Raw genomic sequence first — 56,445 nt, 5'->3', positions numbered from 1 at the left:
GTCAATTACTGCAAGTCGACGGTTGTCGAGATGGACATGCTGAACCTTCAACCGGACAAGCACAGCCTGCAGATGGCACTGCACATCCGCGAAGGCGCCGATGCTCTGGCCAAGGGTTTTGCCCGCTTGGCAACCGACCCGGCTGCCGCTGGCATCGACGCCAACGCCGCCAGGAAAGCCGAACGGACTTCCGAAAAAGCCTATCGGCGAGCGATTGTCGAGCTCTTCCAGGGTGACGATTACCTCAACATGTTCAAGCGTCGTGAGACCTATCGCCACATGTCGAATGCCGCTGACCGCGTCGCCGATGCCGCGCGCGCGCTGAACAACATCGTCGTCAAGTTGTGCTGATAAGGCACTGCAGCGGTTGGGGTTGTGTTTGGCAAGCGATAGGGCTAGAGTGAGGACGCCAATGTCGGCAGCAACAAGGAGAAGCGTATGGGGAAACTGACCGCCGGCGTGTTGGCCCTGGGGCTGGCGCTATCGAGTGCATATGCTGTCGCCTGCTCGTCTGAGAAAGCCAAGGACGGGCAAACCGAGATGAGCACTCCGGCAAAACCCAAGAGCTGACCTGTCGGTGTTTGCAATACGCGCGGCGCGTGCCTCTGGTATCGCGCCGCGTTTGCTTTCTTGGCTGTGTTGCCGGCATAGCGGCCTTCGGGTCCGAGCAGATTGATCCCTGGCATACACTGCGCTGCTCGAAACACATTACCGTCCGGTCGCCAGGCCGGGCGCGGGATATTCAGCATGGCCCAACTCGTTCTTCTCCCCGGCAAGGATCGCTCGCTTGCTCGCCGTCACCCCTGGATTTTCGCTGCTGCAGTCGAAAGGCTCAGTGGCCGCGTACGGCCCGGTGATACGGTCGAGGTCTTGGCTGCCAACGGACGGCCCCTGGCGAAGGCGGCATGGAGCCCGCAGTCGAAAATCCGAGCCAGGGTGTGGACCTTTGATCCGGAGGAGATCGTTGACAATGCCTTCTTCAAGCGCTGCATTTACGCCGCCGTCGAACGTCGCCGGTTGACCCCCGAGCTGCATCGGCAGGAAGGTTTGCGGCTGATTCACGGTGAGTCCGACGGCTTGCCTGGCCTGATTGCGGATCGTTATGGCGACACCGTCGTCCTGCAACTGACGGCTGCCGGCCCGGAGAAATGGCGCCAGGCGATCGTTGGCGCACTGCAGCAGGCGAGCGGCTGTACGCGCATCTACGAGCGATCGGACTCAAACGTTCGTCGGCTCGAGGGGCTTGAACCAGTGACTGGCTGGGTGCTCGGCGAGGCGCCGAAAGAAGCGCTGACCATCCTCGAAAACGGCGTCCGCATGCAGGTCGACGTCGTGACTGGCCACAAGACCGGATTCTATCTGGACCAGCGCGATAATCGCCTGCTGACGCGTGAACTTGCCAAGGATCGCGCGACGCTAAACTGCTTCTGCTATACGGGCGGTTTTTCGCTACAGGCTCTCGCCGGCGGTGCCAGCCGGGTGTTGTCGATCGACTCCTCTGGACCTGCATTGGCGACGGCCATGGCCAACTTGGCGCTCAACCCGCAACTCGATGAGAGTCGTGCGGAATGGAGAGAGGCTGACGTGTTCAACGAGCTGCGCGTACTTCGGAAGGAGGGGCAGCGCTTTGACCTGGTGATTCTTGATCCGCCAAAATTCGCCCCTTCAGCCGCGCATGCCGAGCGCGCGGCGCGCGCCTACCGGGACATCAACGCGTTCGGCTTTCGCCTGCTCAATCCCGGTGGCCTGCTGATGACCTACTCGTGTTCTGGTGGCATTCGCAGCGAGCACTTCCAGCAGATCGTTGCCGATGCGGCGGTCGACGCAGGATGCGAGGGACGCATCCTGCGCCGCCTTGCCGCGCCGCCAGACCATCCGGTGGCGCTCCACTTCAGTGAGGGTGAGTATCTCAAGGGCCTGCTTTGCCAGGTCGACTGAAAACGCTCAACCACCCCCCCAGATCTGTTTCAGTCGCGCATCGCGGCCACACGACAGGCGATAGTAGGCATAGCGGACCGAGTTCTTCTTGTAGTAGTCCTGGTGATACTCCTCGGCCGGGTAGAAGGTTGAGGCGGCAATGATCTCGGTCTCGATACGTGCCACCTTGCCGCTCGCCCGCAGCGCGTCGCGACTGGCTTCGGCAGCCTGGCGTTCGCCTTCGTTCTGCCAGTAGATGCCGCTACGGTACTGCGTGCCGATGTCGCAGAACTGCCGGTTCTTGACCGTCGGGTCGATGCTCCGCCAGAAGTGGTCGAGCAGTTGCGGATAGCTGACCTTTCGCGGATCGTAGCTGACGCGGATGGCTTCGGTGTGACCGGTGCCGCCTGCGCTGACCTGCTCGTAGGTCGGGTTGACCGTTCTGCCTGCGGTATAGCCGGATTCGGCGGCAATAACTCCCGGTAGCTTCTCGAAGTCCGCCTCGCTGCACCAGAAGCAGCCGCCAGCGAAAATCGCTGTCTTGGTCTCGGGTGTCTTGCCGGTACCCGGGTCGGCTGCACCGGTGCGACCGGCGATCACGAGCAGCAATAGCGTGGCAAGAAACAGGCGTGTCCTCATGTCCGCAATTCCGGCAGCTTCTCAGCTCGCGGCACGAACTCCAGCGCCACGCCGTTGTTGCAGTAGCGCTTGCCCGTTGGTTTGGGACCGTCATTGAAAACGTGGCCCTGATGCCCGCCGCAGCGGCTGCAGTGGTACTCGGTACGGGGATAGATCAGCTTGAAGTCGGTTCGAGTCGCGACCGCTCCCGGTAGGTGCTGCCAGAAGCTCGGCCAGCCGGTGCCGCTTTCGTATTTTGTCGAGCTGTCGAAAAGCGGCAGGTAGCAGGCGGCACAAACGAAGGTGCCGTCGCGTTTCTCGTGATTCAGGGGGCTGCTGCCGGCGCGTTCGGTGTCCTCCTCAAAGAGGACGCGATAGGCTGGCAGTGGCAACAGGGTTGCCCATTCGGCTTTGGACTTCTGCAGTTTGCTGCCAGCGCTGTCGCCAGCCCAACTGGGGCCGGGAGCGGCTACGGGCAGGGCGAAGGCGGATATCCCACCCAGCCATTTCAGTGATTGACGACGATCCATGACTCTCTCCATAAGAAGCGTATTTGTCCCGGCCAGACGCTCAGCCTCGTCTGGCGTTCGCAATGAGACTTGACTCGGGGCAAGCTGATCCACCGTTTCCCGGTCATCCGCGCGCCATGCCAGCCTTACCCCCTTTCGGCCGAAAAGCACCGGGACAGTTCCCCAAGTCGGTACGCTTTCCGGCGGAGAACGGAGGCTCGACGAATGGTCGTCTGCAGGGGAGGAAACCTTACGCCTTTCTTCCGATCGCAAGGATTCGACCTTTCGGTAACGCCGGATAGCTGCAACTGCGTTGCATGTGCTTGTGGGCTGTGCTTAAATTCGCAGTCATGATGACTGTCCTGAACCCGTCTGTCGACTCGCCTGCAGAAGCTGAAGCCGCTGCGCTGCTGATTCGCCGGACTGGCGCGCGCGCTACGCCGGCGCGGGTCCGTGTCCTGCGGCTGCTGCATGCTGCGCCGGCGGCGTTGACTCATCACGACATCGAGCAGGCGCTCGGCGATTTGGCTCTCGATCGCGTCACCTTGTATCGGGTGCTCGACTGGCTGGTCGAGAGCGGGCTGGCGCACCGCAATACCGATGCACAAAGGGTGTTCCGCTTTTCGGCCGCTGCCATCGGCGAGCATGCGGCGCATACGCACTTCCGCTGCGAGGATTGTGGGCGTGTTTTCTGTCTCGAGGCTGCCCCGCCAACGCCACCGAGTCTGCCGGAAGGCTTTTCGCTGTCACGCATCGAGCTCGATCTGCGGGGACGTTGCGCCAGGTGTACCGGAGGGCACCCATGAGCAGAGCGACAACGATTGAGGCGGTCCGCTTCGGCGAGCAAGCTCGTGGGCGAACTCTCGTGCAGGCCCGCAAGCAATGCCTGCGCTAGACCAGCAGCGGGCAATCCCGGTGACCGTCCTGACCGGGTTTCTCGGGGCCGGGAAGACGACGCTGCTCAACCGTCTTTTGCGGCAGCCGGCGCTGGCCAACGCCGCAGTGCTGATCAACGAGTTTGGCGATGTCGCGGTCGACCACCATCTGGTCGACAAGGTTGACGAAAGCATCGTCGTTCTCCCGTCCGGATGCCTTTGCTGCAGCGTGCGGGGTGAGTTGGCGCGTAGTCTGCGCGAGCTGTTCATGCGCCGCCTGCGGCGCGAGATTCCTGCTTTCTCGCGCGTGCTGCTTGAGACCAGCGGCCTCGCTGATCCGGCACCGGTACTCTACACGCTGCTCGAGGATTTCTTCATTGCCGAGCGCTTTCGCATCGACGGGGTGGTTACGGCGGTTGACGTCACCCACGCCAATCGTCAGCTCGGGCGCCAGTTCGAGGCGGTTCGGCAGGTGGCGATGGCCGACCGGCTGTTGCTTACCAAATGTGACCTGTCGACGCCCGACGAGATTGCCGGCGTCGCCCGTCGTCTGGCCCACATCAACCCCGGTGCGCTGCAGATCGAGGTGCGAATGGGGGCCATCGGCGCCGAGCAGTTGATGGGCTGCGGGCTTTATGATCCGGCCAGCAAGACCGCCGACGTGCGTCGCTGGCTGGCCGACGAAAGAGTGGCGGCGGCACGTCGCAGCGACCCGGTGACGCACGTACATGACGTCAACCGCCACGATGCCCTGGTGCATGCTTTCGTATTGCGCTTCGAGCAGCCGTTTGCCTGGCCGGAGTTTGCTGAAGCGATCGACGTCCTGCTCGCTACCTGCGGTGAGCGCATCCTGCGCGTCAAGGGCCTGATCAGTGTCGAAGGCGAGCCCGGACCGCGGGTCGTGCAATGCGTCCAGCACATGCGTTACCCGGAATCGACGCTGCCCAGCTGGCCGGATGATCACCATCAGAGCCGTCTGGTGTTCATCGTCCGGGCGCTGGCACGGGACATTGTCGAACAGGCCTTCGTCATGTTCTGTGACGCTGCTGCGCTGGCTGAAGCCGAGTGAAATGGTCGCGGTCGACGTGTCTCGAGGTCGCGGTTTTCCTTGCTCCGGTCCCGGTTGAGGCTTGCGCTCGCGGCACAAGTGTGTCGTAGCCGACAAAGCCCGGCGGTGGCACTGCTGAAGACGCTAGAATTCGGCATTTCTCCCGCTCTCACACCGCCGCCCAATGTTTCCGACCGAATTCGCTCTGAACCTGCTTCGCCACCCGGCAACCCCCGCCCCGGTCGTGCGCTCGATCGAAGTGCACGCTGCGCGCACCGTTGGCGGTGGCCTTGCGTTTGCCTATTGCCTGCGCGGGGACATGGCGCGTCTGCTGATTCCAGCGCCGCAGAAAGCGGGCTGTGCGGATGGACTCTGGGAACACAGCTGTTTCGAGGCCTTTGTGGGTATCCTCGGCGAAGCAGCCTATCACGAGTTCAACTTCTCTCCGTCGGGTCAATGGGCCGCCTACGCTTTTTCCGGTTACCGCCAGCGCGACGAAGCACTGCGCCTCCTCGTGCCGCCACAGATCACCGCCAGGCTGTCAGTGGGCCGGCTTGAACTGGTAGCAGAGATTTCGGCTGGCGTTTTGCGGCCGATGGCAGGCTCTGCGACGCTGCAGGTTGGACTTGCTGCGGTCGTCGAAGCCGTCGATACCATCGACGGTAGCCACAGTTACTGGGCGCTGCGCCACCCGGCCGCTTTGCCCGATTTCCACCATCGCGCCAGCTTTGCCATCGAACTGGCTCCGCCGCGCGAACTTGCCTGAAGGAACCAACGATGCCAGCGCTGGAATTCGGACTCGATCGTCTGCTCACCGACCCGCAGCTGCGCGAGCCTCTGCATGGCCGACGAGTGGCCCTGCTGGCTCACCCAGCCTCGGTCAGCCGCGACCTGACGCACACCCTTGACGCCCTTGCCGCGTTGCCAGATCTCCGGATGGCCGCTGCCTTTGGCCCGCAGCATGGCTTGCGCGGCGACAAACAGGACAACATGGTCGAGTCACCCGAGTTTCTCGATCCGGTGCACCACATCCCGGTATTCAGCCTATATGGCACGGTGCGGCGCCCGACGGCCGAGATGATGGCTACGTTCGATGTGTTGCTGATCGATCTGCAGGACCTTGGTTGCCGCATCTACACTTTTATCACCACCCTGCGCTACGTGCTCGAAGCCGCGGCCATGTACGGTAAGGCGGTCTGGATACTCGATCGTCCCAACCCGGCAGGACGCCCGGTGGAAGGATTGTTGCTGCGTCCCGGCTGGGAGAGTTTCGTCGGTGCCGGGCCCTTACCGATGCGCCACGGTTTGACGATGGGCGAGCTAGCGTGCTGGTTCATCAGCACCCTTGATCTCGATATCGACTGCACGGTGATCAAGATGCACGGTTGGGCACCCAGTGCGGCGCCCGGTTACGGCTGGCCGCTCGGCGAGCGAAGCTGGATCAATCCCAGTCCGAACGCGCCGAACCTGTCGATGGCGCGCAGCTACGCCGGCACGGTCCTGCTCGAAGGGAGCACGCTTTCCGAAGGCCGCGGTACGACCCGGCCGCTGGAGCTCTTTGGCGCGCCGGATCTCGACGCGCGCCGCTTGCTTACTGCAATGTACGCCCTTGCTCCGAACTGGATGCTCGGCTGTCGACTGCGCGAATGCTGGTTCGAGCCAACGTTTCACAAGCACGCCGGCAAGCTGTGCCACGGCGTGCAGATTCATGTCGAGGATGGCGCCTACGATCATGCAGCATTCCGCCCCTGGCGCCTGCAAAGCCTGGCCTTCAAGGCGTTGCGGCAGCTACGGCCAGATTACCCTCTGTGGCGCGATTTTGCCTACGAGTATGAATTCGACCGTCTGGCCATCGACCTGATCAATGGCTCGCTACTGCTGCGTGAGTGGGTGGATGACCCGGTGGCAATGCCAGGCGACCTCGATGCTCTGAGTCGGGTGGACGAACGAGAGTGGGAACGGGCGCGAAGCGAGTTCCTGCTGTACTGATGTCAGCCAACTCCACGCAAACCGCAATGGCGCCTGCTGTGGACTGCTGCTCGCTCACCTGTGGGTCATGAGGAGACTGCCTCGCGCACGGCGGCTGCAAGTTTTTCTGCTGCCAGAGTGACGGTCGACGAGTCCTGGCCCTCTACCATCACGCGGAGCAACGGTTCAGTCCCGGAAGCACGCAGGAGTACGCGCCCACAGCCGTTGAGTTCACTTTCGACCTCGCTCTTCGTGGCACCGATCAACGGGTGCTCTTTCCAGGGGAAGCCCTTGCTCAGCGCGACGTTGATCAGCTTCTGCGGATAGAGCTTCAGACTGCCCAACAGTTGCTGCAGATCACCGCCTTCTTCCCGCAGTGCAGAAAGCACCTGCAGGGCGGAGACGATGCCATCACCGGTGGTGTGCCTGTCGAGGCAGAGAATGTGGCCGGAGTTTTCCCCGCCAAAGAGCCAGCGCTTCTGCCGGAGCAAGTCCATGACGTAGCGGTCGCCGACGGCCGCACGCACGAAAGGCACCTTGAGTTCAGCCAGCGCGTGCTCGAGAGCGAGATTGCTCATCAAGGTGCCAACTACACCTGCCACGGCGCCTTGGCGGAGACGGCTGCGGACCACCGCGAACAGCAGTTGATCCCCGTCGTAAACATTGCCGAGCGCGTCGACCATGATCAAGCGGTCACCGTCGCCGTCAAGCGCGATGCCGAGGTCGGCTCCCTGCGCCACGACAGCTTCGCGCAAGGCAGCGGGTGCCGTAGCGCCGACATCCTGATTGATGTTAAGGCCGTTTGGTTCGGTGCCGATACTGGTGACCTCGGCGCCCAACTCGTGAAAGACATGTGGAGCAATATGGTAAGCGGCTCCGTTGGCGCAGTCGACGACGATCTTCAGGCCCCGCAAATCCATCTCGAACGGAAACGTGCCCTTGCAGAACTCGATGTAACGACCGTCGGCGTCATCGATTCGTCGCGCGCGGCCAAGGCCTGCCGAGGGAACACAGGTCAGCGGCTCGTCAAGTGCTTCTTCAATCTCGGACTCCAGGTCGTCCGGCAGCTTGGTTCCTCCTGCCGAGAAGAACTTTATTCCGTTATCGTAGTATGGATTGTGCGACGCGGAAATGACGATACCGGCCTGCAAGCGCAAGGCGCGGGTCAGATAAGCGATGGCCGGGGTTGGCATTGGACCGACCAGACAGACATCGACGCCGGCGGCCGAAAAGCCCGCTTCCAGTGCAGCTTCCATCATATAGCCCGAGATGCGGGTATCCTTGCCGATCAGAACCGCCGGTCGTTCTCCTGCCTTGATACGGCAGCGGGCAGTGTCGCGGGCGGCAAGAACTCGGCCTGTCGCATATCCGAGGCGCATGACGAAATCGGGCGTGATCGGGATTTCCCCCACCCGCCCACGCACGCCATCTGTACCAAAATACTTTCTTGTCACGATTTTCTCTCCCCAGGCCTGCAGACGCATGGTTGTCTGTCAATGATGCCTATTCTACGCAAACAATGGGGAGGCCGCTGCCAAGTAGAACACGAACCAGTCATTGAGACTCGACGGCATGCCAGATAGCGAGGGCGTCGCGCGTCGGGGCGACGTCGTGAACGCGCAGAATGCTTGCGCCGCGTTGTGCAGCCAGCAAGGCGGCGGCGATGCTGGCGGCCAATCGGTCTCCGACTGGGCGGGCAGTGACGGCGCCAAGCATGGACTTCCGTGAGATCCCAGCCAGCAGGGGGCGTCCTGCAAGTGATAGCTCATCCATACGGCGCAGAAGTTCGAGATTATGGTTCAGTGTTTTGCCAAAGCCAAAACCCGGATCGAGTAGGAGACGATCACTCGCGATGCCGGCATCCCTGGCGATTGTCAGACGGTTGCGCAGGAAGCCCTGTACTTCCGCGACGACATCGATGTAGTGGGGCTGTTCCTGCATGGTCAGGGGCTCGCCCTGCATGTGCATCAGGCAGATCGCACAGTCGCTGTCAGCGACTGCCGCCAGTGCGCCCGGCATGCGCAGCGCGTAGATGTCATTGATCATCGAAGCGCCGTGCCGAAGGGCAGCCCGCATCACCTCGGGCTTGTAGGTGTCGACAGAAATCGGAACACCGCAGCTGGCAAGTTCTTCAAGCACCGGAATGAGGCGCCGCAACTCCTCTTCGACCGAGGTAGGAAACGCACCTGGACGAGAAGACTCGCCACCAATATCAAGCAGATCGGCTCCCGCTTCGATCTGCCGGTGAGCGTGCGCGATTGCCTTGGCGGTGTCGCTTACCCCGTCACCCGAGAATGAGTCCGGTGTCAGGTTCACGATACCCATCACCAATGGGCGAGCAAACTCGAGTGTGAAAGTGGCGCAGCGCAACATCAGGAAGTCGAGCCCGCGCACCGCTGTGGCAGGAAAGGCCTTGGAGGCCGGTCCGCCACAGCGATCAGCTTACCGCTACCGCACGCTCAGGCTGGCGCGGCTGCACTGGGGGCGGCATCAGGGGTGTTGTGGTCCGGCTTGTTCGGTGACGGCACCTGCGGTTGTTTCGGCGGGCGCGGAGGCTTGCCTTCCATGATGTCATTGATCTGGTCGGCATCTATCGTTTCAAGCTCAAGCAGTGCTGCGGCCATTGCCTCAACCTTGTCGCGGTTATCCTCGAGCATGCGGCGCGCCAGAGCATATTGCTCGTCGATGATTCGACGTATTTCCGCGTCGACCTTCTCCATCGTCGCTTCGGACATGTTCTTGTGCGTGGTGACCGAGCGCCCGAGGAAAACCTCTCCTTCATTTTCGCCATAAACCATCGGGCCAAGCGCATCGGACATGCCGTAGCGGGTCACCATGTCACGAGCCATCTGCGTTGCTCGCTCGAAGTCATTGGATGCACCGGTCGTCATCTGGTTCATGAACAGTTCTTCAGCAATACGACCACCAAAGAGGACCGCAATGCGACTCATCAGATAGATGCGGTCATAGGCGTAGCGATCCTCTTCGGGAAGCTGCATCGTCAAGCCGAGCGCACGACCGCGCGGGATGATGGTCACCTTATGCACTGGATCAGATTTCGGCATCAGCTTGGCGACCACCGCGTGCCCAGACTCGTGGTAGGCAGTATTGCGCCTCTCGTCCTCGTTCATGACCATGCTGCGGCGCTCGGCACCCATCATGATCTTGTCCTTGGCTTTCTCGAAATCCTCCATGTCGACCAGGCGCTTGTTGCCGCGTGCGGCGAACAACGCCGCTTCATTTACCAGATTGGCGAGGTCGGCGCCCGAGAATCCGGGCGTTCCACGCGCGATGATGTCGGCCTTGACGTCGGGTGACAACGGCACCTTGCGCATATGGACGACCAGAATCTGCTCGCGACCACGAATGTCTGGCAGCGGCACGACGACCTGGCGGTCGAAACGACCCGGACGCATCAGAGCCGGGTCCAGCACGTCGGGACGGTTGGTTGCCGCGATCACGATGACGCCAACGCTGCCTTCGAAGCCATCCATCTCGACCAGCATCTGGTTGAGCGTCTGTTCGCGTTCGTCGTTGCCGCCACCCAGGCCGGCACCGCGTTGGCGACCGACAGCATCCAGTTCATCGATGAAGATGATGCAGGGGGCATGCTTCTTGGCGTTTTCGAACATGTCGCGAACGCGGGCCGCACCGACTCCGACGAACATCTCGACGAAGTCGGAGCCGGAGATCGAAAAGAAAGGTACCTTGGCCTCACCGGCAATTGCCTTGGCGAGCAGTGTCTTGCCGGTGCCCGGGTTACCCACCAGGAGTACCCCCTTCGGGATGCGGCCACCCAGTTTCTGGAACTTCGATGGATCGCGCAGGAAGTCAACGAGTTCCGACACTTCCTCCTTTGCCTCGTCGCAACCGGCAACGTCAGCAAAAGTGATGGTATTTGTTGATTCGTCGAGTAGCCGCGCCTTGCTCTTCCCGAACGAGAAAGCGCCTCCGCGACCGCCGCCCTGCATCTGGCGCATGAAGAAAACCCATACGCCGATCAGGAGCAACATCGGAAACCAGCTGACGAAGATGCTCATCAGGAAAGACTGCTCTTCCTCGGGCTTGGCCTCGATCTTGACTCCGTGTTTCAGCAGATCGGAAACCATCCACAGATCAGGTGGCGCGTAGCTGGTGAGCTTTCGCCCATCGGTGGTGGTTGCCTTGAGCACACGGCCCTCGATGACGACCTTGGCAATCGTTCCCTTGCCCACTTCTTCGATGAACTGTGAGTACTCCATCGACGACTGGGTTACCTGGCGATTGTTGAACTGGTTGAACACCGTCATCAGGACGAGACCAATGACCAGCCAGACTGCCAGATTCTTGAACATGTTATTCAATGCTTCACCTCTTCCAAGTTGCCCCGCCCGGGATGCTTCCAGAAACCTTGCCATTCCATAGAATTGCATTCTAAACCGATTAATGCACGCTGAGCCAAACAGTAGGTCGACGATCCGAGATCAGGGCCTCGGGGACCGACCCAGCAGATACATTTCCGGGCTACGATCACGCGAGGCTTCCGGCTTTCGCGAATGCACCTCCTTGAATGTCTGACGCATCTCCAGCAGAAAATCGGCAAAGCCGTAACCCTGGAAAACTTTGACCAGAAAAGCCCCGTCTGGTTTCAGCCAATTGCGGGCGAAGTCCAGAGCCAGTTCGGCCAAATGTGTGCCGCGGGCCTGGTCGCTCACCGAGATGCCCGAGATATTGGGGGACATATCGGAAAGAACAAGACCTGCCTTTTCGCCAGCGAGCAGATGTTCGAGGCGTTGAAGGACTTCCTGCTCGCGAAAGTCGCCGTGCAGGAAGGTAACACCAGGCAGCGGAGCCAGCTCCAGCAGGTCGACGGCGATTATGCGACCCTTGCCCTGCATTCTGGTGGCCGCAACCTGTGACCAGCCTCCGGGGCTCGCTCCGAGGTCGACCACTACCTCACCAGTGCGTATCAGATGGTCCTTGTCGTCCATTTCCATCAGTTTGTATGAGGCGCGCGAGCGATAGCCATCAGCCCTGGCCCGTTGCACATAGGTGTCGGTTACATGCTCGCGTAACCAGGCATTGCTCGATCGACTTCGATTCATTGGCCGAAACCCGCTAAAATGCACCCTTCAAAAAAGGTATCCTGCATGCTCAATATCAGCTCCAACGAGCGCCGCGTTCTGCGTGCCCGCGCCCATTCCCTGAATCCCGTGGTCTCAATCAGCCAGAACGGCCTCTCCGAATCCGTCGTGAAGGAGATCAACGCAAGCCTCACCAGTCACGAACTGATCAAGATCCGCGTTTACAGCGACGAGCGGGAACTACGCGAACAGTTTCTGGCCACGATTTGCCAGCAACTGAATGCGGCACCGATACAGCATATCGGAAAACTGCTGGTTCTCTGGCGTCCGCAACCGGATACGCCTGCAACACCGGCCAAACCCCGACCGATGCGCCCTGGGCCGCGCCAGAGCAAACGCAGCTTTCAGGGTAGTTCCGGCGGCTGACGGAGTTGCCGGCGAGGTGTCCCCGGATGGACCTGCATCCCGGCCTAGCGCGGGCCGCGCCCGGCACTTGCCACCAGCAGCAAGCCGAGCAGGCTCTGAACGAGGTAGAGAATGCTCGAAACACCATGCCACGTGGCAAACCGGTTGCGCAATACGCTCTCCATGACTTCTCTCGGCAAGGCGTCTGCCTTGATCTGGGCCAACAGCGGCTGTATACCAAACAGGCTGACCAGGGTAAGCAACAACATCACCAAGAGGAGCCAGACTGTCCTGCGCCGCCAGGCGGCGGTACCCATGCGCAGCAATTCGAACAGCAGCAGGTAGCTGGCGCAGGCCAGGCCAATCCAGCCGATCAACTCGAACAGCTTGCCAGCGAGCACGCCCGCCAATGGACGGTCGCCACCCAGTATGGCGAACAGGGTCGGTGCAACCAGATAGCCTATTGCCCACAAGCCACCAACCCATAGCGTCAGCGCGATGTTGTACAGGGCATCTGCCAGGCGCCGCATGGTCAGGCCCTAGTCGTAGCGGACGTCGATGACTTCGTATTCGCGAACTCCGCCGGGGGCTTGAACCTCGGCGATATCGCCCGCAAACTTTCCAATCAGCGCACGCGCTATTGGCGAGTTGATCGAGATCTTGCCTGCCTTGATATCGGCCTCATCCTCGCCAACGATCTGATAGCTTACGCGGCCACCCGATTCCTGATCCTCGAGATCGAGCGTTGCACCGAAGACGCAACGCCCGTCAGCGTCGAGCAGCTGCGGGTCGATGATCTGGGCGTTTGCCAGTTTACTTTCCACTTCCTTGATGCGGCCTTCGACAAATGCTTGCCTTTCCTTGGCGGCATCATACTCGGCGTTCTCCGAGAGATCGCCGTGCGAGCGCGCCTCGGCAATCGCTGAGATGGCGCGTGGCCGCTCGACGGTTTTCAGATGATGCAGTTCGGCACGCAGTTTTTCGGCGCCGTTAACGGTTACAGGTACCTTGGTCATATCATTCGCTGCCGACGAAAAACCGCCGATACTCCCAACACACGGGCGGATCAAACGATTCTATGGGTTAACTAGTCAGTTGTGCGTGTAAATCCTGTATCGGGTAGACGATCAACTCCCCGCGATTCCTGATGCCAGCCGTTGCCGCTTCCGCACCCCAGATCGTCGTATAGATGGTTACCCGTGCCGCCAGGCCAGAAGTTCGGATCGAGCGCGAGTCGCTGATAGCCTTACGTTTTTCGTCCACCGTGTTGATGATCAGCACAATCTCGTTATTCTTGATCATGTCGACTACATGCGGCCGACCCTCAGTCACCTTGTTTACCGCGGTTACGGCAATCCCTACTGAAGAGATCGCGGCGGCGGTGCCGCGCGTGGCAAGAATCGTGAAGCCTGCCGATTCCAGTTCCCGGGCGATCTTGACTGCCTTGGGCTTGTCTGATTCCTTGACGCTGATGAACACCTGGCCGGAACTGGGCAGGCGTACGCTTGCAGCCAGCTGGCTCTTGACGAAGGCCTCGGAAAAGCTTAAGCCAACCCCCATCACCTCGCCGGTCGATTTCATTTCCGGACCGAGAATGGTATCGACGCCACGGAACTTGATGAACGGGAAAACGGCTTCCTTGACCGAGAAGTAGTCCGGAATCACTTCCTTGGTGACTCCCTGGCTGGCGAGCGACTGTCCGACCATACAGCGCGCCGCGATTTTCGCCAGCTGCAGGCCGGTTGCCTTCGAAACAAAGGGTACCGTACGCGATGCCCGCGGATTCACTTCCAGGACGAAGACCACGCCCTTCTGGATGGCGAACTGGACGTTCATCAGACCGCAGACATTCAGGGCCTTGGCCATCAACCGCGTCTGCCGGCGCAGTTCGTCCTGCAGCTCTGCCGATAGTGAATACGGTGGCAGAGAGCATGCGGAGTCGCCTGAATGCACCCCGGCTTGCTCGATATGCTCCATTACACCCCCGATGAACACGTCCTGGCCATCGCAAAGCGCGTCCACGTCAACCTCACTGGCGTCGTTCAGGAAACGATCGAGCAACACTGGCGAGTCGTTTGAAACCTTGACGGCTTCACGCATGTAGCGCTCGAGGTCGCGCTCCTCATGGACGATCTCCATCGCCCGACCTCCGAGCACGTAGGACGGGCGAACCACCAGGGGATAGCCGATTTCGGCCGCCATGCGCAATGCCTCGGTTTCGGTGCGCGCAGTGCGGTTAGACGGTTGTTTGAGGCCAAGATTCTGGAGGAGCTTCTGGAATCGCTCACGGTCCTCCGCTGCGTCAATCATGTCCGGGCTGGTGCCGATAATCGGCACGCCATTGGCCTCGAGGTCGCGAGCGAGTTTGAGCGGTGTCTGGCCGCCATATTGGACAATAACGCCAAGCGGCTGTTCGACGGCGACGATTTCCAGTACGTCCTCAAGCGTCAGCGGCTCGAAGTAGAGCCGATCCGAGGTGTCATAGTCGGTCGACACGGTTTCCGGATTACAATTGACCATGATTGTCTCGTAACCGTCTTCACGCATCGCCAGTGCAGCATGCACGCAACAGTAGTCGAATTCGATCCCCTGGCCAATCCGATTGGGGCCGCCGCCAAGGACCATGATCTTCTTCCGGTCGCTGGGATTTGCCTCGCACTCTTCCTCGTAGGTCGAGTACATGTAAGCCGTATCGGTAGCGAATTCGGCCGCGCAGGTGTCGACTCGTTTGTACACCGGGCGCACCTGCATTTCGTGGCGCCGCTGACGGACGGCGGTTTGCGTCGTTCGCAGCAGCGTCGCCAGACGCTTGTCGGAGAAGCCGGCGCGCTTCAGATGCCACAACTCGTCACGTGACAGGGAGTCGAGTAGCCTGCCGCGGACGCTTTCAGCCTTGACGTGAAGATCTTCGATCTGCGCCAGGAACCAGCGGTCGATGGCAGTCAGTCGATGGATCTCGGCCAGAGTCAGGCCGATGCGGAAGGCGTCGGCAAGATACCAGATGCGCTCCGGGCGGGCTTCGCTGAGCGCCATCTCGATTTCCTCGCGGTCTGCACTCTTTTCGTCGAAGCCGTCGACGCCGACTTCGAGGCCCCGCAAGGCCTTCTGCAAGGACTCTTGAAAGGTGCGTCCGATGGCCATGACTTCCCCCACCGATTTCATCTGGGTCGTCAGCCGCGAATCGGCTTCGGGAAATTTTTCGAACGCGAAGCGCGGCACCTTGGTGACCACGTAGTCGATCGACGGCTCGAATGAAGCAGGGGTTCTGCCACCAGTGATTTCATTGGCGAGTTCATCGAGCGTATACCCCACAGCCAGTTTTGCCGCCACCTTGGCAATCGGGAAGCCGGTTGCCTTCGAGGCTAGTGCCGAGGAACGCGAGACGCGCGGGTTCATTTCGATCACGATCATCCGCCCGTCTTGTGGGCAGATGGCGAACTGGACGTTCGAACCGCCGGTATCGACGCCGATCTCGCGCAATACCGCCACCGAAGCATCACGCATGATCTGGTATTCCTTGTCGGTCAGCGTCTGGGCTGGCGCGACGGTAATCGAGTCACCAGTGTGAACGCCCATCGGGTCCAGGTTTTCGATCGAACAAACGATGATGCAGTTGTCTTTCCGGTCGCGAACAACCTCCATTTCGAACTCTTTCCAGCCGATCAGCGATTCCTCGATCAGGAGTTCTCTGGTCGGACTGGCCTCCAGACCACGTTTGCAGATTTCGACGAACTCTTCCTGGTTGTAGGCAATGCCGCCACCTGATCCCCCCATGGTAAATGACGGCCGGATGATGGCCGGATAGCCGATCATTGCCTGCACCTGCAGTGCCTCCTCCATCGAGTGCGCCGCTGCGGAACGAGCCGATCCCAGACCGATCCTGGTCATCGCCGCTTTGAACTTCTCCCGGTCCTCGGCCATGTCGATCGCCTGTTTGGTCGCGCCGATCATCTCGACCCCATACTGCTCAAGCACGCCATGTCTCGCCAGATCAAGCGCACAGTTGAGCGCTGTCTGTCCCCCCATGGTCGGCAGGATAGCGTCAGGGCGCTCCTTGCTGATGATCTTTTCGACGACTTTCCAGGTGATCGGCTCGATATAGGTCACGTCGGCCATGTCTGGATCGGTCATGATGGTGGCCGGATTGGAGTTCACCAGGATCACCCGGTAGCCCTCCTCGCGTAGCGCCTTGCAGGCTTGCGCGCCAGAGTAATCGAACTCGCAGGCCTGACCGATGACGATCGGGCCGGCGCCGATGATCAGGATGCTCTTGATGTCAGTGCGCTTGGGCATTTGGCGCCTTTTGGTCTTGCATCATCTTGACAAAGCGGTCGAACAGGTAGGCGATGTCGTGGGGTCCCGGGCTTGCTTCAGGGTGGCCTTGAAAGGAAAAAGCCGGCACGTCGCTGCGGGCGATGCCTTGCAGGGACCCGTCGAATAGCGATGCGTGTGTCGGTCGCAGATTCGCAGGCAGGCTGTCGGCGTCGACCGCAAAGCCGTGGTTCTGGCTGGTGATCAGGACTTGCCTGGTCTGGAGATCCTTGACCGGGTGGTTGGCCCCATGGTGGCCAAACTTCATCTTCAGGGTCCTGGCGCCTGAAGCCAGTGCCAGGAGCTGGTGACCGAGGCAGATGCCGAAGGTCGGCACACCTCTGGCCAGTACTTCGCGAATGGCTGTGATGGCGTAGTCGCAGGGCTCTGGATCCCCGGGGCCATTGGAGAGAAATATGCCATCCGGCCGGTGCTGGAGTGCCGCGGCGGCGGATGTCTGCGCTGGAACTACCGTCACCTTGCAGCCGCGGGCGGCCAGCATACGCAGGATGTTGTGCTTGACACCAAAATCGTAGGCAACGACATGCAAATGCGGTGCGGGTGCAGCTCGATAGCCGCGCAGGCTCCATTCACCCCCGGTCCACTCGTAGGGCGCATCGACGCTCACTACCTTCGCCAGGTCCATACCGGCGAGCCCCGGGAATGCGCGCGCTTCGGCGATCGCCTGCTGCTCATCAATCCTGGTGGCCATGATGCAGCCGGCCTGGGCGCCTCTTTCGCGCAGAATGCGCGTGAGCCTTCGCGTATCAATGCCGCTGATGGCGACGATGCCATATTTGTTCAGGTACGCGGGCAGCGTTTCCTGTAGCCGCCAGCTCTCGGCGCGAACCGGCAGGTCACGAATGACAAGGCCCGCAGCATGGTTGGCGCGCGATTCGAAGTCCTCGGCATTGCATCCGACGTTACCGATGTGCGGATAGGTGAGGGTGACAAGCTGACGACAGTAGGAGGGATCGGTCAGTATTTCCTGGTAGCCGGTCATTGCCGTATTGAATACTACTTCACCGCTGGTACTGCCTGCGGCGCCGATAGCCATGCCACGGAAAATAGTCCCATCAGCCAGTGCGAGTATCGCGGGCGGAAGAGTGGGTAACAAGGACACGAAAGACTCCTGTTGAAGCTGCTGTTGATTGTGCTGCTTGTGCGAGCTGTAGATACGCAAAAGCGGGACGAGCACACAGCCCTCCCGCTCGGTTCCTTGCAAACCGATCAATTATACCGGAATGCGCCACGTCTGGGGCTATTCGACGCAGCACAGCGACCTAGTGACAAGCGGTGCGCAACGGCAGAACATGGGCGACGCGCTGGTTGAGCTGACGAGACCTTACCGCAGGCCGAGTACGTCTTGCATGTCAAACAGGCCCGATTTCCTGTTGGCGAGAAAGTGGGCTGCGCGTAGGCTGCCCAGCGCGTATGGCATACGACTGCTCGCCCTATGGCCGATCTCGACGCGCTCCCCGAGGCCGCAGAACATCACCTGGTGATCGCCGACGATGTCACCCCCGCGGATAGTGGCAAAGCCGATGGTCGACCGGTGTCGCTCCCCTGTGACTCCCTGACGCCCATAGACAGCGCATTCGTCAAGGTCCCGGCCGAGCGCTTTCGCCACGACCTCGCCCATGCGGAGCGCCGTTCCGGATGGCGCATCAATCTTGTGCCGGTGGTGCGCCTCGACGATCTCGACGTCGTAACCTTCTCCGAGAATCCGCGAAGCGACGTCAAGCAACTTGAAGACAACGTTGACGCCGACGCTCATGTTCGGCGCGAAGACTACCGGGATGTGTTGCGCCGTAGCAGCAATCACTTCCTTTTCGGCAACGTCAAAGCCGGTGGTGCCGATGACCATTGCCACACCGTGTCGCCGACAGATTTCCAGGTGACTGAGGGTGGCTTCGGGGCGCGTGAAATCAATCAGGCAGGTAGCCTGGGCAATGGCTCCAGCGCAGTCGCTGCTGACCAGGACGCCGCAAGGCGTACCGACCATCTCGCCGGCATCCTTCCCCTGCGCCGCCGCGCCAGGCTGATCGATCGCCGCTACCAACGTTGCGTCGGCGTCTTGTAGGGTCGCTTCGATCAACATACGTCCCATGCGGCCACCAGCGCCGGCGATCGCGATCCTCAAATCGTTCATTTCAGAAGCCCACACTTTCCATCATCTTGCCGAAAAGACCCCGCTCGTCAGGAAGTGGCATGATCGTGCTGCCATCCGCCGGTAATGAGCCCAAGTCTATTTCGCGGTTGCGAGTCTCCGAAACGGCCGTCGTGTCAGTCGGTTGCGCCGGGGCAACATCGCCACTGACTCTGATCAGCTTACCATCAGCATCAAAAAAGACTGAAAACCGGCGCGTTTCGACCTCTCCGGAACGTCCCTTCTGCAGCGAATAGAAGTAATCCCAACGGTTGACGTGAAACATGTCCATCAACACCGGCGTCCCAAGGATGAAGCGAACCTGATCTCTTGAAAGCCCAGGGCGCAATTGTGAGACCATTTCCTGCGTCAGGACGTTTCCCTGCTGAACATCGATACGGTACTCCTTGACGATCCGTGGTACCGTCGAGCAGGCAGAGAACGCGCAGAGGGCAATGGTTGCAATGGCAAATCGCGGAAAGATCATGTTGTGGTCAGATGGTGTCAAGTAGTCAATTGCACGCAAGCTGAATGCGGAGGCTGCGATGGTGAGCGATCGACCGACGGCCCAACAGAAGGCGGTCACCGGTGCATCAAGGTGGCGTCGAAGGTATATCATAACCGAAAACCTTCTCTCGCTTCGTAGCCAACCATGGTAAGCCGATGAGCAACTCTGACGACCTCAAGAGCATGGGGCTGAAAGCCACCATTCCTCGCCTCAAGATCCTTGCCTTGTTCGAGAAATCCGATGTTCGCCATCTCACGGCGGAGGACGTCTACCGATTATTACTCGCCGAAAATCTGGACGTCGGCCTGGCTACCGTGTATCGCGTCCTTACCCAGTTCGAGCAGGCGGGCTTGCTTGAGCGCCATTATTTTGAATCGGGCAAGGCCGTGTTTGAGTTGAGTCCCGGTCAGCACCATGATCACCTGGTTTGTACGGACTGCGGGCGCGTCGAAGAGTTCTACGATGCCGAGATCGAGCGCCGGCAAACCAAAATTGCGAAAGAACGCGGGTTTGTCATTCGGGAGCACGCCCTGTACCTCTATGCTGAATGTGCGAACCCCGAATGCCCTCATCGAGGACGTTCCGCAAGAGTTCTCGGCGAGCGCAACAAGACGCCGTCCTGAACCATGGGCGACAGCGCGGTACGAATGACGTGGCGCGGTGGCGGTCGGGGCCATAACCGATTGGCTGGCGTGCGCCTTGGTGTGGGTTAGCGGGAACATCTCTCGACTCGACCTATCAGGTTGCTAGAATTCCCGGATCAGCATTCCTCCGGGCGGCGGCGTTCCCCGCTCGACTCGCACGGGGAGGATGCCAATGGTTCTCCCGTCCTGAGTTGAGACGATGAATCGCCAGTCGCCAGGCTGTGGGTTCAGTACCCACGAGTAGCCGCGAAAGCCACGTTCTCTGCCACCAGTACTATGAAACCGGTTCCGGTAAACGTGCCGCCAGCTGCCGTCTTCGCGAACCTCCCAGCGGTGTTCAAGGGCCGCCGTGACGCCTAGTGGAGCGAACACTGCCGAAACACCGTACAGATTCTCTCCCGGCATAAGGTGGACAACGGGTGCCTGATCCCGCCAGCACTGCCAGGATGGCGCGCTCTCCACCTTTAGAGCATATCGGCCTCCGTCTTGCAGGAAATCGTGTCCTATCGCCATGTCCTGCCTGACCAGAGGTACCGGTGCGATCATGTCGAGGCTCCAGGCCAGCAACAGTACACCGGCCAATCCCCAAGCGGGGAAGATCATTCCAGGCTTTCCCGGCGCAAGCCGCCACAGACCATGGGTCAATACGACGCCTGAACCAGTGGAAACATAAAACCAGAGGGGATCGAGGCTGCCGATGGCATGCGGCAAGGCAAAATTGAAGAGCAGGATTGCGTTGAGCGCGAACAAAGCCCAAATCAGGGTGAAACGTTGGCCAAGGTGTTTTCCGGCAAATTCGTTGGCGACCAGGAGAATGCCCAGAAACACGGCCATCAGCCAGGTGCCGAGGTGACCTGAGCTCTTGAAGTAGAGAATGAAGAGAGCCGAAAAGATGCCGCCAAAGAAGAACTGGAGCAGCAGATAGGGGGCCTGCCATCTGAACCTGACGAGGTGCCCTCGCCAGCCCTTTTCGGCTGGCGGGGCAGTGAGTTCCCGAGCTTGGCGATGGGCCAACCAGACGGCAAGCACGGCGGCTCCGAGCAGAAAAGCGCCAAGGCGCCAGAAGTCCATGGCTCTTACTCGCTGGCCGATGGTCAGGACATCCCAGACCACACCGGCGAGGAACGCGGCCAGGGGGAGAAGCCGCTGCAGAAAGGTCAATCTGTCGATCAATGCCGCTTGGCGTGTGACGTGTGCATCGATCGACAAGCGAACGGCAAGGGGCTGTCAGAACAGGCAATACGAAAAGCCAAGCTGGCAAAGCCGGCTTGGCTTCTTGTGTGATTGGTCGGGGCGCCGGGATTCGAACTCGGGACCCCTTGCACCCCATGCAAGTGCGCTACCAGGCTGCGCCACGCCCCGACAACGGCGCAATTATAACTGAAAACGGGGCCTCATGGCCGCAGCGTTTCTGCGATGCTCAACAGCTCCACGCGCAGCATCGCCGGAGTCAAGGCCGACGAATTTGCGGCCACCTCTGGCACGGCATCGTCGAGACGGTTGCGAGCGCCGCTGATCGTGAAACCCTGACTGTAAAGAAGCTCCCGGATACGGCGCACCAGCAGAACTTCATGGTGCTGGTAATAACGGCGATTCCCCCGACGTTTGACTGGCCTTAGCTGGGAGAATTCCTGCTCCCAATAGCGCAGGACGTGCGGTTTAACGCCACATAGCTCGCTGACCTCACCAATCGTGAAGTAGCGCTTGGCGGGAATGGCCGGCAAAGGCTCCTGGCCCGGTTCTTTATGACTGACTTCCATCATAAGCGTGCTCCACCTCGGCCTTCAATTTCTGGCTGGCATGAAAAGTAACTACTCGTCGCGCGGTGATCGGTATTTCTTCCCCTGTCTTGGGATTGCGGCCTGGCCGCTGTGGCTTGTCACGCAACTGAAAGTTGCCGAATCCAGAGAGCTTCACGCCGTCACCACGTTCCAGCGCGTTGCGGATTTCTTCGAAAAAGGCCTCGACCATGTCCTTGGCCTCACGCTTGTTGAGACCGACCTTCTCAAACAGCAAGTCCGCAAGTTCTGCTTTGGTCAGCGTCATTTTCCCCCCTCAGACGCGCAGTTTCGCTGCGAATGCCTGCTGTAAGTAAGCCACCAATTGTTGCATGGCGGCGTCGACTTCGGCTTCAAGCAGTGTTTTTTGAGTATCTTGCATCACTATCCGGAAGGCAAGGCTTTTCTTGCCGGCCTCAACCCCGTGCCCGACATAGACGTCAAACAGTCGGATGTCGCGAACGATAGCGGGACAATGAGCGGCAAGTGCATCCAGTAATGGCTTCAGTTCCAGGGCATGATCGACAACGATGGCCAGATCTCGAATGACCGTTGGCTGGCGCGAAACTTCGGTGTAGTGCGGCAGCCTGGCCATGGATACGGGATCAAGGTCGAGTTCGAAAAGAACGGGGGCCAATGGCAATTCATATTTCTGCTGCCACTGTGGATGCAATTCGCCAACAAAGCCAATGGCCTTGCCAGCAACCAGAACCCGCGCACTGCGGCCAGGATGCAGTGCTGGATGTACGGCCTTTACAAAAGTCGCGGCAAGCGGCAGGAGCAGCCGCTCCAGATCACCCTTGACGTCAAAAAAGTCAACGTGACGTGCGGAGCAGCCCCACTGCTCGGGCAGAGCAGTACCGTAGGCGAGAGCGGTGACTTTCCACGGTTGGTGAAATCCGGCCACCGGGCCGCTTTGCGCATCACGGAAGAAGCAACGTCCGGTCTCGAACAGGCGAATACGGTTCTGCTTGCGTCTGAGGTTGCTTGCGACGTTGGCAACCAGGCCTCCGATCAGGGTCGAGCGCATGACGCTCAACTGGCTCGCAATCGGATTGGCGAGCCGGATCGGCCGCTCGTTGCCCGCGAAGTCAGCTTCCCAGGCTTCCTCGACGAAGGCGAAGTTAATCACTTCCTGATAATCGCATTCAGCCAGCAGGTGCCGAATGCGGGACACTGGCCGTGTCTCCTCGGTCTGCGGCAACATCGAAAGTATGGCCCGCGGTGCTGGTGAAGGAACGTTTTCGTAACCATGCAGCCGGACGATTTCCTCGATCAGATCTTCCTCGATTTCGATGTCGAAGCGGTAGCTAGGTGGGGTAACAATGAAGTCCTCCCCTTCACGGAAAAATGGCAGGCCGAGGCGGATGAACAGTTCACCGATGCGTTCGGCGGTCAGCTGCAAACCGAGGATCCTGGAGACGCGGGCGGGACGCACACGAACCGGCCGACGCTCGGGCAGGTTTGACAAGGCCTCGCTCACCGGACCAGCTCGACCGCCACAAATATCAAGGACCAAGCGTGTGGCGCGTTCAAGCGCACGCCGCGTACCGCCGAAGTCGACCCCGCGTTCAAAGCGATGCGACGCGTCCGACACGAAGCCGTACCGACGGGTGCGCCCAGCAATCGCCTTTGGCGCAAAGAAGGCCGACTCAAGGAATACCTCGGTCGTTGCAAGCGTGATACCACTGGCCTCGTCACCCATGATGCCGGCCATCGCGACCGGGCGCTGATCGTCGGCAATCAACAGGACGTCGGTCTGCACTTCCACGGTCTGCTCATTGAGCAGGGTGATCTTTTCCGCTGGCCGGGCCATTCTGGCGTGGACAGCACCTTCGAGCCGGCTATTGTCAAAAGCATGCAGTGGCTGTCCCACTTCAAGCATCACGTAGTTGGTGATATCAACCAGGGCCGAAATCGGGCGGATGCCGCTGCGCGCGAGGCGGCGCTGCATCCAGGCCGGAGTCGTCGCTCTGGCATCAACCCCGGCGATCACCCGGCCACAGTAGCGTGGGCAGGCCTCTGGGGCGTCCAGAACAACTGCTCGCTGGGTGGAAATGGTGACCGCAGCGTCCTCGACATCCAGAAGCCGTGCCGGCGTACCGGTCAACGCAGCGACTTCGCGGGCAACCCCTTCAAGCGAGAGGCAGTCCGCCCGGTTTGGCGTCAGCTTGAGCGTCAACAGACGATCATCGAGGTCGAGATGGCGGCGGATATCCTCACCGACTGGTGCATCAGCCGTCAGCAGGAGCAGACCATCCGAATCTTCCGCAATGCCGAGCTCCCGTGCCGAACAAAGCATCCCAAAAGACTCGACGCCACGGACCTTGCTCACTTTAATCTTGAAGCCGCCGGGCAACTCGGCACCGGGTAGCGCGCACGGGACCTTGATACCGGCTGCGGCATTGGGAGCGCCGCAGACGATCGTCAACGCCTTGCCGGAGCCGACATCCACCCGGCAGACCCTGACGCGATCGGCGTCCGGATGTTTGTCGACGGCGAGCACGTGACCCACGACCACTTTGCTGAAGGCTGGAGCGACCGCTTGCTCCTCCTCCACTTCAAGGCCGGCCATGGTCAAGAGATGCGAGAAGTCACGACCCGAGCAGACGGGATCGACGAAGCTGCGAAGCCAGGATTCAGAGAATTTCATGACCGATCAATGTCAGAGGACAGCACTTTCATGCGAACTGCCGCAGGAAGCGCAGATCACCATCGAAGAACAGGCGCAAGTCATTGACTCCATAACGCAGCATTGTGAGCCGGTCCGGGCCCATGCCAAAGGCGAAGCCGCTGTACTTCTCGGGGTCAATGTGTACATGGCGCAGGACGTTCGGATGAACCATGCCGCAGCCGGCAATCTCGAGCCAGCGACCCTTCAGGGCGCCGCTCGTGAAAGCCATGTCGATCTCGGCCGAGGGTTCCGTAAATGGAAAGAATGACGGACGGAAACGTACCTGCAGGTCATCGCTCTCGAAAAAGCGGCGGAGGAAATCTCCGATCACGCCCTTGAGGTCGGCAAAGCTCACGTTCTCGCCGATCCACAGCCCCTCTACCTGATGAAACATCGGAGAATGCGTCGCGTCGGAGTCAACGCGATAGACTCGTCCCGGCGCAATGACCCGGATCTCCGGCATGGTTGCCAGGTCAGAATGGCGGGCGACATGCGCCTGCATGTAGCGCACCTGAATCGGGCTGGTATGAGTCCGCAGTAACACGCCATCGGCGACCCCGCCCGACTCGTTCTGCAGATAGAAGGTGTCGTGCATCGACCGTGCGGGGTGATCCTCGGGCGTGTTCAGTGCCGTGAAATTCTGGAAGTCGGCTTCGATCTCTGGGCCATCGGCGACTTCGAAACCAATCGAATGGAACAGTGCCTCAATGCGCTCGAGCGTGCGCGTCACGGGATGCAGACCGCCACGCGACTGACCGCGGCCGGGCAGCGTCACATCGAGCGCCTCCTCGGCCAGCCTGGCTGCCAGCGCCATCTCCCGAATCGCCTCGCGCCGAAGGTTGAGAGCCGACTCGACAGCATCCTTGGCGCGATTGATGGCCGCGCCCGCGGCTCTTCGCTCGTCAGGCGGCAGCTTTGCCATACCCTTGAGCAATTCAGTGATCCGGCCGCTCTTGCCAAGATAAATGGCTTTGATTTGCTCAAGTGCGTCCGGATCGTCGGTCGCCGCAAAGGCAGCCGACGCTGCCTGGACTATTTGATCGAGGTTGTGCATGGTTCACCGAAAAGAAGGAGGCTCGCGCCTCCTTCTTTGAGACTCCTCTAGCCTACGCGTCGAGCTGGGCCTTGGCCTGCAGGGCGAGAGCAGCAAAAGCCGGTTTGTCGAAAACGGCCAGATCTGCCAGTACCTTGCGGTCGACCTCGATCTGCGCTTTGCTGAGCCCGTTCATGAAAGTGCTGTACTTCATCCCGAGTTCCCTGGCCGCCGCGTTGATACGGGCTATCCAGAGACTGCGGAACTGGCGTTTGCGTTGGCGACGGTCGCGGTAAGCGTACTGCCCGGCCTTCATGACCGCCTGCTTGGCGACACGGTATACGTTGTTGCGGCGGCCGCGGTAACCTTTGGCCAGGGCGAGAATTTTCTTGTGGCGCGCGTGCGCGGTTACACCACGTTTGACTCGGGGCATCGTCTATCTCCTCAAGCGTAAGGCATCATGGCACGAACCATGGCCTTGTCAGCGTCGTGCACCGCCGTCATGCCGCGTAACTGGCGCTTGGTCTTGGTGTCCTTCTTGGTCAGAATGTGGCGCTTGTAGGCGTGCGAGCGCTTGATCCGTCCGCTCGGACTGATCTTGAAGCGCTTTTTTGCTCCAGTCTTGGTCTTCATCTTGGGCATTGAATGCTCCTGCTTATAAACATGTTGCCAGGTGTCTCCCGACGGGAGCCCTTCGAACCCGGCACCACTTGTATTTGCTGCGAGGACTTAAATCGCAGACTACTCTTGCTACTTTTTCTTGCTTGGGGTGAGCACCATGACCATCTGGCGGCCTTCCATTTTCGGCATCTGCTCAACCAAGGCCAGTTCCTGCAGGTCAGCCTTGATGCGCTCGATCTGGCGCATGCCGATATCCTGATGTGCCATTTCTCGACCACGGAAGCGCAGGGTAACCTTGACTTTGTCCTCCTCTTCGAGGAAACGCGTCATGTTGCGCAGCTTGATCTGATAGTCATTTTCGTCGGTACCCGGCCGAAACTTGACTTCTTTTACCTGCACCTGTTTTTGCTTGAGCTTTTGCTCATGCTGGCGTTTCTGTTCCTGGTACTTGAACTTGCCGAAATCGACGATGCGGCAGACCGGCGGCTGGGCCATGGGGGCAATCTCGACTAGGTCGACTCCCGCTTCCTCGGCTAGCGCCAATGCTGCCCTGACACTCATGACTCCCAGTTGCTCGCCATCCAACCCGACGAGCCGAACTTCCGGTGCGTTGATTTCTTCGTTAACGCGTTGCGCCTTTTGCAGTGCGATGGGTCCGCTCCTTGTTTCGACAAAAATTAAGCCGTGCCACTTCGCGCCGCAATTTCTTCAAGAAGTCGCCTGGTCAGAGCCTCAACGGACATCTGTCCCAGGTCCCGACCACCGCGTGTGCGCACGGCCACCAGATTGGCTGCCACTTCCTTATCCCCGACGACAATCTGATATGGCAGCTTGCTCAAGCTATGTTCTCGTATTTTATAGGTAATTTTTTCGTTGCGCAAATCTGCCTCGACCCGTAGGCCAGCCGCGCGCAGTGTTGCCACTACCTGTTCCGCGTATTCACCCTGCTTCTCGGAAATATTCAGCACCACAGCCTGGATCGGCGAGAGCCACAAGGGCATTGCTCCGGCATAATGTTCAATGAGAATGCCGATGAAACGTTCCAGCGAACCGAGGATCGCCCGGTGCAACATCACCGGGACGTGGCGTTCGTTGTCTTCGCCGACGTAGTGCGCGTCGAGACGCTGCGGCAGCGCAAAATCAAGCTGCAAGGTGCCACACTGCCAGACCCGCCCAAGGCAGTCCTTGAGCGAGAATTCGATCTTGGGCCCGTAAAAGGCGCCTTCGCCTGGTTGCAGATCATAGACCAGACCCTTGGCCGCGAGGGCGTCCGCCAGAGCCGCTTCAGCCTTGTCCCAGACCTCAGCCGAACCGATGCGCTTGTCCGGGCGCGTGGACAGCTTGACCAGGATCTCGGCAAACCCGAAATCGGCATAGATCTGTTGCAGGAGATCGATAAAGGCTGCAGTTTCCGGCAGGATCTGCGCTTCCGTACAAAAGATGTGTGCGTCATCCTGGACGAAGGCGCGCACACGCATGATGCCGTGTAAGGCTCCGGAAGGCTCGTTGCGGTGACATGAACCAAATTCCGCCAGGCGCAAAGGCAAGTCGCGATAGCTGCGCAGGCCCTGATTGAAGATCTGGATGTGGCCCGGGCAGTTCATCGGCTTGATTGCGTAATCGCGGTTTTCGGAAGCCGTGGTGAACATATGTTCCGCATAATTCTGCCAATGGCCGGAGCGCTCCCACAGTGAGCGGTCCATGATCATCGGCGTCTTCACTTCACAGTAGCCGTTGTCGCCAAGTACGTGACGCAGGTATTGCTCGACTTCCTGCCAGATTGTCCATCCCTTCGGGTGCCAGAAAACCATTCCGGGTGCTTCATCCTGAAGATGGAAGAGATCCAGTTGTCGACCAAGCTTGCGGTGGTCGCGCTTCTCGGCCTCCTCAAGCATGTGCAGGTAGGACTCCTGGTCTTCCCTCCTGGTCCAAGCCGTCCCGTAAATGCGCTGTAGTTGCTCGTTGCGATGGTCGCCCCGCCAGTAGGCTCCAGCCAGCTTCATCAGCTTGAACACCTTCAGTTTGCCCGTCGACGGCACATGCGGGCCACGACAGAGGTCGACGAACGCACCTTCGCGATAGAGCGAAACTTCCTGACCCTGCGGAATGGCGTCGATCAGTTCAGCCTTGTAATGCTCGCCGATCGACTTGAAGAAAGCCACGGCATCGTCCCGCTGCCACACCTCCCGCTGCACGGGCAGATCGCGCTGTGCCAGTTCAGCCATGCGCTTTTCTATCGCCGACAGGTCTTCGAGGGTGAACGGGCGTTCATAAGCGAAATCGTAGTAGAAGCCGTTCTCGACTACTGGCCCGATCGTTACCTGGGCCGCCGGGAAGAGTTCCTTGACCGCGTAAGCCATCAGGTGCGCGGTCGAATGCCGGATGATTTCCAGGCCCTCGGGATCCTTCTCGGTGATGATGCCGAGAGTAGTGTCGGTTGCGATACTGAAGGAGGTGTCGACCAGACGACCATCGACCTTGCCCGCGAGAGCAGCGCGCGCCAGACCGGCGCCGATGCTCTGCGCCACCTCGGCAACCGTCACTGGTTGCGCGAACTCCCTTTGCGAACCGTCAGGCAGTGTGACAACCGGCATATTGCAACCTCAGCAAGAAAATGGAAAAGCCAGAGGTCGGCTCTGGCTTGTGAGTAGCTGGCAGGTAAGCCCTGCTTTGCGAGCCGGCCTGACCCAAAATCCGGCAGGTGTCGGGACTGGGCGTACATTCGTCATCGTCTGAGCCCTGTCCAACAAAGTCGGCATTGACGGTGCCCGCAAGACTGGCAGAACTATCTGCGTATCGGTCAATTCTAGCACAGCGAACGGTCCGAACGGTCGCTGCCAACAAACGCTGTCAGAGGTGAAGTCCCCCGCAACCTGCTCGGCCGGGCGACCGGGTAGACCACCGCCGGGCATGAAATCTTTGTGCATCGACGACGATCGGAGCATCGCCCGGCTTCCCTTGGACTTGCCGATCATCCCTTCTGCCCAGACCTTGCTTTTCATCCGGGAAGCGGGGCAAAGAGGGCGGCGATGTCATCGCTGCCGAACTTGGCGTCGACTCCCTGGTCGGCGGAAAGAATGCGTGCGGCAAGTTCAGCCTTACGTTCCTGGAGGGCGAGAATCTTCTCCTCTATGCTGCCGGCAACGATCAGCTTGTAGACAAAAACCGGTTTGTCCTGGCCGAGGCGATGGGCGCGGTCGGTAGCCTGGTTTTCAGCTGCCGGGTTCCACCACGGATCATAGTGGATCACGGTGTCTGCTGCGGTCAGATTCAGTCCGACGCCCCCAGCCCTGAGGCTGATCAGGAAGATGGATACCTCCCCCGCCTGAAAGCGGCGAACCTGCTCCTCACGGTCTTTGGTCTCGCCCGTGAGGATCACATAGTCGAGACCAGCAAGCTTCAGCTCTTTTTCGATCAGGGCCAGCATGCTGGTGAACTGGGAGAACAGCAGGATCCGGCGACCCTCCTCGACCTGCTCCGGCAGCATGGTCATCAGCAGATCGAGCTTGGCTCGTTCCTTGATCTTCTGGGCCGACTTGGCTTTGACCAGGCGTGGGTCGCAGCAGACCTGCCGCAGTTTCAGAAGGGCGTCGAGGATGACGATCTGACTCCGGTTGAAACCTCTACTGGCAATCTCCTCCCGCACCTTCTCGTCCATTGCGACACGCACGGTTTCGTACAGATCGCGCTGGCCGCCGACCAGTTCGACTTTGCGCACGATGATGGTTTTCGGGGGCAGTTCTCGCGCCACCTCTTCCTTCTTGCGGCGCAGGATGAAGGGGCGGACACGGCGGGCGAGCAGATCGCGCCGGTTGGTGTCACCCTGTTTTTCGATCGGCGTCCGCCAGTACTTGGTAAAGGTCTGGTTGTTGCCCAGGAATCCCGGGAGCAGGAAATCGAATTGACTCCAGAGCTCGCCGAGGTGGTTTTCCAGCGGTGTCCCGGTGAGGCACAGACGATGTCGGGCCGCAATCTTGCGCACCACTTCGGCGCCCTGGCTGCGTGCGTTCTTCACCGTTTGTGCTTCATCGAGAATCAGCAGGTGGTAGCTATGCCGCGTCAGTTCGGCGGCATCGCGCCAGAGCAGGGGGTAGGTGGTCAACACCACGTCGTGCCGCGTGATCTCGGCAAACCGGGTCTTGCGCTCCGGGCCGTGCAGCGAAAGAATCGACAGACCGGGCGCGAAACGCGCCGCCTCGTTCTTCCAGTTGAAAATCAGGGAGGTTGGCAGGACGATCAGAGCTGGACGATCAAGCCGCCCAGCTTCCTTTTCAAGCAGCAGATGCGCCAGTGTCTGGGCGGTCTTGCCCAGGCCCATGTCGTCGGCCAGAATGCCGGCGAGATTCTGCTCGCGCAGGAATTGCAGCCAGGCCAGGCCTTCGGTCTGGTAGTGGCGTAATTCAAGCCCCAGCCCGGCGGGCGGATCGATGTGGCTGATTCCCTGTGCTGCGGTCAGTTGGTCGGCAAGCGCCAGCACGTCACTCTGGCCCCTGAACTGCCAGCGACTGTGATCGTTGAGTTCCGCCAGGCGCGGCGCGTCGAAGCGTGAAAGACGCAGGCTGTTGCCGCCTGGAAAGCCGTCGAAGAGATCAATCAGTGTCGCCGCCAGCGGTTTCAAACGCCAGGCTGGGGCGCGAATTCTCAGGCTGGAGGGCGTGACCAGCTCGATCATCTCGTCGTCTGCGACTTGCGCCAGCAAGCCGGCATCAAGCCAGCGGCCATCACGCCGGAACAGGGCGGCGAGTAAGGGTGCCAGCGGCAGACGTTGCCCTTCGACGATGATTCCCATGTCGAGGTCGAACCAACCGCTCTCCGACTCGACAAGGTCAGCATCCCAGGCCTCGACCTCCAGCACCCGGTGGCGAAAATCGTCAGCAAACTCGACCTGCCAGCCCGCGCTGTGCAGGTATTCCAGCTCATCGCGCATAAAAGCCGGCCACATGCTTTCCAACGCCAGACCATAGGCGTTGTCCGGCGGCCGGCCAAAGGTGTGCAGCACGTAGCCCGGAATCTTTTCCAGACCAGAGCTGGTCAGCTCGTCCATCAACCGTTGTTCGACAGCATGCTGACGTTCGATGCGGACCATCTCGCCACCAGCCAGAACCGAGAAGCCGCGCGTGTCGTCAGGGATGACCTCGACATCAGCATAGCGAAAAACCGGCAAGGCGACGTCGAAAGGCCCGCCGCCATAGCTGGCCAGGTAGTCCCGCCAACTTCGATTCCCGTGCGTCTGCAGCGTCTGCAGGCGGAGTAGCGGAACCGGCTCAGCCACGATACTGCGCATGCTGGCGCTGGCATGTTCCGCGTCGATGGGCAACTCCTGTGCCGGTTCGGCCAGCGCTTCGCCAACCAGTGCTGCAGCGGTCGCTGAAAGCGGCGGCAGCGAGAACAGGCGCGCGACCACCGCCGGATTGCCTCGCACCTGCAACGGACCGATCAGACGCTTTTCAAGATCGACGAACCACGGTACCTGCAGCGGGATCACCAGGCTGGCTGCAGGCTCCGGTACCAGAGTCGCTTGCTGGCGCCCTTCGCTGTGCGCCTGCCATCGGACCCTGGCCGGGCGCGCCGGCGACAGCATGAGCACCGAGAAGTCGTCCTTGCGACACAGTCGGCCACTTTGTGCCATGAGCTGCAGCGCCTCGCCACCGTGCTGCGGTCCCAGACCAAAGACACGCAGGCCGGTGTCAAAAGAACGCTCAGCCCACAGCAGGCGCAGAATCGCGCGATCCTCATCGCTTACGAAGCGCGGTGGTTTGCTCAGCGCGCGATCGATGGACCACAACTCGTCGGCACTTTCCGGATCGCGGCCCTTGTTTACAGTGACGCCAAAGCCCCGTGCATCGGACGTCCAGTGCAGCAGGTAAAAGAGCTGCTGCCGGTTGGCCGCAGGATTGCGGTCTTTCTTGCTGACCGCCATCGCCACGCGCCGCAATTCTTCCGTCCAGGAAAGCATGCCGGGCTCCGCCTTGTCCACAGGTTCCGGATCCTCGATTGGGTTATGCAGCATCAATGCCCCGGCGGCAGCCAGCAGCAGGTTGCAGCCACATCAAGGGTCGACGGGGCGAACTGATCGGAAACGTTCTCAAGGTATGGATTCGCTTCAGAGCAGTCATCGCCAGCCCGCCTTCCGGCAGCGCGGGTTGGGGCACCTGGAGCGCGCACGGTCGAATAGCACAATACACGGCGGCGAATTCCGGCAAGGATGCTGCACGACGCCAATCCTTTCGGCCATCGTTCGGGTCACTCGCGAAAATTGCCGTACTTGATCGGGAAGTCGCTAATTGCCTTGGTCACGGTCGCGATGCAGGTTTGTAGCTCATCACGCTTGGCCCCGCTGACACGAACCGCGTCACCCTGGATCGAGGCCTGAACCTTCAGCTTAGAATCCTTGATCAGCTTGACGATTTTTTTTGCCAGTTCGGTCTCGATGCCGATCCGGATTTTCAGTTCCTGCTTGACCTTGTTGCCCGAGACGCGCTGCACCGGTTGATCCTCCAGCCGCTTGGTACTTTCCTTCTCCTTCTTCTCCATCGCAGGAAAGAGGAGATCCTTGATCTGTCCGAGCTGGAAATCGGAGTCGCCGTAGAGAGTGATGAGGTTGTCCTTCTCGTTCAATTCCACCTTGGCGCTGGTACCCTTGAAGTCGTAACGATTGTCGATGGCCCGTCTGGTCACGTCTATCGCGTTGTGCAATGCAGCCATGTCGGCTTCTGAAGAAAAATCGAATGAAGGCATGTGGCGTTCCGGTCGAGGGTTCAGTTGGAAAGAGTGCTCTGATCACGCTGGCGTGGCCAGCGCGAGGAACAATCAACCCGATCTAGCCGAAGTGGCAGACGTAGTGATACGCCTCATCGCAGGCAATCTCGAACGATGAATTGGCGGGCACCGCAAAGGATTGGCCGGTACCGTAGGCCGTCCAATCGCTCTCGCCCTTGAGGCGAACGCGGCAACTGCCGCCCACCCCCTCCATCACTTCCGGCGCGCCGGTGGTAAAAGTCAGCGTTGACGGCAGGACGACGCCAAGCGTTTTCCGGCTGCCGTCGGTGAACACTATGGTGTGGCTGACACACTTGCCATCGAAGTATACATTGGCCTGCTTGACGACGCTGACCTGATCAAATTGCGACATGGTTTTACATTCCCCAGATTTTCTCGATGATTGTCTTGGCGATGAAGCCGAGCATGCCGAAGGACAAAACGAAAAACAGTATGATCGTGCCGGTCTTGCCCGCCTTCGACTTCCAGGCAATTTCACCGATGATGAACAGCATGAACAGCATGAAGGCACCGATCCCGAAGGTCATGCCAAATTCCGAAATCTGCTCTTCCGTCAGCCCGAACATTGACGGCCCATTTCTCTCTCAGCTCTTGCGGCTGGCAAGATTCGCCGCAATCCGCATGCGTAGCGCGTTGAGTTTGATGAAGCCGGCGGCATCCTTGTGGTCATAGGCTCCGGCATCGTCTTCAAAGGTGGCAATGGTCGAGTCGAACAGTGAATCGGTCTTTGAATCACGGCCGACGACAATCACATTTCCTTTGTAGAGCTTGACTCGCACCCAGCCGTTGACCGACTGCTGGGTGTGGTCGATCAGTGTCTGCAGCGCACGACGCTCAGGGCTCCACCAGTAGCCGTTGTAGATCAGGCTGGCGTAACGCGGCATCAGGTCGTCCTTGAGATGGGCGACCTCGCGATCGAGAGTGATCGATTCGATCGCCCGGTGGGCGGGCAGCAGAATGGTGCCGCCGGGCGTTTCGTAGCAGCCGCGCGACTTCATGCCCACGTAGCGGTTCTCGACCAAGTCGATGCGACCGATGCCGTGCTTTCCGCCCAACTGGTTGAGCAGCGCCAGCAACTCATCTGCCGGCATGCGCTGGCCATTGATCGCCACCAGGTCGCCACGCTCGAATTGCATGTCGACATACTCGGCGGCATCGGGTGCCGCCTCTGGCGAAACCGTCCAGCGCCACATCGATTCCTCGGCCTCGGCGGCGGGGTCTTCGAGGTGACGACCTTCGTAGCTGATGTGCAGCAGGTTGGCGTCCATCGAATAGGGTGAGCCACCTTGCCGGTGCTTCATTTCGACCGGGATGTCGTGTCGCTCGGCATAAGCCAGCAGCTTCTCGCGCGACAGCAGGTCCCACTCGCGCCAGGGGGCAATGATCCGGATATCCGGCCGCAGCGCGTAGGCGCCGAGTTCGAAGCGGACTTGGTCGTTGCCTTTGCCAGTCGCACCGTGCGCAACAGCATCAGCACCGGTCAGGTTGGCAATCTCGATCATTCGTTTGGCGATCAGCGGTCTGGCAATCGAGGTGCCGAGCAGATACTCGCCCTCGTAAAGCGTGTTGGCCCGGAACATTGGGAACACGAAGTCGCGCACGAATTCCTCGCGCAGATCCTCAATGTAGATGTTATCGGGGGTAATGCCGAGCTTGAGCGCTTTCGGACGTGCTGCCTCAAGTTCGTCGCCTTGGCCAAGGTCAGCGGTGAAGGTTACCACCTCGCACCCATAGGTATCCTGCAGCCACTTCAGGATCACTGAGGTGTCGAGACCGCCTGAATAGGCAAGAACAGCTTTCTTGATGTCACTCATGGCATTTCCTTGCTCGAATTTGACTTGGAGCCAGACCGGGAAGGCGGCCCCGACACCTCGACGCAGCCCAGCAGCAGGTACTCGAGCAGCGCCTTCTGCGTGTGCATGCGGTTTTCGGCCTCGTCCCAGATCACACTTTGCGGGCCATCGATGACCGCTGCCGAGACTTCCTCGCCGCGATGGACTGGCAGGCAGTGCATGAAGAGTGCCTCTGGACGGGCGATTCGCATCATCTCGCTGTCGACCTGCCAGTCCGCAAAATCGCGCCTCCGCTCTTCATTTTCGGCCTCGAAACCCATCGAGGTCCACACGTCGGTCGTCACCAGATCGGCTTCGCGGGCAGCATCCATTGGGTCCGAAAACTGTTCGAAGTGGCCCGTCCCATGCAGTCCGGCGCGTCCGGCTTCCACTTCATAACCCGGCGGCGTCGACACCTGAATCTTGAAATCGAGCACCTCGGCGGCCTGCAGCCAGGTGTTGCAGACGTTGTTCGAATCGCCGATCCAGGCGACCGTCTTTCCCTGAATCGGGCCGCGATGCTCGATGAAGGTGAAAATATCAGCCACGATTTGGCAGGGGTGGTACTCGTTGGTCAGGCCATTGATGACCGGCACGCGCGAATGGGCCGCAAAGCGCTCGATGATCGCCTGCTCGAAGGTTCTGATCATCACCACGTCGCTCATGCGCGAGATCACCTGCGCCGCATCCTCGACCGACTCGCCGCGCTGCAACTGTGAGTCGCGACTGTTGAGGTAGATCGCCGAGCCGCCAAGTTGCTGCATGCCGGCCTCGAAAGAGAGGCGGGTACGCGTGCTGGCCTTCTCGAAAATCATCACCAGCGTGCGATCGCACAGTGGCCAGTATTTGCGGTAGGCCTTGAACTGCGTCTTGATCCAGCGCGAGCGTGCGAAGAGGTGGTCGAACTCCGCACGCGAGAAGTCCTTGAACTGCAGAAAGTGTTTTACGCTGTCCATGGGGGATCTCTAAGCAGCGGCGAGGAAATCAAGAATCAGTTTCGTCAGGCGCGACACCAGCTCGTTGGCTTCGTCGGTGCTGAAGGTCAGCGGTGGCAGCAGCCGCACGACCTTGTCGGCGGTGACATTGATCAGCAGACCGACGTCAAGGCCGCGCGTCACCAGTTCGGCGCACGGCCGATCAAGCTCAATGCCGATCATCAGGCCCTGACCGCGGATGTCGACAATGCCCCGGCAGCCTGCCAGTCCCTGCGCCAGACCCTCACGGATCAGCCGCCCCACGACTACAGCACGGTCGATCAGGCCATCCTGCTCGATGACGGTAATGGTCGTCAGGGCCGCCGTCGTTGCCAGTTGATTGCCACCGAAGGTCGAACCGTGATTGCCGGGCCCGAACAGCCCCTTCGCCTGCCCCGCTGTCAGACAGGCGCCGATCGGCACGCCGCCGCCAAGCCCCTTGGCCAGTGTCACCACGTCCGGGCGAATGCCGGCGTGCTGGAAGGCAAACCAACTGCCCGTCCGGCCCATGCCGCACTGTACCTCGTCGCAGATCAACAGCCAGCCCCGATCGTCGCACAGCGCCCTCAGACCCCTTTGAAAATCGACCTCGGCGGTGTTGATGCCGCCCTCGCCCTGGACGATCTCCAGCATGACCGCGACGATGTTCTTGTTGTACCTGGCAATCGCCCTGATCGCATTGAGATCGTTGTAGGGAACGCGCAAAAAGCCCGATACCAGCGGCTCGAAACCGGCCTGTGCCTTGCGATTGCCGGTCGCCGAAAGTGTCGCCATGGTACGGCCGTGGAAAGCCTTTTCCATGACGATCGTCGCCGGGATGTCAACTCCCTGTTGGTGGCCAAAAAGGCGTGCCAGCTTGATCGCTGCTTCGTTGGCTTCACAGCCGGAGTTGCAGAAGAAGACCTCGTCCATTCCTGACAGCGCCGCCAGCTTGTCAGCCAGTTGTTCCTGCTGCGGAATCCGGTAGAGGTTCGATGAATGCAGCAGGCGACCGGCCTGCGCCGCGATGGCCGCAACCAGCTGCGGGTGGTTGTGTCCGAGAGTGGAGACGGCAATCCCCGACAGGGCGTCGAGATAGACCTTCCCGTCGGTATCGGTCACCCAACTGCCATCGCCATGGCTGAAGGCGACCGGCAAGCGGGCATAGGTATTCATCAGGTGAGACATGGACCACCTATTGCGGAGGCTTTGAAACTGAAACGGCGGCTTGCGCCGCCGGATAACGATACACGCACTCGGACCCGATCAGTACGCCCCGACAGCCTTCAGAAGCTCTGGCGTGGCGGATGACAAGGCAAAGATTCTACGGGAAAAAAAAACTGCTGTATAGAAAAGGAGGCGGCTTTGCCAATGGTCAGGCCTGTCCGTTGCCGACTGCGCGCCCCTTGAGCAGAAACACCCGCATCGGCCCCTTGCCCTTGATCTGGATCTCGCCACGATCCTCGCAAACGAATTCGGGCGGCAACAGCGCTCGCGTGGCCTCGCTGATCTGAATCTGGCCGGACAGCCCCTGTGATTCCATACGCGCCGCTGTATTGACGGTGTCACCCCACAGGTCGTAGATATAGCGCTTCTTGCCAATTACGCCCGCGACGACGGCGCCCGAGCTGATGCCGATACGAATGTCCAGTCCCGGAAAGTCCCTTATCGCCGTTTGCATCCGGAGTGCCAGTTCGGCCGCTGCCGCCGCGTGGTCTGCGCGAGGCTCCGGAATGCCGGCTGCAACCATGTAGGCATCACCAATGGTTTTGATCTTTTCCAGACCACTTTGCCCGGTGAGATCGTCGAAACGCGAGAAAATCGCGTCCAGCAGGTTGACCACATTGGGTACCGACTCCGACAGGGACGTATAGCCAACGATATCGGCAAAAAGCACGCTACAGGCGCCGAAGGCATCGGCGAAGGTGTGTCCTTCACGTCTCAGGCGCTGGCAGACGGTCGGTGGCAACATGTTCTCCAGGAGTTGTTCCAGCCGGACGTTGGCAGCGGCGAGCTGTTTCTCGGCTTCCGCGAAATCAGTTACGAAGCGCCGGGCCACGAGCATCAGGGAAGCAAAGTTGGCGAAGAAAAGGAGCCAGCGCCCGTTGCGCTGCCCGGCCAGGTCGTAGGGAAGACCATAGGGCGGCAGTGTGACCAAGCCAAGTTCGACGGTCACGAAGACTGCCAGGCAGATCCCCACATACGCCCGCCGCCCGCGGGCACTGTGCTCGAAAAACAGCAGGTATGCGCCGACGGTGAGCGGCAGCAGGTGGTAGTGGCTCATACTGCTGAATGGGCCCGAGACGCCCTCCAGTACGACCAGGCCGACCACAACCGGGATCACCAGGCAGAAATACGAGTGACCGGCAAGCCCGAGCCGGCCGCGGGAGAGGCAGAAGCACACCCAGGCCATGCCGCCGATCGAGACTCCCTGCAATACCAGCGTCGGCCAGTCGCCGCGCAGGAGGGCAACGGTGCTCCACGCGAGGGCATAGGCAAGCAGAAAGCCGACCCCGCTGCGTAACAGGCGCTCGGCCCGGTGGCGGCGGTAGCGGCGAAATTCGATATCGCTGTAGACGACATCGTCCGCATTCGTGCTCTCGGTCACTCGCCCCTCTCCATTTTCCGGCTATACGGCAAGCAGTACGCCATCGACCTCTTTCAGGGCGCCGACCCGGATCAGGTCTCTCGCCAGCCACTGCGCGAGTTCCTCGTTGCTGTGGTTGAGGTAGCGCGCATTGACGCTCTGGCAGAAGCTGAGTTTGGCAAGGAACGCTGGCAGGTCGGCGCGAGGCAATTGTCTCCTTTCGAGGAGGGCAAAAACGAGAATGACCTTCAGCGCATGGCGGGCTAGCAACTCGACATCCTGCTCGAAGTTGGCAAGGCGCTGATAGGCGCGCGCGAAGGCATCTTCGACCTCGACGAAGGGCGCGCCGTGGCCCGGAATCACCACGTCAATCGGCAGGCGAGCCAGCAGATCGAGCGTTTCGCGCGCTGCCCTGAGGCCGCCGGCATCTTCGGGGTGGCCAAGGAGTTCCGAAAAAACGACGCCGAAACCATTGCGCCAGAGGGCGTCGCCGGAAATCAGCAGGCGTCGCTCGGGGTTGTGGAAGGCGAGTGCGTCCATGTCGTGGCCGGGCACTGCGAACGTACGCCAGTTTAGGCCGCCGAGCTCGAGTTCGTCGCCGGCGGCGATCGTTGCATCATGACGAAAGCGGGTCGCCGACTGGCCGAGCGGCGAGAGCAGCAAGGCTTCTTCGTCCCATTCGGCAATGGTTGCGTCGATGCCCTGAGGAACAATGACCTGACAGCCAAAGGCCTCGCTGATCGCCGCGTTGCCGCCGATATGGTCGGAATGTGAGTGGGTGTTGAGCAGCCGGGTCAGACGACGGCCGGACAGCGCATGTTGGAGCAGGGCGACCGTCTGGGCGGCGTGGGTGACGTAGCCGCTGTCGATTAGCACTGCCTGTTCGCCTTCGAGGAAGACGATATTGTTCGACGATAGCCAGCCCCGTTCAAGAACCAGCAGGCTGTCGGGAAGCATCAGACTTTTCCCGGCGGGTCGGTGTCAGGCAACTCCCCGAAGATCCGCATCGGGCGCAGCTCTTCAACGACGATTCCCTGCGTGACCGGCGACACCGGTAGTGGCGGGCGACCACAGCCGAGGCAATAACCGGAATCCGGGTCGGGCATGCAGATGCCGACGCAAAGGTACTCTTCCTCAGGCGCGCTCATGGTCAGCGCTCGCAGTCGCCAGAGAATTCGCCGCCAGATGCGCAGCCGAGCGGATCGTGCTCGGCCCGGCGACGCTCGACGGCCAGCAGAACCTTCAGACGCTGGTCATTTGAAGCGCGGCTCCAGACGGCAATCTCTTCGATCGTCCGGAAGCAACCCAGACACAGGCCGGTGCCGGCATCCATCCGGCAGACATTGATGCACGGCGAGGCCACCTCTTGCGTCACGACAGATACTCCAGATCAACCATTATCAGCGGGCACCTTGCCCGGACAGCAGCGCCCGTGCCACTTTCGAAGCCGGCTCGCGGCCCAGATGACGTGAGATGAACTGGCCAGCGGCAAGCAGCTTGTCCATCTCGATCCCGCATTCGATCGCCAGGCCCTGCAGCAGAAAGAGCACGTCTTCGGTGGCCACGTTGCCGGAGGCTCCGGCGGCATAAGGACAGCCGCCAAGTCCGGCGACCGAGCTGTCAAATACTGCCATGCCGAGTTCGAGTGAGGCGTAGATATTGGCGATCGCCATCCCGTAAGTGTCATGGTAATGCCCGGCGAGCTGCCCGATCGGTACGACCGCCGCGCAAGCCTCGATCATCCGCTGGATCGAGGCCGGGGTACCGGCGCCGATGGTATCGCCGAGAGAGATCTCGTAGCAACCCATTTCGAGCAGTCGCTGCGCAACCCATGCCGTTCTGGCGGGATCAACGGCGCCTTCGTAGGGACAGGCAACGACGCACGAAACGTAGCCGCGTACCTTGATCTCCAGGGCGCTGGCCGCATCGACCACGGCAGCGAAGCGCTTCAGACTCTCCGCGATGCTGCAGTTGATGTTCTTCTGCGAAAAGGCTTCCGAGGCCGCAGCAAAAATGGCGACTTCCTGCGCGCCGGCTTCGATGGCCGCATCGAAACCCTTGAGGTTGGGGGTCAGCACCGGGTAGGACACTGCTGGCCGACGCGGCGGACCCGCCAGTACGGCTCGCAGCACCTCGGCGTTGTCGGCCATCTGCGGCACCCACTTGGGGGCGACGAAGGAAGTCACCTCAATTGTCGACAGCCCGGCGTCGGCAAGACGTTCGACCAGTTCGATCTTGATCGCCGCCGGAACGATCTGCGGTTCGTTCTGGAGGCCATCGCGCGGCCCGACCTCGACCAGCTTGACCCGCTTCGGCAGCATCATTGCGTCACTTCGAAGTCGACCAGCTCGGCACCATCGGCGACCTGATCGCCGGCCGCGTAGCGGAAGGCCTTGACGCGGCCGTTCTTCGGCGCGGTAATCGTATGTTCCATCTTCATCGCCTCGAGAATCAGCAGCGGCGCTCCCTTGTCCACCTGCTGGCCGGCCGCGGCCAGCAAGACAATGACCTTGCCCGGCATCGGTGCGGTCAGGCCGCCGCCATGCGCACCGCCGGCTTCGACGAGATGCAGCGGATCGTCGCGCAGGATGACGTAGTTCGTGCCATTGAGAAAGACGTGGCGTTTCTGCTCCTGCTTCTCGGTGACCGCAATGACGCTCGCCACCAGGCGGCGATCATCGAGTTCAACCGCCAGTTGGCCGGCGAACTGGCCACTGTCGAGAAACCGGCCGCGCGCCAGGACCGACTCGCTGCCCAGCGTCAAACGCCAGCCATCGGCCTCATAGGCGACGATGACTTCATGCCGGGCATCACCACTCCGGTAGGTGAGCGTGCGCCTCGGCTGGATATTCAGCCGCCATCCGTCGTGCAGGCTCCAGGGCGACCAGGGGTCGCCCGAGTGACTGGCACGAGCCAGGGCTGCCTCATGTTCGCGCAGCAATCCGGCAACTGCGGCGACGAAAAAAACGCTGCTTGGTGGCTCACTGCGGGCCGGGAAGAGAAAGTCCCGGCTGCGCTCGATCAGGCCGGTGTCGAGATCGGCATTGGCGAAAGCCGGGCAGGCTACCAGGCGCGAGAGGAAGTCGATATTGGTGTTTACGCCGACGATGCGGTAGTCGGCCAGCGCCTGCCGCATGCGCGCCAGCGCGGCAGGGCGGTCGACGTCCCAGACGATCAGCTTGGCAATCATCGGGTCGTAGTACGGCGTGATTTCGTCGCCCTGTTCGATTCCCGTATCGACGCGAACGTTGAGACTCTCTGCCGGCCGCGCGAGGTGCAACAGGCGACCGGTCGACGGCAGGAACTCCTGGTCAGGGTTCTCGGCATAGATCCGTGCCTCGAGTGCATGGCCGCGAATGTCGAGCTGATCCTGTCGCAGTGGCAGCAATTCGCCGCAGGCGACGCGCAACTGCCATTCGACCAGATCCTGTCCCGTGATCATCTCGGTCACCGGATGTTCGACCTGCAGGCGGGTGTTCATCTCCATGAAGTAGAAGTTGCCGTCCTGAGCGAAGCTGTCGCTGGCGATGAACTCGACCGTTCCCGCGCCGACATAGCCGACCGCTTTCGCAGCCTCTACGGCAGCCTGGCCCATCGCTGCCCGCCGAGCCGGCGTCATGCCCGGCGCCGGTGCCTCTTCAAGCACTTTCTGATGGCGGCGCTGCACCGAGCAGTCGCGTTCGAAGAGATGCACGCAATTGCCCTGCGTGTCGGCGAAGATCTGGATCTCGATATGGCGCGAACGGCTGAGGTATTTCTCGATCAGCACCTGATCGGAGCCGAATGACGAGATCGCCTCGCGTTGGCACGAGGCCAGCCCGGCGGCGAAATCGTCGCTTTTCTCGACCAGGCGCATGCCCTTGCCGCCACCGCCGGCGGCCGCCTTGATCAGCACCGGATAGCCGATGGCGTCGGCCTGCCGCTGCAGGAAAGCCGGTTGCTGATCGTCCCCATGGTAACCCGGTGTCAGCGGGACACCGGCAGCGGCCATCAGCGTCTTGGCCGCGGATTTCGAACCCATGGCGCGGATCGCTGTGGCCGGCGGACCGATGAATACGATTCCGGCGGCCGCGCAGGCGTCGGCGAAACGGTCGTTTTCGGAGAGAAAGCCGTAGCCGGGATGGACGGCCTGCGCGCCGGTCCGGCAGGCGGCATCGAGAAGCCGGTCAGCGACCAGATAGGACTCGCGGGCGGCAGCCGGACCGATACACACGGCTTCGTCGGCGAGGCGCACGTGGCGCGCGTTGGCATCGGCCTCGGAGTAAACGGCAACGGTGCGGATGCCCATACGGCGTGCCGTCCGGATAACGCGACAGGCGATCTCGCCGCGGTTGGCAATCAGAATCTTGGCAAACATCGAGCACCCTTTCAGCTTTGCAGCGCCAGTTTACAGTGCTGGAAGCGTCCCCGGTTTAGCCCGGCAGGTCGTCCACAGCAGCCCGCCGAATATCGACGAGCCGGGTTCTTTTTCCGGGTAGTCAGCATTTCAGTCGGCTATCCAGTTGGGCTGCCGCTTGTCGAGAAAGGCCGCCAGACCTTCCCTGCCTTCGGGGCTGGCACGCACCCGTGTGATACGCTGCGCCGTCTCGGCAATCGTTTCCTCGTCGATCGGCTGGCCAGCAACGATGCGAATCAGCGTCTTGCACTCGGCCTGAGCCTGCGGGCCGTTGGCCAGCAGGCTGTCGAGGATCTCCGCAATCGCTTCGTCGAGCTGTTCCTCGCCCGGGACAAGCTCGTGCAGCAGACCGATCCGGTAGGCCTCCGCGGCGGAGAATCGCTCGGCGGTCAGCATGTAGCGACGGCTATAGCGTTCGCCGATGGCCGCCAGGACATAGGGACTGATTACCGCCGGCACGATTCCCAGTTTGACCTCACTGAGCGAAAAAACTGCGTCATAGGTGCCGACAGCGATGTCGCAAGCCGCGATCAGGCCGACGCCGCCACCGTAAGCCGGCCCCTGCACGCGGGCAATCGTCGGTTTCGAGAGTTCATTGAGCGTCGACATCAGCTCGGCGAGCCGGTTGGCATCGCGCAGATTCTCCTCCTGCGAATACCCGGCTGCGCGCTTCATCCAGTTCAGGTCGGCTCCGGCGCAAAAGCTCTTGCCGGTGGAAGACAGCACGACCGCGCGAACGCGGGTGTCCAGCTCGAGCTCGCGCAGCCCCTCGGTGATTTCGGCGATCAGCTGCTCGTCGAAGGCATTGTGACGCGGCGCCTTGTTCAGCGTCAGGATACCGACGTTGCCGTCAACTTCGGTCAATATCGCTTGATACTCACTCATCAAGGCCCCTCACATCCGGAAAATGCCGAACCGGGTCGCTTCGGCGTCGGCGTTCAGCGCCGCCGACAAGCCCAGACCGACCACCCGCCGGGTGTCGGCGGGATCGATGATACCGTCGTCCCAGAGGCGGGCACTGGCGTAGTAGGGGTGACCCTGCTGCTCGTACTGGTCGCGAATCGGAGCCTTGAACGCTTCTTCGTCGTCGGCGCTCCAGGCCTTGCCGGCCGCTTCGAGTCCGTCGCGCCGAACCGTCGCCAGCACGTTCGCCGCCTGCTCGCCGCCCATCACCGAGATGCGCGCATTTGGCCACATCCAGAGGAAACGCGGCGAGTAAGCGCGGCCGCACATGCCGTAGTTGCCGGCGCCGAAGGAGCCGCCAATGACCACCGTGAACTTAGGTACCCTGGCGCAGGCGACGGCAGTCACCATCTTGGCGCCGTCGCGGGCAATGCCGCCGTTTTCGTACTTGCGCCCGACCATGAAGCCGGTGATGTTCTGCAGGAAGAGCAGCGGGATGCCACGCTGCGCACAGAGCTCGATGAAGTGCGCCGCCTTCAGCGAAGACTCGGAGAAAAGGATGCCGTTGTTGGCGACAATTCCCAGCGGGTAGCCCCAGAGTCGGGCGAAGCCGCAGATGATCGTCGTCCCGTAACGTGCCTTGAATTCGTCGAAATCCGATCCATCGACGATCCGGGCGACGATCTCGCGCACGTCGAAGGGCTTCTTGGCATCGGTCGGAATCACGCCATACAGTTCTTCGGCCGGGTAGAGCGGAGCGTGCGGTTCGCCCAGACTGAGCGGCGGCTGCTTGCGCCAGTTGAGGTGGCCGACGATTCGCCGGGCAATCGCCAGCGCGTGTGCGTCGTTTTCAGCATAGTGATCGGCGACGCCGGAAATCCGCGTATGTACGTCGGCGCCGCCGAGGTCTTCGGCGCTTACCACCTCACCGGTCGCCGCCTTGACCAACGGCGGCCCGCCGAGAAAGATGGTACCCTGGTTCTTGACAATGATCGATTCGTCGGACATCGCCGGCACGTACGCACCGCCCGCCGTGCACGAACCCATCACGACGGCAATCTGCGGAATTCCTGCCGCCGACAGGTTGGCCTGATTGTAGAAGATGCGTCCGAAATGCTCCTTGTCGGGGAAGACCTCGTCCTGCATCGGCAGGAAGGCACCACCCGAATCGACCAGATAGATGCACGGCAGACGGTTCTCGCCGGCAAGTTCCTGTGCCCGCAGGTGCTTCTTGACCGTCAGCGGGTAATAGGTGCCGCCTTTCACCGTCGCATCGTTGGCAACGATCATGCACTCGACGCCGTTCACGCGGCCGATGCCGGTGATCAGCGACGCTGCCGGGACCTCGAAGGGGTGTGTCTCGCCATACATGCCATAGGCGGCCAGTTGCGACAGTTCGAGGAAGGGCGAGCCAGGGTCGATCAGCGCATTGACCCGCTCGCGCGGCAGCAGCTTGCCGCGTGCCAGGTGCTTCTGACGTGCAGATTCGGGGCCGCCCAGAGCGATCGTCGCCACCGTCGCGCGCAGGTCAGCGACGACCTTTTCCATCGCCACAACGTTGGCCTTGAAGTCGTTGCTGCGTGCGTTGAGCTGGGTTTGCAGGATCGGCATCAAAAACCTCCAGAGGCCAGCCAGCGCTCGATCTGCGGCAAGCGGTCGGCCCCAAAGAACGGTTCGCCGTCGACGATGATGTACGGCGAACCGAAAACGCCCTTGGCGAGTGCAGCTTCGCATTCTCCTTTCAGTCGATCCTTGAGCGCCTGGCCCGTGAGCGCTTCCAGGAGTGTATCGCGGTCGGCACCCTGCCGTGCCGCAAGTTCAAGCACCACGTCGAGGTCGGAGATGTCGCGCCCATTGCGGTACAGGGCGCGAAACACGCGATGGACGAAAGCACGAGCCGTCTCGCAGTCCTGATCGTGCAACCAGTAGTAGGCGCGGGCAGCGTGCTGGGTGGCAAGCGGGAAGGTCTCGGGGTGCGTGTACGGCACATCGAGGAAGCGCGCCGAACGCCGGAAATCGTGCAGCGAGTACTCGCCCTTGAGCGGCAGCGTGGTCAGTGGCGCGCCGCCGGTCTGCTTGAAAATGACGCCGAGCAGGATCGGCCGCCATCTGACCTTGCGGTTGTGGCGCGCGGCAAGGTCTTCGATTTTCTCCGATGCAAGGTAGCCATAGGGGGACGAGAAGTCAAAGTAGAATTCGATTGGCTGAGGCATGGTCTTGCTCCTCAAGAGTTTGCAAGTGCCCGTGGTGACGTCTCACTGGCAGCGAGAGTGCCAATGTCCATCGGCAGGCATTCGCGGCATGGTGAAAGCCTATGATCAGTTGGGCGTTTACTCGATGGACTCGAGATCTAGGCACGGAAAATGTCACATGGAAGGAGTCGGGTCTCCGTTTTTGGCCAAGCTAGGGTCGAAAGACAATAGAGAAAGTTTGGTCCCTCTTGCGTGACCAATAGTCATTGGGTAAGCGGGTTACGAGGCAACAGGAAAGACCTGATGTCTCCCGCTCTCCCTCTTCGCAGTAACAGCAGCAAGTCTAGCGGGTTTAAGTCCCGTCCGGGGGGTTGTCCGTATGCCCGGGTGGCATGAGGAAGCGGCGCTGTGGCGACACGGGATTGTGAGTTTCTCAGCAGCAAGAGACAGGCACTGAGCGGGCGCGATTCCGATGAGTTGTCAGGAACTCCTGGAACCAATCGGGAGATTGACGCCCTTGATAGGGCTCAGATGCTGACCACGGTGGGTGACCGTGGTGTGGTTGGATTCACCGCTCTTCCGGCAAGCTGCGGGGTTTGTATGTTCACTGAATGTTGCCCAGCGTATCAGCCGAGAAACAGCCGGACCCGCCTTCCGGGCAGATGATCTGATAAGTCCTGCGCTGGTCGCAGCCGCTGACGCCGACGGTGTACAAGCCACGCTCAGGCCCACCGAAAACCAGGGGCTGCATCAGCTCCTGGCTGAGCACCGAGGCTTGGGCCGTCGGGCACTGCAGGTCGAAGCGTCCGCGCGCCAGAGCAGATTCGACGGCCTCGCCTTGCATTCCTTGGAGAATCTGTTGCTGGCTGGCGCATCCGGCGAGAGTCATGAGGGCAACGAGGGCAAACGAGGAAATGGTGGGTCTCTTCATGGTCGGGGCTCCCTTGGTTTTTCTGAACGGCTGTGGCTGCGGTGTTGTGACCCGGCTTAACGAGCCTCTGGCGAAACTTGCACCCCGCAGGGCTGACTTTTTTGCGGCCAGAGCCGAACGCAGAGGATGTGGGCGGCCACCTCTAGCATCAGACGGTTACTGAGACCAACATCATAACACTCGTCAACGGAATACTACCCAACCTCAGCCGATCATGCAACGGTGGCACATGGTTCAGCACGAGTTGCTGCCCGAGCTGACGGCGCAAGTAGGTCCGCGGACGCCAAAGCTCGAGAAGCTCAGGCACATGCAGGAGTCGGGGGCGTATCGAGGAATTCACGGCGGTTTCGTGGTGTGGTGTAGAGCGTCCGCCCTTTGAACGGGCGTATCTGGGAGATCAACTGATCGGGCATCTCCCTCGCGACGGCACAGCCATCGAAGCCCGCTAACGCCAGTCCCGGAAGGAAGCACCCGCCGCGGAAGGGGCCGTCACGGCACACCAGCCCGTCCTGTGCCCACGGCAGGGATCCCCGCCGAGACGAGTGTGCCTGAAGCGCCCGGTCCGCAAAGCGTCAGCTGCCAGCGCAGGGACGCTGACTTCCGGGCGAAGAACGCTCCGGTCACGCTAGTCGCCAGCTACGGCACGGCCGATCACCAGGCGCTGGATGTCGTTGGCGCCCTCGTAAATCTGGCAGACGCGGACGTCGCGATAGATCCGCTCGACCGGGAAGTCGCTGACATAACCATAGCCGCCGAGGATCTGGATCGCGTCGGAACAGACTTTCTCGGCCATTTCCGAGGCGAACATCTTGGCCATCGACGCTTCCTTGAGACAGGGCTTACCGGCATCCTTGAAGGTCGCGGCGCGCCAGACCAGCAGGCGGGCGGCATCGATCTGGGTGGCCATGTCGGCGAGGCGGAAGCTGACTGCCTGATGTTCGATGATCGGCTTGCCGAAGGTCTCGCGCTCCTTGGCGTACTGTACCGCTGCTTCGAAAGCCGCTCGCGCCATGCCCACTGACTGGGCGGCGATGCCGATGCGGCCCGCTTCAAGATTTGACAGGGCGATGCGGTAGCCGTCGCCTTCCTTGCCGAGCAGGCACGAGGCAGGGATGCGGCAGTTCTCGAACAGAATCTGCGCCGTGTCGGATGCGCGCTGGCCCATCTTTTCCTCGATACGCGCGACGATGTAGCCGGGGGTGTCGGTCGGCACCAGGAAGCACGAGATACCTTTCTTGCCGGCAGCTTTGTCGGTGACGGCGAAGACGATCGCCACCTGCGCATACTTGCCGGTGGTGATGAACTGCTTGACGCCGTTGAGGACAAAGAAATCGCCGTCGTGGTCGGCACGGGTGGTGATCGCGGCCGCATCGGAGCCCGTATGTGGCTCGGTCAGGCAGAAGCAGCCGAGCATCTCGCCGCGCGCCAGTGGCTTCAGCCAGGTTTCCTTCTGCTCGTCGCTGCCATACTTCATGGTGATGCCGCAGGCCAGCGAGTTCTGCACGCTGACGATGGTCGAGGTGGCGCCGTCACCGGCGGCGATCTCTTCGATCACCAGCACCAGCGACATGTAATCCATGCCGGCGCCTCCCCACTGTTCGGGGACGACCATGCCGAGCGCGCCGAGTTCGCCGAGTTCGCGCAGGGCCTCAGCCGGGAAGATGTGGTGGCGGTCCCATTCGGCGGCGAAGGGCGCCAGGCGTTCCTGCGCGAAGTCGCGCAGCGAGTCGCGGATCATTTCCTGTTCCTGTGTGAGGATCATGCGATTTTCTCCTTGCTGATGACGCCGGCCGCGAGGCGTGCGCCGGCGTGATTGGTAATGATGACTCCCGCGATGACCAGCGCTCCACCGGCGAGAACAGCGATGCCGAGACGCTCGTCGAGCAGCAGAGCGCCGAGGATGACGGCGCTCACCGGGACCAGATTGATAAACGCCGCCGAACGCGTAGCGCCAATGCGCTGCACGGCTTCGGCGTACCACGTGAAAGCAAGTGCCGTACCGAAGAGTCCGAGGAAGATGATCGCGCTCCAGCCACGCCAGGTGGTTGCCGTCAGCGAAAACAGCGAACCCTGGAGCAGCGCGGCGATGGTGAGCATCAGCCAGCCGGTCAAGCTGGCGCCAAAGGTCATTGCCAGCGGCGACAGCGAGCGCGTGCCGCGCCGGCCGATGAAAGTATAGACCGCCCATAGCACACTGCAGCCGATGATCAGCCACTCGCCAAAGCCGACCTGGCCGGAAAGCAGCAAGCGGGGATCGCCGTTGGTGACCACCAGCAGGCAACCAAACATCGCGAAGGCAATACCGGCTGCTTTGGCGGGCGACATTGGCGCGCCGAAGAGCAGCCAATCGCCGGCCGCGACCACCGCTGGCGTCAGGGCGACCACCAGCGCGCCGCGGCCGGCTTCGATCATCGTCAGTCCATAGAGGAAACACAGGTTGTAGAGAAAGATGCCGCTGGCGCCCAGGGCGGTAAGCGTCAGCCATTCCTTCGGCGACCAGCGCGGCCAGCCTTCATGGATCGTCACCAGCGTGCCGAGAACCAGTGCGGCGAGCAGGAATCGCCAACTGGCGACTGCCAGTGGCGATGCTTCGCTGACCGCGATACGGCCGGCAATCCACGTCGCCCCCCAGACCAGAGCCGTGGCGACGAGCTTGAAGTAGGTTGCCGGTGATGCCGCCAGCCGGTCGGATCCCGTTCTCAAAAGGCCGCCGCGAGCATGGTATTGGCGGGAGGGCCAGCGCTGAAACAGCGGACAAGCAGCGAATCATGCATCTCAAGCTCCTTCGGGAAACGACGCTCAGATCTGCAGCGCTTCGAGGGCAGCGACATAGTTCGGCAGCAGGTCGACGTCGCGGTGGACCGTGAAGCCGAGGTCACGCATCAGGCCGTCCCGCAAGCCGTAGATCCAGCCGTGCACGGTGACCGGCTGGCCGCGCTGCCAGGCGTCCTGAACAACAAAGGTCTGGCAGACATTGGCCACCTGTTCGAGGACATTGAGTTCACAGAGGCGATCGTGCTGCCGTTCGGCCGGTAAGGCTTCGACCAGTGCCAGATGCTTGTCATGCACGTCGCGTACGTGTCGCAACCAGATGTCGACCAGTCCTGCACGGTCACGGTTGAGCGCCGCTTTGACACCGCCGCAACCGTAATGGCCGACCACCATGACGTGTTTGACCTTGAGAACGTCGACGGCGAACTGGATCACCGACAAGCAGTTGAGATCGGTGTGAACAACGACATTGGCGACGTTGCGGTGGACGAACAGCTCCCCCGGCAGCAGACCGACGATCTCGTTCGCCGGCACGCGCGAATCGGAGCAGCCGATCCACAGGTATTGCGGTGTTTGCAGGCGCGACAGCTTGAGGAAGTACTCCGAATCCATCTCCTGCATGCGACTCGACCAGGCGCGGTTGAAGTCGAACAGGTGGAAAAGGTTCTCGTTGGCGACTTCCTCCTCCGACCAGTTTTCAAGATCAAGGGTAAGAAACATCGTGCCTTCGAGCGGCGTCTGATAGTAGGCTGGCGTTTCCTTGAAGCCCATCTCGCGATAGAGCTTGACGGCCACACGCATTGCCGGCAGCGTGTCGAGCAGCAGCTTGCGGTAGCCGATTTCCTTGGCGGCCCGGATTGCTGCCAGCGTCAGATCACGGCCGACCCCGAAGCCGCGCTGGCTCGGCTCGACGTACAGCCGCTTCATTTCGCACAGTCCGGCGGAGAAGGGCCGGATGCCGACGCAGCCAGCCGGCCGTCCGTCGCGCTCGGCGTAGAAGAGGCGGCCATCAGGCTTTCCATAGGCGCCCGGCAGCGAGGCCATTTCCTCTTCGAAGTTCTGAAAACACAGGTCAACGCCAAGCCATGCCGCATAGTTGCGGAAGAACTGGCGGACATCCTCGAGGGCGGTGGTATCTTCGGGGGTGAGAGCGCGCAAGGTGTTGAGCATGAATTTTCAGATCAGAAAGGGTGGCAGATCGCAGCTGCGGTAGGGTTGTGGGTGGCGGCAGGCAGGTTGCCCGCGCCTTGCGTTGCAGTCGCGGTTGTCCTACAGCGTTTCGCTGAACAGTTCGCGACCGATCAGCATGCGGCGGATTTCGGAGGTGCCGGCGCCGATCTCGTAGAGTTTCGCGTCGCGCCAAAGGCGACCGGCTGGATACTCGTTGATGTAGCCGTTACCGCCGAGCGTCTGGATCGCCTCGCCGGCCATCCAGGTCGCCTTTTCGGCGGCGTAAAGGATCGCCCCGGCGGCGTCCTTGCGCGTTGTTTCGCCGCGATCGCAGGCCTGGCCGACGGCATAGACGTAGGCCCGGCTGACGTTGAACGTGGTGTACATGTCGGCGAGCTTGCCCTGCATCAGCTGAAATTCGCCGATCGACTGGCCAAACTGCTGGCGGTCATGCAGGTAGGGCAGTACCAGATCCATGGCGGCGGCCATGATCCCCAGCGGACCACCGGCGAGCACCGCGCGTTCGTAATCGAGGCCGCTCATCAACACTCGGACGCCGCCGTTGAGTTGGCCGAGGACGTTTTCCTCGGGCACTTCACAGTCGTCGAAGAACAGCGGGTAGGTGTTCGAGCCGCGCATGCCCAGTTTGTCGAGCTTGGATCCGCAGGAGAAACCTTTCGTTCCCTTCTCGACGATGAAGGCGGTGATCCCTCGCGGGCCGGCTGCGAGGTCGGTCTTGGCGTAGACCACCAGCGTGTCAGCGTCGCCACCATTGGTGATCCACATCTTGCCACCGTTGAGGACGAAGCGGTCGCCCTTGCGCTCGGCATGCAGCTTCATGCTCACCACGTCCGAGCCGGCGTTGGCTTCCGACATTGCGAGTGCCCCGATATGTTCGCCCGAGATCAGCTTCGGCAGATACCTGTTTTTCTGCGCGGCGCTGCCGTTGCGCCGAATTTGGTTGACGCACAGGTTGGAGTGAGCGCCGTACGAGAGGGCGACGCTTGCCGAAGCGCGGGAGATTTCCTCCATGGCGACAATATGCGCCAGATAACCCAGCCCGATCCCGCCGTATTCCTCTTCGGCGGTGATACCCAGCAGACCCATGCGGCCCAGCTTGATCCACAGGTCGGCCGGAAAAAGATTGTCGCGATCAATAGCTTCGGCACGTGGCGCTATCTCGTCAGCCGCAAAGGCCTGAATACTTGCACGCAACATGTCGATGGTTTCGCCATGGGCGAAATTGAGGCTCGGGTATTCCATGTCTCTCGTTCCTTGATCAGTGTTTGGCGGCGTGTTCCTTTTTGCCGTGCGCGGTGATGATCGTCTGTTGCATCAGCGCGCACTGGGTCTTCCGACCGTGACTGACGGCAAAGACCTCTGCTCGAGTGACGATCAGGGTTCGTCCGTAGCGGACCACCGACCCCTCGGCGATCAGCAACTGCCCCTCGGCCGGTGCCAGCAGGTTGAGTTTGTACTCGACGGTCAACACGCCAGCTTCGGCTGCGGTCAGGGTGCTGGCTGCGTAGCCGGCTGCCGAATCGGCAATCATGCCGACCACGCCGCCATGAATGTAGCCGTGTTGCTGGGTGATTTCCGGCTTGTGCGGCAGGTGGATCTCGGTGTAGCCAGGCTCGACTACCGCCATGCTGGCACCAATCAGGGTCATTGCCTGCTGTTGCGCGAAGCTGGCGCGGATGCGTTCAGCGAAGTGAGGGTCCTGGGCTTTGTACATGGACGTCATTCCAACTGTTGAAGGTAGCGGCCAGCTGCTCCACCACGGGACTGTTCCGGATTGGATCACGTGTAGAATGGTACGCGCTCGAGGCCGCTGCCGGCCCGCCTGCTGGCTCGCCAGTTTATAGATTCCGGAGCTTTTTACAATCCGCCACCAGATGTCGCCTGATTACCCGTTTGCCACCCCACCCGCTGCCGGTGAAACCTTCGAGGTCTCTCCAGGCGTACACTGGTTGCGGATGCCGCTACCGTTCGCGCTCGACCATATCAATCTCTGGCTGCTCGAAGAGGATGCAGGGTGGACGATCGTCGACACTGGCTTCGCGCTCGAAGCCGTTCAGGCGTGTTGGCAGACAATTCTCGGTCGCCTGGCAGCGACCACCCGTGGTGGGCGGATCAGGCGCATCATCGTCACCCATTTTCACCCGGATCACGTCGGCCTTGCCGCTTGGTTGCAGGAGCGGACCGGAGCGCCGGTACTGATGACGCTCGGCGAGTACCTGACTGCGCATGCGGTCTGGAATGAAGTTGCCGGCCACGGCAATCAGCCGATGCTGCGCCAGTTCCGCGCACATGGCCTCGATGCCGAGCGTTGCGCCGCGCTTGAACGCCGTAGCGGCGCCTATAACCGCGGCGTGCCGAGCCTGCCAAGCCAGTACCAGCGCCTTTTTTCCGGCGACGAACTCGCGATTGGCAGGCATCGCTGGCAGGTACGCGTCGGCTTCGGCCACTCGCCGGAACATGCAGCACTCTACAGCGCGGAACTTGGCGTGCTGATTTCCGGTGACATGCTGCTGCCGAAGATCTCGACCAATGTCAGCGTCTTTGCCGTCACGCCGCTGGCCGATTCACTGGCGGACTACTTGCAGTCGATCGACCGCTATCGCGAACTGCCCGCTGCAACGCTCGTGCTGCCCTCGCACGGACTGCCTTTCTACGGCATCGAGAAGCGGGTAGATGCCCTGCACGCACACCACGAAGAGCGCTTGCTGGTCCTTGAGGAGCACTGTGGCAGCCCGCGCAGCGCTGCCGAACTGCTGATGACCCTGTTTCCGAGGGATCTCGACACCCACCAGACGATGTTCGCCATGGGTGAAGCGATCGCTCATCTGAATCGACTCGAACACGCCGGACGCCTGCTGCGCATCGAAGACAGCAGCGGGCGGGTCCGTTTTGTCAGGAAGCAGGACGACAGAGGCGTGCTCAGCCAGTCAGGCGGTCGCTGAGCCGGCTGCCAGCTTCTATCCTTTGCCGCCGGCGCTAGATAACGGATGCCGATTGCTTGGCGTAGAATGGTCGCATCATGAGTTCGAGCCTACTTCCGGATTACGCAGGCGGCAGCATCGTCAATCTGATGCAGAGCATCGCCACTGCCTGTGGCGGTAAATATCGTCAATACCCTCAGCTCGCCACGGCAACTGCAGCGTCACTGGCCAGAGCCCGGCATATCGTTCTCCTGCTGATCGATGGCTTGGGTCTGCGCACGTTGGCCAGACACGCTGCTGTCAGCCCGCACCTGCAACGTCACCTGCTTGGCAGCATGACTTCAGTGTTTCCATCGACCACCGCCAGTGCTGTCACCACTGTGATGACCGGTCTTGCACCGGCGCAACACGGGCTCACCGGCTGGCATATGTACATGGCCGAGATCGACGAGACTCTGGCCGTCCTGCCCTTGACTCCCCGCCTGGGACTACCCAGTCTGCTTCCGGACGAACTGCCGCCGCGTCTGTTTGACCATCCGTCCCTGTTTCAAACACTGGATCGAGAATCCTGGGTGGTGGCGCCGCAAAGCATTGCCGGCAGCGCCTTCAATTCCTGGCACTCGCGCGGCGCGCAGACAACCGCCTACAGCTCGCTGCCTGAAATGTTTTCCTGTCTCGCCGGTCTGCTGCAAGAGACCGCCAGGTCGCGCTACGTCTATGCCTACTATCCGGATCTCGACAGTTATTCACACCATTATGGAACAGACAGCCGCCAAGCCCAGCAGACGCTCGCCGCCTTCGACGCCTTGTTCGGCGACTTGCTGCGCCAGCTGCGAGGCAGCAACACCTGGGTGCTGGTCACCGCTGATCATGGCTTCGTTGATTCACCGCCGCGTCGGGTCATCAGTCTTGACGACCATCCGCAACTCGCCGCCTTGCTTCTCCGTCCCCTTTGCGGCGAGCGCCGGGTTGCCTATTGCTACGTCGCGCAGGAGAATCGGCCAGCTTTCGAAGCCTATGTGCGCCGTCATCTCGCCCGCGCAGCTCACCTGTACGACAGCGACAGGCTGATCGCCGCTGGCTGGTTTGGCCCGCGGCCCTACCATCCACGCCTGGCATCCAGAGTCGGCGACTACACTCTGGTGATGAAGGATAACTGGACAATCAAGGACTGGCTGCCTGGAGAGCGGCGTTTTTCGATGCTAGGCGTACATGGCGGGATCAGCGCCAGCGAAATGCGCGTCCCGCTGGTCGGGCTGCTCATTTGACAAGCTGCAGGGTCGGCTGGCGCCGCACTCAGGATTCATTTCATCAGGAGTCTCCAATGGCTACCGACAAGACCGCAAGAACCGATCGTTTGATCGCCGACGCCGTTCGCAGTCGCCTTGGCCGCGAGGCGGGCTATCGCGAACAGGCACTGAAAATCTACCCGTGGATCTGTGGTCGCTGCTCGCGTGAGTTCACCCAGCAGAACCTGCGCGAACTCACCGTCCATCACAGGAACCACAATCACGATGACAATCCCGGCGATGGCAGCAACTGGGAACTCTTGTGCCTTTACTGCCACGATAACGAACACGCCAGGCAACTTGACGCAGAAGCTGCACGCCTGGCCGGAATCAACTCCCTTGGCTCGCAGACCAGGGCTCCGGCAACAGCCCAGCCCTTTGCGAATCTCAAGGACCTGTTGAAACGCAACTGAAAGGGCATCGGGAACCAACACCCAATGAGTAACGACTTCAGCTTCCGTATTCTGCAAGATATCGCCCGTGACCTGTCCGGCGATGTCGTTTCTTTTCCGACTTTCCTCGACATCACCTTCCAGGTGCGAACGGCGCTCAAGAACCCCAGTCTGACGATCGAACAATTGGGGCGGCTGGTCAGCGCCGAGCCATTGATGAGCAGCAAGATCATCCGACTGGCCAACTCGGTGGCGATGAACTCCTCGGGACGAACGATCGTCGACGTCAGTAGCGCGATTGCTCGGGTGGGAATGGATGCTGTGCGTACCGTTTCCTTTGCCGTCGCCATGGAGCAACTCCTCAACTCCAAGAAAATGGCGCCCTTCGAAGCCTTGTCGCGGCGATTATGGGAACATACGGTGCACGTCGCTGCCCTCTCGCGTGTCCTGGCTCGACGGGTGAGTCGGGTCAACCCGGACGAAGCGATGTTCGTCGGGCTGGTGCATGATATCGGTGTTTTTTACCTGCTCTCGCGGGCGACGAATTTTCCTGAAATGGTCGCCGATCCGCTGGCGCTGCAGCAGTTGCTGGTGCAGTGGCATGACAGTATCGGACACGCGCTGCTGGCGGCCATGGGGTTGCCCGAAGAAGTGCTGCTGGTCGTGCAGGAGCACGAACAGGAGCGGACGATCGAGACGCTGAAAACGCTGTCTGACGTCCTGTTCGTTGCCAACCGGTTGGCCAACGTTGAGCATGGGTGGAGAGACCCCGCGCTGGGCGAGCTGACTGACCCTAGCCTGCTCGGGCAGTTGTTTGATGCCGAGGCGCTCAGCACCCTTCTTGCAGAGTCGGCAGAGGACGTTGCCTCGCTAAAAAGCGCACTCGCCACTTGATCTGGCGTCAATTCTTCTTCCGCCGGTATTTCAACGACCCTTCGCCACATCCTTGAGCCGGAGGCGGAGCCCGTTGGCCGTTTGTTTCCAGAGCGGCGCTGGCTGGTGAGTGAAGGTCTGGTTCCGGGAATTCCCTTGTCGGATAGCTGCTACAGACGCCTGATCTTGTCGAGCAGCGCCGTTGTCGATGTCTGGTGAATAAACGGCAGGGACAGCACGCGGCCACCCCAAGCGTTGACCTCCCGGTTGCCGACGATTTGGTCGACCGGCCAGTCGCCACCCTTGACGAGA

Annotated in this window: 56 protein-coding genes, 1 tRNA gene and 1 pseudogene (1 of these 58 only partly in view); 13 read left to right on the top strand and 45 right to left on the bottom strand. The window is 61.0% G+C overall.

Translation table 11 applies throughout. From position 1 onward, the window contains the following. The 3 genes from V5B44_RS24970 to V5B44_RS24960 form a co-directional block, all read left to right on the top strand. On the top strand, positions 1-351 hold the 3' portion of the coding sequence (locus V5B44_RS24970; protein ID WP_332361897.1) for a DUF47 domain-containing protein. Its footprint begins 303 nt before the window's first position; 351 of the gene's 654 nt are visible here — the last part of the coding sequence; the start codon falls outside the window, past its left edge; the stop codon is at positions 349-351. 87 nt (positions 352-438) lie between these two features. Then, positions 439-570 carry a hypothetical protein gene (locus V5B44_RS24965; protein ID WP_332361895.1) on the top strand — a complete coding sequence of 44 codons (132 nt, stop codon included), beginning with the start codon at positions 439-441 and terminating at the stop codon, positions 568-570. 177 nt (positions 571-747) lie between these two features. Then, positions 748-1,938 (top strand): class I SAM-dependent rRNA methyltransferase, encoded by a 1,191-nt coding sequence (locus tag V5B44_RS24960; RefSeq protein ID WP_332361893.1) that lies wholly within the window; start codon positions 748-750, stop codon positions 1,936-1,938. Between the two features lie 6 nt (positions 1,939-1,944). On the opposite strand, the gene msrA is transcribed toward V5B44_RS24960, so the two are convergent. Next, entirely contained in the window at positions 1,945-2,556 is a 612-nt protein-coding gene (gene msrA, locus V5B44_RS24955; RefSeq protein ID WP_332361891.1) for a peptide-methionine (S)-S-oxide reductase MsrA, read from the bottom strand. Then, entirely contained in the window at positions 2,553-3,065 is a 513-nt protein-coding gene (msrB, locus tag V5B44_RS24950) for a peptide-methionine (R)-S-oxide reductase MsrB (RefSeq protein WP_332361889.1), read from the bottom strand. Before msrB ends, msrA begins: the two co-directional genes overlap by 4 nt. 329 nt (positions 3,066-3,394) lie before the next feature. Between msrB and V5B44_RS24945 the strand changes: the two genes are divergently transcribed. The 4 genes from V5B44_RS24945 (at position 3,395) to V5B44_RS24930 (ending at position 6,956) form a co-directional block, all read left to right on the top strand. Further along, on the top strand, positions 3,395-3,850 hold the full coding sequence (locus tag V5B44_RS24945; RefSeq protein ID WP_332361887.1) for a Fur family transcriptional regulator: 456 nt from the start codon (positions 3,395-3,397) through the stop codon (positions 3,848-3,850). A 76-nt stretch (positions 3,851-3,926) separates the two neighbouring features. Continuing rightward, positions 3,927-4,988 (top strand): CobW family GTP-binding protein, encoded by a 1,062-nt coding sequence (locus V5B44_RS24940; protein ID WP_332361885.1) that lies wholly within the window; start codon positions 3,927-3,929, stop codon positions 4,986-4,988. A 163-nt stretch (positions 4,989-5,151) separates the two neighbouring features. Then, positions 5,152-5,733, top strand: coding sequence for a DOMON-like domain-containing protein (locus V5B44_RS24935; protein ID WP_332361883.1), 582 nt, complete (start codon positions 5,152-5,154; stop codon positions 5,731-5,733). Between the two features lie 11 nt (positions 5,734-5,744). Beyond that, complete coding sequence (locus tag V5B44_RS24930) at positions 5,745-6,956, top strand: exo-beta-N-acetylmuramidase NamZ family protein (protein ID WP_332361881.1); 1,212 nt, start codon at positions 5,745-5,747, stop codon at positions 6,954-6,956. A 65-nt stretch (positions 6,957-7,021) separates the two neighbouring features. On the opposite strand, the gene glmM is transcribed toward V5B44_RS24930, so the two are convergent. From glmM to V5B44_RS24910, 4 genes are all read right to left on the bottom strand, one after another. After that, on the bottom strand, positions 7,022-8,389 hold the full coding sequence (glmM, locus tag V5B44_RS24925; protein WP_332361879.1) for a phosphoglucosamine mutase: 1,368 nt from the start codon (positions 8,387-8,389) through the stop codon (positions 7,022-7,024). 100 nt (positions 8,390-8,489) lie between these two features. Beyond that, the gene (gene folP, locus V5B44_RS24920; RefSeq protein WP_332361877.1) at positions 8,490-9,308 is read right to left on the bottom strand and encodes a dihydropteroate synthase; all 819 of its coding nucleotides are present in this window, start codon (positions 9,306-9,308) and stop codon (positions 8,490-8,492) included. Between the two features lie 86 nt (positions 9,309-9,394). Then, the gene (gene ftsH / locus V5B44_RS24915; RefSeq protein ID WP_332361875.1) at positions 9,395-11,278 is read right to left on the bottom strand and encodes an ATP-dependent zinc metalloprotease FtsH; all 1,884 of its coding nucleotides are present in this window, start codon (positions 11,276-11,278) and stop codon (positions 9,395-9,397) included. Positions 11,279-11,398: 120 nt separating this feature from the next. Beyond that, positions 11,399-12,019 (bottom strand): RlmE family RNA methyltransferase, encoded by a 621-nt coding sequence (locus tag V5B44_RS24910; protein WP_332361873.1) that lies wholly within the window; start codon positions 12,017-12,019, stop codon positions 11,399-11,401. A gap of 45 nt (positions 12,020-12,064) precedes the next feature. On the opposite strand from V5B44_RS24910, the gene V5B44_RS24905 reads away from it, so the two are divergent. Further along, positions 12,065-12,424 (top strand): YhbY family RNA-binding protein, encoded by a 360-nt coding sequence (locus V5B44_RS24905; protein WP_332361871.1) that lies wholly within the window; start codon positions 12,065-12,067, stop codon positions 12,422-12,424. A gap of 44 nt (positions 12,425-12,468) precedes the next feature. On the opposite strand, the gene V5B44_RS24900 is transcribed toward V5B44_RS24905, so the two are convergent. From V5B44_RS24900 to V5B44_RS24875, 6 genes are all read right to left on the bottom strand, one after another. Further along, the gene (locus V5B44_RS24900) at positions 12,469-12,933 is read right to left on the bottom strand and encodes a DUF4149 domain-containing protein (RefSeq protein WP_332361869.1); all 465 of its coding nucleotides are present in this window, start codon (positions 12,931-12,933) and stop codon (positions 12,469-12,471) included. 9 nt (positions 12,934-12,942) lie between these two features. Then, positions 12,943-13,419, bottom strand: a complete 477-nt coding sequence (gene greA, locus V5B44_RS24895; RefSeq protein WP_332361867.1) for a transcription elongation factor GreA — start codon at positions 13,417-13,419, stop codon at positions 12,943-12,945. A gap of 67 nt (positions 13,420-13,486) precedes the next feature. Beyond that, the gene (gene carB / locus V5B44_RS24890; protein WP_332361865.1) at positions 13,487-16,696 is read right to left on the bottom strand and encodes a carbamoyl-phosphate synthase large subunit; all 3,210 of its coding nucleotides are present in this window, start codon (positions 16,694-16,696) and stop codon (positions 13,487-13,489) included. Continuing rightward, a complete protein-coding gene (gene carA / locus V5B44_RS24885) occupies positions 16,680-17,831 on the bottom strand; it encodes a glutamine-hydrolyzing carbamoyl-phosphate synthase small subunit (RefSeq protein WP_332361998.1) in 1,152 nt (383 codons plus the stop codon). Before carA ends, carB begins: the two co-directional genes overlap by 17 nt. A gap of 228 nt (positions 17,832-18,059) precedes the next feature. Then, positions 18,060-18,866 (bottom strand): 4-hydroxy-tetrahydrodipicolinate reductase, encoded by an 807-nt coding sequence (gene dapB, locus V5B44_RS24880; protein ID WP_332361863.1) that lies wholly within the window; start codon positions 18,864-18,866, stop codon positions 18,060-18,062. A 1-nt stretch (position 18,867) separates the two neighbouring features. Beyond that, positions 18,868-19,449: an outer membrane protein assembly factor BamE gene (locus V5B44_RS24875; RefSeq protein ID WP_332361861.1), complete on the bottom strand. Its 582-nt coding sequence runs from the start codon at positions 19,447-19,449 to the stop codon at positions 18,868-18,870. Positions 19,450-19,526: 77 nt separating this feature from the next. On the opposite strand from V5B44_RS24875, the gene fur reads away from it, so the two are divergent. Further along, positions 19,527-19,994, top strand: coding sequence for a ferric iron uptake transcriptional regulator (fur, locus tag V5B44_RS24870; RefSeq protein ID WP_332361859.1), 468 nt, complete (start codon positions 19,527-19,529; stop codon positions 19,992-19,994). Positions 19,995-20,117: 123 nt separating this feature from the next. On the opposite strand, the gene V5B44_RS24865 is transcribed toward fur, so the two are convergent. The 32 genes from V5B44_RS24865 to V5B44_RS24705 form a co-directional block, all read right to left on the bottom strand. After that, positions 20,118-21,188: a DUF2914 domain-containing protein gene (locus tag V5B44_RS24865; RefSeq protein WP_332361856.1), complete on the bottom strand. Its 1,071-nt coding sequence runs from the start codon at positions 21,186-21,188 to the stop codon at positions 20,118-20,120. Positions 21,189-21,300: 112 nt separating this feature from the next. Further along, positions 21,301-21,377, bottom strand: a tRNA-Pro gene (locus tag V5B44_RS24860). Between the two features lie 32 nt (positions 21,378-21,409). After that, positions 21,410-21,775, bottom strand: a complete 366-nt coding sequence (locus V5B44_RS24855) for a MerR family transcriptional regulator (RefSeq protein WP_332361996.1) — start codon at positions 21,773-21,775, stop codon at positions 21,410-21,412. Next, complete coding sequence (locus tag V5B44_RS24850; protein ID WP_034915708.1) at positions 21,759-22,061, bottom strand: integration host factor subunit alpha; 303 nt, start codon at positions 22,059-22,061, stop codon at positions 21,759-21,761. The genes V5B44_RS24855 and V5B44_RS24850 overlap by 17 nt, the downstream gene beginning before the upstream one ends. 9 nt (positions 22,062-22,070) lie before the next feature. Next, positions 22,071-24,446 (bottom strand): phenylalanine--tRNA ligase subunit beta, encoded by a 2,376-nt coding sequence (gene pheT, locus V5B44_RS24845; protein ID WP_332361854.1) that lies wholly within the window; start codon positions 24,444-24,446, stop codon positions 22,071-22,073. 28 nt (positions 24,447-24,474) lie between these two features. Then, positions 24,475-25,521: a phenylalanine--tRNA ligase subunit alpha gene (gene pheS, locus V5B44_RS24840; protein ID WP_332361852.1), complete on the bottom strand. Its 1,047-nt coding sequence runs from the start codon at positions 25,519-25,521 to the stop codon at positions 24,475-24,477. Between the two features lie 52 nt (positions 25,522-25,573). Continuing rightward, positions 25,574-25,933, bottom strand: coding sequence for a 50S ribosomal protein L20 (gene rplT / locus V5B44_RS24835; protein ID WP_332361850.1), 360 nt, complete (start codon positions 25,931-25,933; stop codon positions 25,574-25,576). Positions 25,934-25,944: 11 nt separating this feature from the next. Continuing rightward, the gene (gene rpmI, locus V5B44_RS24830) at positions 25,945-26,142 is read right to left on the bottom strand and encodes a 50S ribosomal protein L35 (RefSeq protein ID WP_332361848.1); all 198 of its coding nucleotides are present in this window, start codon (positions 26,140-26,142) and stop codon (positions 25,945-25,947) included. Positions 26,143-26,250: 108 nt separating this feature from the next. After that, the gene (infC, locus tag V5B44_RS24825) at positions 26,251-26,772 is read right to left on the bottom strand and encodes a translation initiation factor IF-3 (protein WP_332330693.1); all 522 of its coding nucleotides are present in this window, start codon (positions 26,770-26,772) and stop codon (positions 26,251-26,253) included. Positions 26,773-26,798: 26 nt separating this feature from the next. Then, positions 26,799-28,715, bottom strand: coding sequence for a threonine--tRNA ligase (gene thrS, locus V5B44_RS24820; protein WP_332361846.1), 1,917 nt, complete (start codon positions 28,713-28,715; stop codon positions 26,799-26,801). A gap of 404 nt (positions 28,716-29,119) precedes the next feature. Next, positions 29,120-32,077, bottom strand: a complete 2,958-nt coding sequence (locus tag V5B44_RS24815) for a DEAD/DEAH box helicase (RefSeq protein ID WP_332361844.1) — start codon at positions 32,075-32,077, stop codon at positions 29,120-29,122. 287 nt (positions 32,078-32,364) lie between these two features. Beyond that, positions 32,365-32,859, bottom strand: coding sequence for a YajQ family cyclic di-GMP-binding protein (locus V5B44_RS24810; protein WP_332361842.1), 495 nt, complete (start codon positions 32,857-32,859; stop codon positions 32,365-32,367). Between the two features lie 82 nt (positions 32,860-32,941). Then, the gene (locus V5B44_RS24805) at positions 32,942-33,253 is read right to left on the bottom strand and encodes a pyrimidine/purine nucleoside phosphorylase (RefSeq protein WP_332361840.1); all 312 of its coding nucleotides are present in this window, start codon (positions 33,251-33,253) and stop codon (positions 32,942-32,944) included. A 4-nt stretch (positions 33,254-33,257) separates the two neighbouring features. Beyond that, positions 33,258-33,467, bottom strand: a complete 210-nt coding sequence (locus V5B44_RS24800; RefSeq protein ID WP_332361838.1) for a DUF2788 domain-containing protein — start codon at positions 33,465-33,467, stop codon at positions 33,258-33,260. Positions 33,468-33,485: 18 nt separating this feature from the next. Then, entirely contained in the window at positions 33,486-34,715 is a 1,230-nt protein-coding gene (locus tag V5B44_RS24795; RefSeq protein ID WP_332361836.1) for an argininosuccinate synthase, read from the bottom strand. Beyond that, the gene (argF, locus tag V5B44_RS24790; protein WP_332361834.1) at positions 34,712-35,689 is read right to left on the bottom strand and encodes an ornithine carbamoyltransferase; all 978 of its coding nucleotides are present in this window, start codon (positions 35,687-35,689) and stop codon (positions 34,712-34,714) included. Before argF ends, V5B44_RS24795 begins: the two co-directional genes overlap by 4 nt. A gap of 9 nt (positions 35,690-35,698) precedes the next feature. Beyond that, complete coding sequence (locus V5B44_RS24785; RefSeq protein WP_332361831.1) at positions 35,699-36,874, bottom strand: aspartate aminotransferase family protein; 1,176 nt, start codon at positions 36,872-36,874, stop codon at positions 35,699-35,701. A gap of 187 nt (positions 36,875-37,061) precedes the next feature. Continuing rightward, positions 37,062-38,294, bottom strand: a complete 1,233-nt coding sequence (locus V5B44_RS24780) for an adenylate/guanylate cyclase domain-containing protein (RefSeq protein WP_332361829.1) — start codon at positions 38,292-38,294, stop codon at positions 37,062-37,064. 21 nt (positions 38,295-38,315) lie between these two features. Then, the gene (locus V5B44_RS24775) at positions 38,316-39,230 is read right to left on the bottom strand and encodes an MBL fold metallo-hydrolase (RefSeq protein WP_332361827.1); all 915 of its coding nucleotides are present in this window, start codon (positions 39,228-39,230) and stop codon (positions 38,316-38,318) included. Then, positions 39,230-39,421 (bottom strand): hypothetical protein, encoded by a 192-nt coding sequence (locus V5B44_RS24770; protein WP_332361825.1) that lies wholly within the window; start codon positions 39,419-39,421, stop codon positions 39,230-39,232. The genes V5B44_RS24775 and V5B44_RS24770 overlap by 1 nt, the downstream gene beginning before the upstream one ends. A gap of 2 nt (positions 39,422-39,423) precedes the next feature. Further along, positions 39,424-39,648 carry a DUF1289 domain-containing protein gene (locus tag V5B44_RS24765; protein ID WP_434735528.1) on the bottom strand — a complete coding sequence of 75 codons (225 nt, stop codon included), beginning with the start codon at positions 39,646-39,648 and terminating at the stop codon, positions 39,424-39,426. 25 nt (positions 39,649-39,673) lie between these two features. After that, a complete protein-coding gene (locus tag V5B44_RS24760) occupies positions 39,674-40,597 on the bottom strand; it encodes a hydroxymethylglutaryl-CoA lyase (RefSeq protein ID WP_332361822.1) in 924 nt (307 codons plus the stop codon). Continuing rightward, the gene (locus V5B44_RS24755) at positions 40,594-42,630 is read right to left on the bottom strand and encodes an acetyl/propionyl/methylcrotonyl-CoA carboxylase subunit alpha (protein WP_332361820.1); all 2,037 of its coding nucleotides are present in this window, start codon (positions 42,628-42,630) and stop codon (positions 40,594-40,596) included. The genes V5B44_RS24760 and V5B44_RS24755 overlap by 4 nt, the downstream gene beginning before the upstream one ends. Before the next feature lie 129 nt (positions 42,631-42,759). Beyond that, on the bottom strand, positions 42,760-43,554 hold the full coding sequence (locus V5B44_RS24750) for an enoyl-CoA hydratase/isomerase family protein (RefSeq protein ID WP_332361818.1): 795 nt from the start codon (positions 43,552-43,554) through the stop codon (positions 42,760-42,762). 9 nt (positions 43,555-43,563) lie between these two features. Then, positions 43,564-45,183, bottom strand: coding sequence for a carboxyl transferase domain-containing protein (locus V5B44_RS24745; protein WP_332361815.1), 1,620 nt, complete (start codon positions 45,181-45,183; stop codon positions 43,564-43,566). Further along, the gene (locus V5B44_RS24740; protein ID WP_332361813.1) at positions 45,183-45,785 is read right to left on the bottom strand and encodes a 2-hydroxychromene-2-carboxylate isomerase; all 603 of its coding nucleotides are present in this window, start codon (positions 45,783-45,785) and stop codon (positions 45,183-45,185) included. Before V5B44_RS24740 ends, V5B44_RS24745 begins: the two co-directional genes overlap by 1 nt. A gap of 583 nt (positions 45,786-46,368) precedes the next feature. Then, positions 46,369-46,695: a hypothetical protein gene (locus tag V5B44_RS24735; protein WP_332361811.1), complete on the bottom strand. Its 327-nt coding sequence runs from the start codon at positions 46,693-46,695 to the stop codon at positions 46,369-46,371. Positions 46,696-47,320: 625 nt separating this feature from the next. After that, on the bottom strand, positions 47,321-48,457 hold the full coding sequence (locus V5B44_RS24725; RefSeq protein WP_332361809.1) for an acyl-CoA dehydrogenase: 1,137 nt from the start codon (positions 48,455-48,457) through the stop codon (positions 47,321-47,323). After that, positions 48,454-49,398, bottom strand: coding sequence for a DMT family transporter (locus tag V5B44_RS24720; protein ID WP_332361806.1), 945 nt, complete (start codon positions 49,396-49,398; stop codon positions 48,454-48,456). The genes V5B44_RS24725 and V5B44_RS24720 overlap by 4 nt, the downstream gene beginning before the upstream one ends. 96 nt (positions 49,399-49,494) lie before the next feature. Next, positions 49,495-50,637, bottom strand: a complete 1,143-nt coding sequence (gene can, locus V5B44_RS24715; RefSeq protein ID WP_332361804.1) for a carbonate dehydratase — start codon at positions 50,635-50,637, stop codon at positions 49,495-49,497. Positions 50,638-50,736: 99 nt separating this feature from the next. Then, a complete protein-coding gene (locus V5B44_RS24710; protein WP_332361802.1) occupies positions 50,737-51,900 on the bottom strand; it encodes an isovaleryl-CoA dehydrogenase in 1,164 nt (387 codons plus the stop codon). Positions 51,901-51,916: 16 nt separating this feature from the next. Beyond that, entirely contained in the window at positions 51,917-52,372 is a 456-nt protein-coding gene (locus V5B44_RS24705; RefSeq protein ID WP_332361800.1) for a PaaI family thioesterase, read from the bottom strand. A 160-nt stretch (positions 52,373-52,532) separates the two neighbouring features. Here V5B44_RS24705 and V5B44_RS24700 point away from each other — a divergent pair, with 160 nt between their 5' ends. The 4 genes from V5B44_RS24700 (at position 52,533) to V5B44_RS24685 (ending at position 56,154) form a co-directional block, all read left to right on the top strand. Then, complete coding sequence (locus V5B44_RS24700) at positions 52,533-53,600, top strand: MBL fold metallo-hydrolase (protein WP_332361798.1); 1,068 nt, start codon at positions 52,533-52,535, stop codon at positions 53,598-53,600. A 77-nt stretch (positions 53,601-53,677) separates the two neighbouring features. Beyond that, positions 53,678-54,847 (top strand): alkaline phosphatase family protein, encoded by a 1,170-nt coding sequence (locus V5B44_RS24695; protein WP_332361796.1) that lies wholly within the window; start codon positions 53,678-53,680, stop codon positions 54,845-54,847. Positions 54,848-54,903: 56 nt separating this feature from the next. Next, positions 54,904-55,281, top strand: a complete 378-nt coding sequence (locus V5B44_RS24690) for a YajD family HNH nuclease (RefSeq protein ID WP_332361794.1) — start codon at positions 54,904-54,906, stop codon at positions 55,279-55,281. 24 nt (positions 55,282-55,305) lie between these two features. Further along, positions 55,306-56,154 carry an HDOD domain-containing protein gene (locus V5B44_RS24685; protein WP_332361793.1) on the top strand — a complete coding sequence of 283 codons (849 nt, stop codon included), beginning with the start codon at positions 55,306-55,308 and terminating at the stop codon, positions 56,152-56,154. 149 nt (positions 56,155-56,303) lie between these two features. Here the strand turns inward: V5B44_RS24685 and V5B44_RS24680 are convergent. Continuing rightward, positions 56,304-56,445: pseudogene (locus V5B44_RS24680) on the bottom strand (D-glycero-beta-D-manno-heptose 1-phosphate adenylyltransferase); the annotation flags it as partial.

The organism is Candidatus Accumulibacter necessarius, assembly GCF_036625085.1.
Note: the sequence above shows the minus strand (reverse complement) of the source record. Positions and strands in the feature narration are given on the sequence as shown.

Coding starts and splice junctions, on each gene's coding strand:
- V5B44_RS24965 (WP_332361895.1), top strand. CDS start 439: ATGGGGAAACTGACCGCCGGCGTGTTGGCCCTGGGGCTGGCGCTATCG.
- V5B44_RS24960 (WP_332361893.1), top strand. CDS start 748: ATGGCCCAACTCGTTCTTCTCCCCGGCAAGGATCGCTCGCTTGCTCGC.
- msrA (WP_332361891.1), bottom strand. CDS start 2,556: ATGAGGACACGCCTGTTTCTTGCCACGCTATTGCTGCTCGTGATCGCC.
- msrB (WP_332361889.1), bottom strand. CDS start 3,065: ATGGATCGTCGTCAATCACTGAAATGGCTGGGTGGGATATCCGCCTTC.
- V5B44_RS24945 (WP_332361887.1), top strand. CDS start 3,395: ATGATGACTGTCCTGAACCCGTCTGTCGACTCGCCTGCAGAAGCTGAA.
- V5B44_RS24940 (WP_332361885.1), top strand. CDS start 3,927: ATGCCTGCGCTAGACCAGCAGCGGGCAATCCCGGTGACCGTCCTGACC.
- V5B44_RS24935 (WP_332361883.1), top strand. CDS start 5,152: ATGTTTCCGACCGAATTCGCTCTGAACCTGCTTCGCCACCCGGCAACC.
- V5B44_RS24930 (WP_332361881.1), top strand. CDS start 5,745: ATGCCAGCGCTGGAATTCGGACTCGATCGTCTGCTCACCGACCCGCAG.
- folP (WP_332361877.1), bottom strand. CDS start 9,308: ATGTTGCGCTGCGCCACTTTCACACTCGAGTTTGCTCGCCCATTGGTG.
- V5B44_RS24910 (WP_332361873.1), bottom strand. CDS start 12,019: ATGAATCGAAGTCGATCGAGCAATGCCTGGTTACGCGAGCATGTAACC.
- V5B44_RS24905 (WP_332361871.1), top strand. CDS start 12,065: ATGCTCAATATCAGCTCCAACGAGCGCCGCGTTCTGCGTGCCCGCGCC.
- V5B44_RS24900 (WP_332361869.1), bottom strand. CDS start 12,933: ATGCGGCGCCTGGCAGATGCCCTGTACAACATCGCGCTGACGCTATGG.
- greA (WP_332361867.1), bottom strand. CDS start 13,419: ATGACCAAGGTACCTGTAACCGTTAACGGCGCCGAAAAACTGCGTGCC.
- carB (WP_332361865.1), bottom strand. CDS start 16,696: ATGCCCAAGCGCACTGACATCAAGAGCATCCTGATCATCGGCGCCGGC.
- dapB (WP_332361863.1), bottom strand. CDS start 18,866: ATGAACGATTTGAGGATCGCGATCGCCGGCGCTGGTGGCCGCATGGGA.
- fur (WP_332361859.1), top strand. CDS start 19,527: ATGAGCAACTCTGACGACCTCAAGAGCATGGGGCTGAAAGCCACCATT.
- V5B44_RS24855 (WP_332361996.1), bottom strand. CDS start 21,775: ATGGAAGTCAGTCATAAAGAACCGGGCCAGGAGCCTTTGCCGGCCATT.
- V5B44_RS24850 (WP_034915708.1), bottom strand. CDS start 22,061: ATGACGCTGACCAAAGCAGAACTTGCGGACTTGCTGTTTGAGAAGGTC.
- pheT (WP_332361854.1), bottom strand. CDS start 24,446: ATGAAATTCTCTGAATCCTGGCTTCGCAGCTTCGTCGATCCCGTCTGC.
- pheS (WP_332361852.1), bottom strand. CDS start 25,521: ATGCACAACCTCGATCAAATAGTCCAGGCAGCGTCGGCTGCCTTTGCG.
- rplT (WP_332361850.1), bottom strand. CDS start 25,933: ATGCCCCGAGTCAAACGTGGTGTAACCGCGCACGCGCGCCACAAGAAA.
- rpmI (WP_332361848.1), bottom strand. CDS start 26,142: ATGCCCAAGATGAAGACCAAGACTGGAGCAAAAAAGCGCTTCAAGATC.
- thrS (WP_332361846.1), bottom strand. CDS start 28,715: ATGCCGGTTGTCACACTGCCTGACGGTTCGCAAAGGGAGTTCGCGCAA.
- V5B44_RS24815 (WP_332361844.1), bottom strand. CDS start 32,077: ATGCTTTCCTGGACGGAAGAATTGCGGCGCGTGGCGATGGCGGTCAGC.
- V5B44_RS24810 (WP_332361842.1), bottom strand. CDS start 32,859: ATGCCTTCATTCGATTTTTCTTCAGAAGCCGACATGGCTGCATTGCAC.
- V5B44_RS24805 (WP_332361840.1), bottom strand. CDS start 33,253: ATGTCGCAATTTGATCAGGTCAGCGTCGTCAAGCAGGCCAATGTATAC.
- V5B44_RS24800 (WP_332361838.1), bottom strand. CDS start 33,467: ATGTTCGGGCTGACGGAAGAGCAGATTTCGGAATTTGGCATGACCTTC.
- V5B44_RS24795 (WP_332361836.1), bottom strand. CDS start 34,715: ATGAGTGACATCAAGAAAGCTGTTCTTGCCTATTCAGGCGGTCTCGAC.
- argF (WP_332361834.1), bottom strand. CDS start 35,689: ATGGACAGCGTAAAACACTTTCTGCAGTTCAAGGACTTCTCGCGTGCG.
- V5B44_RS24785 (WP_332361831.1), bottom strand. CDS start 36,874: ATGTCTCACCTGATGAATACCTATGCCCGCTTGCCGGTCGCCTTCAGC.
- V5B44_RS24775 (WP_332361827.1), bottom strand. CDS start 39,230: ATGCTTCCCGACAGCCTGCTGGTTCTTGAACGGGGCTGGCTATCGTCG.
- V5B44_RS24770 (WP_332361825.1), bottom strand. CDS start 39,421: ATGAGCGCGCCTGAGGAAGAGTACCTTTGCGTCGGCATCTGCATGCCC.
- V5B44_RS24760 (WP_332361822.1), bottom strand. CDS start 40,597: ATGATGCTGCCGAAGCGGGTCAAGCTGGTCGAGGTCGGGCCGCGCGAT.
- V5B44_RS24755 (WP_332361820.1), bottom strand. CDS start 42,630: ATGTTTGCCAAGATTCTGATTGCCAACCGCGGCGAGATCGCCTGTCGC.
- V5B44_RS24750 (WP_332361818.1), bottom strand. CDS start 43,554: ATGAGTGAGTATCAAGCGATATTGACCGAAGTTGACGGCAACGTCGGT.
- V5B44_RS24745 (WP_332361815.1), bottom strand. CDS start 45,183: ATGCCGATCCTGCAAACCCAGCTCAACGCACGCAGCAACGACTTCAAG.
- V5B44_RS24740 (WP_332361813.1), bottom strand. CDS start 45,785: ATGCCTCAGCCAATCGAATTCTACTTTGACTTCTCGTCCCCCTATGGC.
- V5B44_RS24735 (WP_332361811.1), bottom strand. CDS start 46,695: ATGAAGAGACCCACCATTTCCTCGTTTGCCCTCGTTGCCCTCATGACT.
- V5B44_RS24725 (WP_332361809.1), bottom strand. CDS start 48,457: ATGATCCTCACACAGGAACAGGAAATGATCCGCGACTCGCTGCGCGAC.
- can (WP_332361804.1), bottom strand. CDS start 50,637: ATGCTCAACACCTTGCGCGCTCTCACCCCCGAAGATACCACCGCCCTC.
- V5B44_RS24710 (WP_332361802.1), bottom strand. CDS start 51,900: ATGGAATACCCGAGCCTCAATTTCGCCCATGGCGAAACCATCGACATG.
- V5B44_RS24705 (WP_332361800.1), bottom strand. CDS start 52,372: ATGTACAAAGCCCAGGACCCTCACTTCGCTGAACGCATCCGCGCCAGC.
- V5B44_RS24700 (WP_332361798.1), top strand. CDS start 52,533: ATGTCGCCTGATTACCCGTTTGCCACCCCACCCGCTGCCGGTGAAACC.
- V5B44_RS24695 (WP_332361796.1), top strand. CDS start 53,678: ATGAGTTCGAGCCTACTTCCGGATTACGCAGGCGGCAGCATCGTCAAT.
- V5B44_RS24690 (WP_332361794.1), top strand. CDS start 54,904: ATGGCTACCGACAAGACCGCAAGAACCGATCGTTTGATCGCCGACGCC.
- V5B44_RS24685 (WP_332361793.1), top strand. CDS start 55,306: ATGAGTAACGACTTCAGCTTCCGTATTCTGCAAGATATCGCCCGTGAC.